Source organism: Enterococcus sp. DIV0176 (assembly GCF_050528535.1).
GTDB lineage: Bacteria > Bacillota > Bacilli > Lactobacillales > Enterococcaceae > Enterococcus_B > Enterococcus_B thailandicus.
Genome location: NZ_CP172879.1, coordinates 806,509 through 864,179 on the forward strand (window position 1 = coordinate 806,509; position 57,671 = coordinate 864,179).

The 57,671-nt window shown below is 37.8% G+C and carries 39 protein-coding genes, 17 tRNA genes, 3 rRNA genes and 2 pseudogenes (1 of these 61 running past the window's edge); 43 read left to right on the forward strand and 18 right to left on the reverse strand.

Annotation, left to right across the window (positions count from 1 at the left end; genetic code table 11):
- Positions 1-944 carry the 5' portion of an NAD(P)/FAD-dependent oxidoreductase gene (locus IGJ66_RS03890; RefSeq protein ID WP_368027383.1) on the reverse strand. It extends 373 nt beyond the left edge of the window, so only the first 944 of its 1,317 coding nucleotides appear in the window; the start codon lies at positions 942-944; its stop codon lies off the left edge, out of view.
- Between the two features lie 62 nt (positions 945-1,006).
- On the opposite strand from IGJ66_RS03890, the gene gdhA reads away from it, so the two are divergent.
- Both gdhA and IGJ66_RS03900 read left to right on the forward strand, forming a co-directional pair.
- Entirely contained in the window at positions 1,007-2,356 is a 1,350-nt protein-coding gene (gene gdhA / locus IGJ66_RS03895; protein WP_071869301.1) for an NADP-specific glutamate dehydrogenase, read from the forward strand.
- Between the two features lie 109 nt (positions 2,357-2,465).
- Positions 2,466-3,812: a glucose-6-phosphate isomerase gene (locus IGJ66_RS03900; protein ID WP_067484063.1), complete on the forward strand. Its 1,347-nt coding sequence runs from the start codon at positions 2,466-2,468 to the stop codon at positions 3,810-3,812.
- A gap of 169 nt (positions 3,813-3,981) precedes the next feature.
- Here the strand turns inward: IGJ66_RS03900 and IGJ66_RS03905 are convergent, their stop codons facing one another.
- A complete protein-coding gene (locus tag IGJ66_RS03905; RefSeq protein WP_169819341.1) occupies positions 3,982-4,131 on the reverse strand; it encodes a hypothetical protein in 150 nt (49 codons plus the stop codon).
- A gap of 502 nt (positions 4,132-4,633) precedes the next feature.
- Between IGJ66_RS03905 and IGJ66_RS03910 the strand changes: the two genes are divergently transcribed.
- A complete protein-coding gene (locus IGJ66_RS03910) occupies positions 4,634-4,846 on the forward strand; it encodes a hypothetical protein (protein ID WP_095803488.1) in 213 nt (70 codons plus the stop codon).
- A 240-nt stretch (positions 4,847-5,086) separates the two neighbouring features.
- Here IGJ66_RS03910 and IGJ66_RS03915 read toward each other — a convergent pair whose 3' ends face one another.
- Together IGJ66_RS03915 and IGJ66_RS03920 are read right to left on the reverse strand one after the other, a co-directional pair.
- On the reverse strand, positions 5,087-6,886 hold the full coding sequence (locus IGJ66_RS03915) for a glycerophosphoryl diester phosphodiesterase membrane domain-containing protein (RefSeq protein ID WP_067484067.1): 1,800 nt from the start codon (positions 6,884-6,886) through the stop codon (positions 5,087-5,089).
- 103 nt (positions 6,887-6,989) lie between these two features.
- On the reverse strand, positions 6,990-7,586 hold the full coding sequence (locus IGJ66_RS03920) for a TVP38/TMEM64 family protein (RefSeq protein WP_071869302.1): 597 nt from the start codon (positions 7,584-7,586) through the stop codon (positions 6,990-6,992).
- Positions 7,587-8,067: 481 nt separating this feature from the next.
- Between IGJ66_RS03920 and IGJ66_RS03925 the strand changes: the two genes are divergently transcribed.
- From IGJ66_RS03925 to asnB, 3 genes are all read left to right on the forward strand, one after another.
- A complete protein-coding gene (locus tag IGJ66_RS03925; RefSeq protein ID WP_071869303.1) occupies positions 8,068-8,634 on the forward strand; it encodes a TetR/AcrR family transcriptional regulator in 567 nt (188 codons plus the stop codon).
- A 128-nt stretch (positions 8,635-8,762) separates the two neighbouring features.
- Positions 8,763-8,850, forward strand: a tRNA-Ser gene (locus tag IGJ66_RS03930).
- 417 nt (positions 8,851-9,267) lie between these two features.
- Positions 9,268-11,163, forward strand: coding sequence for an asparagine synthase (glutamine-hydrolyzing) (gene asnB / locus IGJ66_RS03935; RefSeq protein WP_086270651.1), 1,896 nt, complete (start codon positions 9,268-9,270; stop codon positions 11,161-11,163).
- 192 nt (positions 11,164-11,355) lie between these two features.
- On the opposite strand, the gene IGJ66_RS03940 is transcribed toward asnB, so the two are convergent.
- The gene (locus IGJ66_RS03940; protein WP_067484119.1) at positions 11,356-12,165 is read right to left on the reverse strand and encodes a Cof-type HAD-IIB family hydrolase; all 810 of its coding nucleotides are present in this window, start codon (positions 12,163-12,165) and stop codon (positions 11,356-11,358) included.
- Between the two features lie 276 nt (positions 12,166-12,441).
- Here IGJ66_RS03940 and IGJ66_RS03945 point away from each other — a divergent pair, with 276 nt between their 5' ends.
- Both IGJ66_RS03945 and IGJ66_RS03950 read left to right on the forward strand, forming a co-directional pair.
- Entirely contained in the window at positions 12,442-13,878 is a 1,437-nt protein-coding gene (locus IGJ66_RS03945; RefSeq protein WP_067484121.1) for an NCS2 family permease, read from the forward strand.
- Positions 13,879-14,091: 213 nt separating this feature from the next.
- Complete coding sequence (locus IGJ66_RS03950; RefSeq protein ID WP_067484123.1) at positions 14,092-15,288, forward strand: multidrug efflux MFS transporter; 1,197 nt, start codon at positions 14,092-14,094, stop codon at positions 15,286-15,288.
- A 65-nt stretch (positions 15,289-15,353) separates the two neighbouring features.
- Here IGJ66_RS03950 and IGJ66_RS03955 read toward each other — a convergent pair whose 3' ends face one another.
- Positions 15,354-15,542, reverse strand: coding sequence for a YjzD family protein (locus IGJ66_RS03955; RefSeq protein ID WP_067484125.1), 189 nt, complete (start codon positions 15,540-15,542; stop codon positions 15,354-15,356).
- Between the two features lie 118 nt (positions 15,543-15,660).
- Here IGJ66_RS03955 and dnaE point away from each other — a divergent pair, with 118 nt between their 5' ends.
- From dnaE to pyk, 3 genes are all read left to right on the forward strand, one after another.
- Entirely contained in the window at positions 15,661-18,975 is a 3,315-nt protein-coding gene (gene dnaE, locus IGJ66_RS03960) for a DNA polymerase III subunit alpha (RefSeq protein ID WP_430616847.1), read from the forward strand.
- Between the two features lie 166 nt (positions 18,976-19,141).
- Complete coding sequence (gene pfkA / locus IGJ66_RS03965) at positions 19,142-20,104, forward strand: 6-phosphofructokinase (protein ID WP_430616848.1); 963 nt, start codon at positions 19,142-19,144, stop codon at positions 20,102-20,104.
- Between the two features lie 130 nt (positions 20,105-20,234).
- The gene (pyk, locus tag IGJ66_RS03970; RefSeq protein ID WP_067484128.1) at positions 20,235-22,019 is read left to right on the forward strand and encodes a pyruvate kinase; all 1,785 of its coding nucleotides are present in this window, start codon (positions 20,235-20,237) and stop codon (positions 22,017-22,019) included.
- 30 nt (positions 22,020-22,049) lie between these two features.
- Here pyk and IGJ66_RS03975 read toward each other — a convergent pair whose 3' ends face one another.
- Complete coding sequence (locus IGJ66_RS03975; protein WP_071869305.1) at positions 22,050-22,955, reverse strand: LysR substrate-binding domain-containing protein; 906 nt, start codon at positions 22,953-22,955, stop codon at positions 22,050-22,052.
- 405 nt (positions 22,956-23,360) lie between these two features.
- Here IGJ66_RS03975 and IGJ66_RS03980 point away from each other — a divergent pair, with 405 nt between their 5' ends.
- The 24 genes from IGJ66_RS03980 to IGJ66_RS04095 all read left to right on the forward strand — a co-directional run bounded on the left by IGJ66_RS03980 (position 23,361) and on the right by IGJ66_RS04095 (position 35,229).
- Positions 23,361-23,921, forward strand: coding sequence for a YceD family protein (locus tag IGJ66_RS03980; protein ID WP_067484133.1), 561 nt, complete (start codon positions 23,361-23,363; stop codon positions 23,919-23,921).
- A gap of 69 nt (positions 23,922-23,990) precedes the next feature.
- A complete protein-coding gene (rpmF, locus tag IGJ66_RS03985) occupies positions 23,991-24,170 on the forward strand; it encodes a 50S ribosomal protein L32 (protein ID WP_067484136.1) in 180 nt (59 codons plus the stop codon).
- Between the two features lie 167 nt (positions 24,171-24,337).
- Positions 24,338-25,759, forward strand: a complete 1,422-nt coding sequence (gene gndA, locus IGJ66_RS03990; RefSeq protein ID WP_067484139.1) for an NADP-dependent phosphogluconate dehydrogenase — start codon at positions 24,338-24,340, stop codon at positions 25,757-25,759.
- Between the two features lie 191 nt (positions 25,760-25,950).
- Positions 25,951-26,637, forward strand: coding sequence for a response regulator transcription factor (locus IGJ66_RS03995; protein ID WP_002290973.1), 687 nt, complete (start codon positions 25,951-25,953; stop codon positions 26,635-26,637).
- Positions 26,634-28,139 (forward strand): HAMP domain-containing sensor histidine kinase, encoded by a 1,506-nt coding sequence (locus tag IGJ66_RS04000; protein WP_067484140.1) that lies wholly within the window; start codon positions 26,634-26,636, stop codon positions 28,137-28,139. The genes IGJ66_RS03995 and IGJ66_RS04000 overlap by 4 nt, the downstream gene beginning before the upstream one ends.
- Before the next feature lie 650 nt (positions 28,140-28,789).
- Positions 28,790-30,350, forward strand: a 16S ribosomal RNA gene (locus IGJ66_RS04005).
- Positions 30,351-30,433: 83 nt separating this feature from the next.
- Positions 30,434-30,506: transfer RNA gene (locus IGJ66_RS04010), tRNA-Ala, on the forward strand.
- A gap of 173 nt (positions 30,507-30,679) precedes the next feature.
- Positions 30,680-33,593 (forward strand): 23S ribosomal RNA (locus IGJ66_RS04015).
- A 92-nt stretch (positions 33,594-33,685) separates the two neighbouring features.
- Positions 33,686-33,801: ribosomal RNA gene (gene rrf / locus IGJ66_RS04020) — 5S ribosomal RNA — on the forward strand.
- The 16S, 23S and 5S rRNA genes sit together here with 16 tRNA genes alongside, the layout of an rRNA operon.
- Positions 33,802-33,810: 9 nt before the next feature.
- Positions 33,811-33,884, forward strand: a tRNA-Asn gene (locus IGJ66_RS04025).
- A 40-nt stretch (positions 33,885-33,924) separates the two neighbouring features.
- Positions 33,925-34,013, forward strand: a tRNA-Ser gene (locus IGJ66_RS04030).
- 14 nt (positions 34,014-34,027) lie between these two features.
- Positions 34,028-34,099 (forward strand) — tRNA-Glu (locus IGJ66_RS04035).
- Positions 34,100-34,112: 13 nt separating this feature from the next.
- A tRNA-Val gene (locus IGJ66_RS04040) sits at positions 34,113-34,185 on the forward strand.
- Between the two features lie 9 nt (positions 34,186-34,194).
- Positions 34,195-34,267, forward strand: a tRNA-Asp gene (locus IGJ66_RS04045).
- 32 nt (positions 34,268-34,299) lie between these two features.
- A tRNA-Phe gene (locus tag IGJ66_RS04050) sits at positions 34,300-34,375 on the forward strand.
- Position 34,376: 1 nt separating this feature from the next.
- Positions 34,377-34,457 (forward strand) — tRNA-Tyr (locus IGJ66_RS04055).
- A 10-nt stretch (positions 34,458-34,467) separates the two neighbouring features.
- Positions 34,468-34,541: transfer RNA gene (locus IGJ66_RS04060), tRNA-Trp, on the forward strand.
- A gap of 2 nt (positions 34,542-34,543) precedes the next feature.
- Positions 34,544-34,616 (forward strand) — tRNA-His (locus IGJ66_RS04065).
- 10 nt (positions 34,617-34,626) lie between these two features.
- A tRNA-Gln gene (locus tag IGJ66_RS04070) sits at positions 34,627-34,698 on the forward strand.
- 34 nt (positions 34,699-34,732) lie between these two features.
- A tRNA-Cys gene (locus IGJ66_RS04075) sits at positions 34,733-34,803 on the forward strand.
- Positions 34,804-34,822: 19 nt separating this feature from the next.
- Positions 34,823-34,907, forward strand: a tRNA-Leu gene (locus tag IGJ66_RS04080).
- 59 nt (positions 34,908-34,966) lie between these two features.
- Positions 34,967-35,039: transfer RNA gene (locus IGJ66_RS04085), tRNA-His, on the forward strand.
- Between the two features lie 9 nt (positions 35,040-35,048).
- Positions 35,049-35,120, forward strand: a tRNA-Gln gene (locus tag IGJ66_RS04090).
- Between the two features lie 25 nt (positions 35,121-35,145).
- A tRNA-Leu gene (locus IGJ66_RS04095) sits at positions 35,146-35,229 on the forward strand.
- A gap of 208 nt (positions 35,230-35,437) precedes the next feature.
- On the opposite strand, the gene IGJ66_RS04100 is transcribed toward IGJ66_RS04095, so the two are convergent.
- From IGJ66_RS04100 to celB, 4 genes are all read right to left on the reverse strand, one after another.
- Entirely contained in the window at positions 35,438-36,037 is a 600-nt protein-coding gene (locus tag IGJ66_RS04100) for an alpha/beta hydrolase (RefSeq protein ID WP_095803507.1), read from the reverse strand.
- 30 nt (positions 36,038-36,067) lie between these two features.
- Positions 36,068-37,039, reverse strand: a complete 972-nt coding sequence (locus tag IGJ66_RS04105; RefSeq protein ID WP_430616849.1) for a ring-cleaving dioxygenase — start codon at positions 37,037-37,039, stop codon at positions 36,068-36,070.
- A gap of 131 nt (positions 37,040-37,170) precedes the next feature.
- Positions 37,171-37,890 carry a GntR family transcriptional regulator gene (locus tag IGJ66_RS04110; protein WP_218658139.1) on the reverse strand — a complete coding sequence of 240 codons (720 nt, stop codon included), beginning with the start codon at positions 37,888-37,890 and terminating at the stop codon, positions 37,171-37,173.
- 126 nt (positions 37,891-38,016) lie between these two features.
- Entirely contained in the window at positions 38,017-39,285 is a 1,269-nt protein-coding gene (gene celB, locus IGJ66_RS04115) for a PTS cellobiose transporter subunit IIC (protein ID WP_430616850.1), read from the reverse strand.
- Positions 39,286-39,435: 150 nt separating this feature from the next.
- Here celB and IGJ66_RS04120 point away from each other — a divergent pair, with 150 nt between their 5' ends.
- From IGJ66_RS04120 to IGJ66_RS04130, 3 genes are all read left to right on the forward strand, one after another.
- Complete coding sequence (locus tag IGJ66_RS04120; protein ID WP_067484779.1) at positions 39,436-40,830, forward strand: glycoside hydrolase family 1 protein; 1,395 nt, start codon at positions 39,436-39,438, stop codon at positions 40,828-40,830.
- 152 nt (positions 40,831-40,982) lie between these two features.
- A complete protein-coding gene (locus IGJ66_RS04125) occupies positions 40,983-42,389 on the forward strand; it encodes a C69 family dipeptidase (protein ID WP_430616851.1) in 1,407 nt (468 codons plus the stop codon).
- A 66-nt stretch (positions 42,390-42,455) separates the two neighbouring features.
- Positions 42,456-42,896 (forward strand): universal stress protein, encoded by a 441-nt coding sequence (locus IGJ66_RS04130; RefSeq protein ID WP_067484785.1) that lies wholly within the window; start codon positions 42,456-42,458, stop codon positions 42,894-42,896.
- A gap of 108 nt (positions 42,897-43,004) precedes the next feature.
- Here IGJ66_RS04130 and cls read toward each other — a convergent pair whose 3' ends face one another.
- Positions 43,005-44,456, reverse strand: coding sequence for a cardiolipin synthase (gene cls / locus IGJ66_RS04135; RefSeq protein ID WP_430616852.1), 1,452 nt, complete (start codon positions 44,454-44,456; stop codon positions 43,005-43,007).
- Between the two features lie 349 nt (positions 44,457-44,805).
- Between cls and IGJ66_RS04140 the strand changes: the two genes are divergently transcribed.
- Together IGJ66_RS04140 and IGJ66_RS04145 are read left to right on the forward strand one after the other, a co-directional pair.
- On the forward strand, positions 44,806-47,481 hold the full coding sequence (locus IGJ66_RS04140) for a cation-translocating P-type ATPase (protein WP_430616853.1): 2,676 nt from the start codon (positions 44,806-44,808) through the stop codon (positions 47,479-47,481).
- 95 nt (positions 47,482-47,576) lie between these two features.
- On the forward strand, positions 47,577-48,308 hold the full coding sequence (locus IGJ66_RS04145) for a class I SAM-dependent methyltransferase (RefSeq protein WP_071869047.1): 732 nt from the start codon (positions 47,577-47,579) through the stop codon (positions 48,306-48,308).
- 140 nt (positions 48,309-48,448) lie between these two features.
- Here IGJ66_RS04145 and IGJ66_RS04150 read toward each other — a convergent pair whose 3' ends face one another.
- Positions 48,449-49,609 carry a hydroxymethylglutaryl-CoA synthase gene (locus IGJ66_RS04150; RefSeq protein ID WP_067484797.1) on the reverse strand — a complete coding sequence of 387 codons (1,161 nt, stop codon included), beginning with the start codon at positions 49,607-49,609 and terminating at the stop codon, positions 48,449-48,451.
- A 184-nt stretch (positions 49,610-49,793) separates the two neighbouring features.
- Between IGJ66_RS04150 and IGJ66_RS04155 the strand changes: the two genes are divergently transcribed.
- The gene (locus IGJ66_RS04155; protein WP_071869048.1) at positions 49,794-52,241 is read left to right on the forward strand and encodes a hydroxymethylglutaryl-CoA reductase, degradative; all 2,448 of its coding nucleotides are present in this window, start codon (positions 49,794-49,796) and stop codon (positions 52,239-52,241) included.
- A gap of 225 nt (positions 52,242-52,466) precedes the next feature.
- Entirely contained in the window at positions 52,467-53,846 is a 1,380-nt protein-coding gene (locus IGJ66_RS04160) for a phosphatidylinositol-specific phospholipase C domain-containing protein (protein WP_430616854.1), read from the forward strand.
- Positions 53,847-53,931: 85 nt separating this feature from the next.
- Here IGJ66_RS04160 and IGJ66_RS04165 read toward each other — a convergent pair.
- The 4 genes and pseudogenes from IGJ66_RS04165 to IGJ66_RS04180 form a co-directional block, all read right to left on the reverse strand.
- Positions 53,932-54,159: pseudogene (locus IGJ66_RS04165) on the reverse strand (hypothetical protein); the annotation flags it as partial.
- Positions 54,160-54,230: 71 nt separating this feature from the next.
- Positions 54,231-54,657 (reverse strand): annotated as a pseudogene (locus tag IGJ66_RS04170) (hypothetical protein); the annotation flags it as partial.
- 252 nt (positions 54,658-54,909) lie between these two features.
- The gene (locus IGJ66_RS04175; protein WP_067484809.1) at positions 54,910-55,155 is read right to left on the reverse strand and encodes a hypothetical protein; all 246 of its coding nucleotides are present in this window, start codon (positions 55,153-55,155) and stop codon (positions 54,910-54,912) included.
- 16 nt (positions 55,156-55,171) lie between these two features.
- The gene (locus IGJ66_RS04180; protein ID WP_218658149.1) at positions 55,172-56,023 is read right to left on the reverse strand and encodes an aldo/keto reductase; all 852 of its coding nucleotides are present in this window, start codon (positions 56,021-56,023) and stop codon (positions 55,172-55,174) included.
- Positions 56,024-56,204: 181 nt separating this feature from the next.
- On the opposite strand from IGJ66_RS04180, the gene IGJ66_RS04185 reads away from it, so the two are divergent.
- Positions 56,205-57,209, forward strand: coding sequence for a nucleoid-associated protein (locus IGJ66_RS04185; RefSeq protein WP_067484815.1), 1,005 nt, complete (start codon positions 56,205-56,207; stop codon positions 57,207-57,209).
- A gap of 104 nt (positions 57,210-57,313) precedes the next feature.
- Here IGJ66_RS04185 and IGJ66_RS04190 read toward each other — a convergent pair whose 3' ends face one another.
- Positions 57,314-57,667 carry a YxeA family protein gene (locus tag IGJ66_RS04190; RefSeq protein WP_071869051.1) on the reverse strand — a complete coding sequence of 118 codons (354 nt, stop codon included), beginning with the start codon at positions 57,665-57,667 and terminating at the stop codon, positions 57,314-57,316.
- Between the last annotated feature and the right edge of the window lie 4 nt (positions 57,668-57,671).

The following is a 57,671-nucleotide window of genomic DNA, read 5'->3' on the forward strand; positions in this document are numbered from 1 at the left end:
GTTTTTTTCGATTGACGACTCTTAGCAGTTAGTTCTCGGATCAGGTCATGACTTGATCGAGTTGGGAAACAATCTAGAGAAATTGTAACTGGCTCGCCCGTTTTCTTTAATTCTTGATTGATAAAACTTGAGCAACGTAAGGCAGCAGGCCCTGAAATGCCAAAGTGTGTGAAAAGTAAATCCATAATGTGCTCAGTAATTACTCGTCCCTTTTTATTCAAGACACTTAAAGAAATATCTTGTAAAGACAATCCTTGTAATGTTTTTTCTTGAATAAAAGGTTCTTCGGAAATCAAGGGAGATTCCGTCGCGTATAATGGGGTAATTGTATGACCAACTTTTTTTACCATTTTGTAGCCATCTCCAGTTGAGCCAGTTGATGGATAAGTTCGTCCACCTGTTGTTAAAATCACACAAGGGGCTTGGAATTCTTCAAATTCTGTTCGAATGCCGTAGACTTGTCCGTTATTGTGTACCAATTTTTCAACTTTTGTACCAAAAAGGAGTGTGACGCCAAGTTCATTTAGACGAGTAATCAACGCTTCAATGATTGTTTTTGATTTATTTGTAACAGGAAACATTCGGCCATGGTCTTCTTCTTTTAAATGCACGCCTTGTGTTTCAAAAAAGTTCATGATATCAAAGTTATCAAATTGTGAAAAAGTACTATATAAAAATTTTCCGTTTCCGGGAATATGTGCGATTAAATCTTCCACTGGTCGATTGTTTGTGACATTACAACGCCCACCGCCAGTCATTAGCAATTTTTTTCCAGCTTTTTTATTTTTTTCAACTAATAGCACCTTGGCACCTTGTTCTGCGGCACTAATAGCTGCCATCATTCCACTGGTACCAGCGCCAACAACGATTACATCGTAGTTTGTTTCCATTCGCTTCACCTCACAAGTGAGTGTAGCATATTTCGAAAATAAACGCAGAAAAATTTTTGAGCCGAGGCTGAAAATAAGCTAAAATAAAAATTAGCTAATCGAAGGAGTGTGACACAATGACAAATGCAAAAAAATATGTCCAAACGATTCAAGAGAAACTACATCAACAAGATCGTGGAGAAGTCGAATTTTTACAAGCAATTGATGAAGTACTTCCAACAGTTACGCATTTTTTAGAAAACCATCCTGAATACATCGAACAAAATATTTTAGGAATTCTAGTAGAACCTGAACGAATCATTCAATTCCGAGTGCCTTGGCAAGATGATCAAGGGAATTGGTGTGTGAACCGAGGATATCGGATTCAATACAATTCAGCCTTGGGTCCATATAAAGGTGGGTTAAGATTTCACCCAAGTGTTAACTTGAGTATTTTAAAATTCTTAGCTTTTGAACAAATTTTTAAAAATAGTCTGACTGGTCTTCCAATTGGTGGCGGAAAAGGTGGTAGTGATTTCGATCCTAAAGGAAAATCGGACGGTGAAATCATGCGTTTTTGTCAAAGTTTCATGCTGGAGCTTTCAAAACATATTGGGCCTTCTTTAGATGTTCCTGCTGGCGACATTGGTGTTGGTGGAAGAGAAATTGGTTATTTGTTTGGTGCATATAAACGAATCAAACAATATGATGCAGGTGTGTTGACAGGAAAACCTTTGAATTTTTGGGGAAGTAAAGTTCGTACAGAAGCAACGGGGTATGGATTAGTTTATTTTGTTAAACACTTGTTAGCTCAAGAGCAAGATTCATTTACAGATAAAACAGTTTTTGTATCTGGGAGCGGAAATGTTGCAATCTATGCAATTGAAAAAGCGCAAGCACTTGGAGCGAAAGTGGTGACTTGTTCCGACTCAAGTGGCTTTATTTATGATCCAACAGGTATTGACTTAGAATTATTGAAAGAAGTGAAAGAAAAAAAACGTCAACGTTTAACTGAGTATGCAGCTCAAAAGACATCTGCTGTTTATCATGAAGGAAAATCGGTATGGTCGTTAGAAGAAGCATGTGCTATTGCTTTGCCATGTGCGACACAAAATGAAATCTCAGGTGACTTAGCAGAAATCTTAGTAAAAAATGGCGTACAAATTGTAGCAGAAGGGGCAAATATGCCAGCAACAGTAGAAGCTGTCACTGTTTTTCATGATGCAGGAGTTTGGTATTGCCCAGGAAAAGCTGCAAATGCGGGTGGAGTTGCAGTTTCTGCCTTAGAAATGAGCCAAAACTCTCAACGTTTAACTTGGGAAAGTGAGCAAGTAGATCAACAATTAGACGAAATCATGCAAACAATTTATGAAACATGTCGTCAAACTGCTGCTGAGTATGATGAAGAAAAAAATCTATTACTTGGTGCGAACATTGCCGGTTTTGCAAAGGTTGCGGAAGCAATGTCTGCACAGGGATTGGTCTAAATGTGAAATTTTCTTGTAAATATTGAAAGGTTCGTAGATATTTGCTTGAAAAAAAAGTAAAAAAAACGTAAAGTATACCTGTATAGTGAACTTTTAAGGAGGAGAACAAATGGCACACATTCATTTTGACTATTCAAAAGTAGCACCGTTTGTCAATGAACATGAATTAGGTTACATGCAAAGTCAAGTAACAGCGGCTGACAAATTATTACGTGAAGGTACAGGCGCAGGCAGCGATTTCTTAGGCTGGATTGATTTACCTACAAATTATGATAAAGAAGAGTTTGCACGTATCAAAGAAGCAGCTAAAAAAATCCAATCTGATTCAGAAGTATTAGTAGTAATCGGTATTGGTGGTTCATATCTAGGTGCACGTGCTGCAATTGATTTCTTGAACCATACTTTCTATAACTTATTAGATGGTAAAACACGTAAAGCACCACAAATTTTTTATGCAGGAAATTCAATCAGCTCAACTTACTTAGCTGACTTGATCGAAGTAATTGGCGATCGTGATTTCTCTGTTAATGTTATTTCTAAATCAGGAACAACAACAGAACCAGCAATTGCTTTCCGTGTGTTCAAAGAATTATTAGTAAAAAAATATGGTCAAGCAGAAGCAAACAAACGTATTTATGCAACAACTGATAAAGCACGTGGTGCAGTAAAAGTTGAAGCAGATGCTGAAGGTTGGGAATCATTTGTTATTCCTGATGATATCGGCGGACGTTTTTCTGTATTAACTGCTGTTGGTCTACTACCAATCGCTGTTAGTGGGGCAGACATTGATGCCTTGATGAAAGGTGCAGCTGATGCAAGTAAAGAATATGCAAGTGATAAACTAGAAGAAAACGAAGCTTATCAATATGCAGCGATGCGTAACATTCTTTACCGTAAAGGCAAAGTGACAGAATTGTTGATCAACTATGAACCAGGAATGCAATATTTCTCAGAATGGTGGAAACAATTATTCGGTGAATCTGAAGGAAAAGACCAAAAAGGAATCTATCCTTCAAGTGCAAACTTCTCTACTGATCTACATTCATTAGGTCAATATATTCAAGAAGGTCGTCGCAATATCTTTGAAACAATCGTTAAAGTGGAAAAACCTCGTAAATCAATCACTATTCCTGAACAAGAAGCTGACCTAGATGGTTTAGGCTACTTACAAGGAAAAGAAGTTGACTTTGTTAACACAAAAGCTTTTGAAGGAACATTATTAGCACATACAGATGGTGATGTACCTAACTTACTAGTTAAAATTCCAGAAATGGATGCTTACACTTTAGGTTATACAATGTACTTCTTTGAAATAGCTGTAGGAATTTCTGGTTACTTGAACGGAATCAACCCATTTGATCAACCAGGTGTAGAAGCCTATAAGAAAAACATGTTCGCCCTACTAGGCAAACCTGGCTTTGAAGACCTAGCAAAAGAATTGAACGAACGTCTATAATATGTTAGTGAAGGAAAGAAGTTGTGGCATATGTCGCAGCTTCTTTTTTAATACAGCAAAATGATTTGATAGAGCAAAACAAAAAGAGGTTTGCATCGTCTAAGATGTGCAAACCTCTTTTAGCTTTTTTCCGAGAATGATTTAGATGTCATGTGGGGTGGCCAGCTCCTTAATTAGATTCATGTAATGCTCGGACAGCTTGTTCGATTGTAATACCGAAAGCAACATTGTGTTCATTTTTTGCGTCAATTGCCATGAAACGATTGGTTGAAGTGTCAAAGGCTACGCGATAAGTCATATTTGTTTTGTTAAAAGTCATGTTTCGTTCCCCCTTTCAATTATTGAGAAAAATTCGAGAAATTTTCAGTTAAATTCTCTGTAAATTTTCAAACCCATTTATAGTTTAGCACCAACTTATTTTTCTTGCAATTAAGAGGTATCCATAAAAAAATGGTTTATTTAAAACGAAAGAAATCAACGATCTTCTGTTAATCCAATAAGTAGACCAATTGTTAAGGTAATAAAGATTACTGCTTGAATGAGAACCATGTCTATCCCTCCTTTCCTTCAGTGTATGAAAAAAAAGAAAAAACTGCACGAACGTGAAGCAATTAAAAAAGAACAGTTTTGTCACCTTTCTTACGTGACGAAAAAATATGAAATTTAAGTGATATTAAATGAAAAATAGCATAACTTAAAATCTGAAAGAATTCCTGTTGGTTTAAAGAAAAAAATACAAAAAAATAAAATAAAACGTTTTCATTTATTTGCTTTTCTGTTATTATAAATAAAACAAATAATAATTGAAGGAGTGAATTTTGATGTTAAATATCGAAGTGGGAAAGTCTTACATATGCAAACCTATTGGTGTAACTAATGAAGTCATTGGTTATATCGAACATACCTATACCAACACAGCTGTTGTTTTAGTTGAAAGCTACGAGCAATGTGATCATTTTGTTATTGATGAGAAACAGTTTCGCGTATTAGTTAAGCTAACAGATATTTACGCACCAGTTGAGATGGTGTCGTAAACAATCACTTCTTTTGAGAAATTTGCAAAAGTTTTTTATACTTAAGGAAAGAGGAAGGGAGAAGATGTTATGACAAAGAAAAGAAATTCAGGGAAACTAGGAATTTTTCTCGCAATTGTCTCAGCGATTCCCGCAATTTTAGCCATCTTTCGAGCTGTTAAAGACGCGAAAAGAGAATAAGTAAATAAAAAAAGGCGACCGCTAACGAATTAGCGATTGCCTTTTTTTGATAAGTGATGCTTAACCGACACCTAGTACGAAGTTAAGCAATTTATCTGAATAAGTGATTTCGTCATCAAGTGATTTTACTTCTTTGTTTAAAATCCCCATCTGATCGGTGATGATGCCATCTGCACCATAGAACATCATTCGACTGACTGCATCCGAGTCGTTGACCGTCCAGACATAAACTTTTTTACCATCCGCATGGGCAGATGAAATAAAATTCCGATTGATGGTGCTATATTCCATTGTTAAAAAGTCGGCAGAAGTAATCGGTGGTCCCACAATATTAAACGGTAAAATATAGCCAACGTAAAACTTTGGCTCCACTTTCTTTAAGTCTTCGACAGTTTGATAAGTCAAACTCTGTAAAATATGATGTTGTTCCAGAATTTCTGCCCGATATTTATCCGTGAAGCGCTCAACCAAATCGCTTGAGTCATATTTCGTTGTTTTAATTTCAATCAATAATTTCTGATTTAATTTTTTAGCAGCTGCCAGATAACTATCAAAAGAAACAAGTGGTGCTGCTTGCCCATTTTCTTTGACTGTTAATTTTTCTAGTTCTTTCAAGGTTAAATTTTGTGGTAGTTGATTGACGCCAGTTAAATTCTTCAAGTTAAAATCGTGCATCACGACGAATTGGCCATCTTTTGTTTCTTGAACATCCATCTCAACGTAATCAGGATGATAAGTTTGACTTGTTTTTTCTAGCGCAGGTAACGTGTTTTGAACACCATTTTGATTGCTAACGCCACGATGAGAAACAGTTAACGGGGTAGTCTGTGCAGCAGAAGTCAAATAATTCATATTATACAAACAAACGCCAACGCCAAAGAAAACACAAAAAAGAACAAGACCAGCATTCTTTAAGGTGGAATATCGATGTAAAGGTGGCTCAGGAGTGAACCATTCAGGAATTTCTGGCAAGAAGCCTTCATCATCCATGAAGTCAACAATAATGTAAAATATTCCAACAGTTGACATAACAATATTAAACAGAAGTATCAATTGTAATAGCGTCATTGCGAAAACAGCACTAATCAATGAATAATTAGGCAAAAAATTCTCAACAGCCGTTTGTGAAAGGATAATCAGAAAATAACCTAGTGAGGAAATTAGTAAGATACTACCACCAATGATAATAAATTGACCTAGAATCGCAAAGAAGCGTGATTTCGTAAGTCGCCAACTTTCTCGGATTGATTCGCGAAATGGTCGGTCGCGTAAGATCATTTCTGGTAACGCAAAAATTAGCCGAATGCCGATGTATGCTAAGAAAAGATAAACTAAAATGAATAAACTAACAATCACAAGCCGATTTTCAAAAATAAAATCCATAATAAATGAAGGGATTTTGATTTTTGATAATAAATCAGAGTTAAAACTTAACCCGCTTAACGGCAAAATCAGTAGAAAATAAGCTAAGAAAAAGAGAAACGTAACTGGACGAACCTTTTTTAGCTGTAAGACAGTCATTCGAAGTAGCTGTTTTAAGGACACAGGTTTTCTTTTTTTGATAAAGTAAACACTAATCAATAAAAAAGTGAATTCAAAATAGACCAAAAGCAGAATCAGCACCAAAACGATAAAGAGCGAGCCTAGTACGCCAGGGTGCTTAGAAAAAATGGTGGCGATATTATCATAAGATAAATAATCAATTGCACCACGATGTAAAATAAAACGAGTTGTACTATTCAATAACGGCAGACAAATAAATAAAATAAAGCCGTGCATTAGTAAAACATCGCGAAAATAATTTTGTGTTCCTTTGAGAAAGTCCCAAGCATTTCCTAAACTATGTTTTAAATAATTCATTTTTATCACCTACTAATTCTATTGTATCTTAAAAATAAAAAAAACACAGGTTAGAGGTCAGACCACTAATCTGTGTCAGAATGTCTTCATTTATTTTGTCCAATTAACCAAGTAAACCAGTCAAGTATTGTCCACCATAAATCAGTGCCATACTATATAAGAAAATAGAGAGTGGTTTAGCAAGGAAAATAATTAGTGAAAATTTCTTTACGGAAATATTTGTTAAGCCAGCCATCAAACAAAGCGCATCGTCTGGCGCAACTGGTAGGAAAATTGCAAGTGCAAAAAGTTTCTCAAACCGACTTTGATTATCTAACCAACCAATATATTTATCGTAAGTTTTATCGCTGATTAAAGATAAAATGAAGGGTTTTCCGTAGCGTCTACCTAATAAGAAGATAATAACCGATCCGATACAAATTCCCACATAGTTATAAACAAAACCAGCATAAGGACCAAAAATCAGAACGCCGGCTGCGGTACTGATGCCACCGGGGATGATTGGAATCACTACTTGTAGAATTTGAATCAAAATGAAAATAACAGGTCCAAGAATAACTGAGTGTCCAACAAGACCTCTCAATGCATTGATGTCCTTGAAGACTCCAAGATTGATAAAGTAAACAGTTAGTGCGATAGACGCGCCTAAACCGATAATTGAAATAAAGTTGATAAGTTTTCTTGATGCTGCAACGCTCATTTTGAATCATCTCCTTGAAGTTTTTTGATCTAAGGTTACTATACGCGATAAAGTGGCAAACACGCTACTTTTTTAGATGACACTATTCAAACAGTTTTGTAAGTTCGAAGTAAGTATAAAAGATTTGTGAAGAAATTGCATCCTACTAAAGACTTATTTAATTTTTATCGAAAAAATTTATTTAGTAACTATTTCTTTTTTAAAATAAATATAAATAACGATAGTTTCCTTATTTGGTGATTAGTTGTGTTTTCGCCATAGCTGACAAAAAAAGAGTGAAAAAATAAGGAAAAAAAGAAGACTAAAAAAATGAAAGGGAATGCATAATTTGATGAAGACACATTTCCTTATTAGAATTTCATTAAATAGTTTAGCTTAATTTGCTTTAAATATAACAATTATGAGTAAAATGTTTGCAAAGAAGGATGATTATCGGTTACAATTAAAGAACATATATGCAGTACAAAGTGGGGGAGTTTTTATGAGAAGAAAAGTCTATACCAAAGATCAAATTCTAAAAGCAGCATATGAAGTTGTTGCTAAAGAAGGCTTCAAAGGATTTACTGCTCGTAACATTGCAAAGAAGATGGGAATTTCGACACAACCTATTTATCTAGAGTTTAAAAACATGGAAGACTTAAAGAATACTCTTTTGGATTCTATTTTTGATCAACTCAAAGAAGAAGTTTTCCCTGTCGAGCATACTGGTGACAAAATTATTGATTTAGGTTTGAATTATATCAACTTTGCGAAAAAACATCATAGTCTGTACATGGCATTGTATATCGATGAGCATGGCGACGGTAAAAAAATGCATGATTTTTCATATAATTATTTCTATGAAGCTGCAAAGAAAGACGAAAAATACAGTCATTTATCTGACGAATATTTAGATGCGTTACATACGGGTACTTGGGTAGTCGTAACTGGGTTAGCTTCATTGATGTCTTCAAACATTATGCAGCCAACAGAAGAGCAAATCATTTCTTTGATTTCTAGAACAATTGACTCTGTGTTGTCTTTAGAAAATCCAGAAGTTATCCGCTAAAAAAATAAAAAAGGTTGGCGTAGTCGTTTGATTACGTGCAACCTTTTTCTTGTGACTTTAAATGTAAAGAATCAGTTGTGAAAATGTTGCTTGACATTTTGGGCGAAAAGATTAAAAATAGAAATCGCGGAAGGTTGGCAGAGTGGTAATGCAGCGGACTCGAAATCCGCCGAACCGGCTAATACCGGCGCGCAGGTTCAAATCCTGTACCTTCCTTATTTAAACTAAAACAAAACAAGATTGAGTATTCATATCTCAATCTTTTTTTGTGCTGTCACATAACGACTAAACAAAAATAGTTGTGAATAAATGCAGGTTTAATAGAATGAAAATGTGAAAAAAGTTAAAAAAAACGCTTTTCTAGCAGTTATGGAATTAAAAAATAGAATAGCACAAATGAGAGAGTCAAAATTTCTTTTAAGCATGAGGGATTAAGATAGCATCATAAAAGAAAACATGTTAAATTAGTTATTGAAAAACTTTTTATTAAATGTTCAAAAGTTTTCATAACTTATTTTCATGTGACGAAACTGTTAGGGAAGAACCTTTCGTCAGCGCTTTTCGAGTGTGTTAAGATGAAAAGTATGAAATAAAAAAATGAAAAAGTAATTTATATTAGGATGTGAAAGTTAAATGTGCGGGATTGTCGGTTTTGTTAATGACAAAGATAACAAGAGTGCAGTTGTAAACGCGATGATGGATCGCATTGTACACCGTGGACCTAATAGTTCTGGTGAGTATGTCGATAAACACGTTGCTTTAGGTTTTAGAAGATTGAGTATTATTGATTTAGAAGGCGGAACACAGCCTATTTATAATGAGGATGGAACAAAAATCATTATCTTTAATGGTGAGATTTATAACTATCGTCCACTGCGAGAAGAATTACTTGCCGCAGGACATGTTTTTCGCACACACGCTGACACGGAAGTTCTTCTTCATGGTTATGAAGAATGGGGAACAGAATTATTACAAAAAATTCGTGGAATGTTTGCTTTTGCTATTTGGGACAATGAAAAAAATGAACTTTTTGGTGCCCGTGATCATTTTGGGATCAAACCTTATTACTATGCACAAATGAATGGTACGTTTATGTTCGGTTCAGAGATCAAAAGTTTCTTACCACATCCTGATTTCCAAAAAGAGTTAAATAAAGAAGCATTGAAACCTTATATGACTTTTCAATACTCACCTTTAAATGGCGAAACATTCTTTAAAGATGTGTACCGTTTACCTGAAGGCCATTATTTTACTTATAAAAACGGTGAGTTAGACATTCAAGAATACTGGGATGCTGATTTTGAAACAAAAGGTACACATTCTCGCCAAGAATGGATTGACAAAATTGATGAAACAGTTAAAGCTTCGATTGAGGCACATACAATCAGTGATGTTGAAGTTGGTTCATTCCTTTCAAGTGGTGTTGACTCAAGTTATGTGACTTCGGTTTTAAAACCAGATCATTCATTTTCAATTGGTTTTGATGATAAAACATACAATGAAGCAATTGAAGCACGTAAATTAACAGAGATTTTAGATTTAGACAATACTGCGGCGGTTATCGACGGAGATATGTCATTCAAAGCATTTCCGTTGATCCAATATCATTTGGATGAACCAGATTCAAATCCTTCTTGTGTTCCTTTGTATTTTCTAGCTAACCTTGCTTCACAAAGTGTCCGTGTAGTTCAATCCGGTGAAGGGGCAGATGAATTATTTGCTGGCTATCAAACATATGGCTTCCATACGAATTCAAAATTTATTCGTGTGATTGCGCAAGGGTTGAAGAAATTGCCAAAAGGAACGCGTTATAGTTTAGGTCGCAAAATTGGTAAAATGAAAAACTTCCACGGACGTATTCATTTATATGAATCACTTGCGCCGGCTAAAGAGTATTTCATTGGTCATGCGCGTGTCTTTGAAGAAAAGGAAGCGGCTGATTTATTGACAGCAACTTATCAAGATGCACCATCTGTGAGTGAAATTATGGCTGTCCATTACGAAAAAACGGATGGAATCAAAGATGAAGTCAATAAAATGCAATATGTTGACCTTCATCAATGGATGCCAAAAGATATTTTGTTGAAAGCTGACAAATTATCAATGGCAAGTTCATTGGAAGTTCGTGTGCCATTATTGGATATTGAAGTGATGAAATTAGCACAACAAATTCCAAGCAAATATTTATTAAACCAAAACAACACGAAAGATATTTTCAGACAAGCAGCAAACAAACAGTTGCCAGAAGAATGGTCAAACCGTGTGAAATTAGGTTTCCCTGTGCCAATTAAAGCTTGGCTAAAAGAAGAACATGGCTATCAAGAAGTTAAAGCTTTATTTGAAGCAGATTTTGCAAAAGAATTTTTTGACCAAGATAAAATCATGGAATTGTTAAACAATCATCATGAAGGAGTCAAAGAAGAGCAACGTAAGATCTGGACGATTTTTAGTTTCTTAACTTGGTACAAAGTTTACTTTATTGATGAAACAATCCCTCAAGCAGAACCAATTGATTACGTAACTGTCTAAGAAGGATAGAAGAAAAAAGGATTAATTTCTATAGAAGAAAAAAGCTGAAAAATTCATTGATAAAATGTATGTTTCCGTGGATGAAACGCTTGAAATTATTCTAAATGAGCTAGTTTTTCACTGCAAAAAAAAAGCCTAAGACAATCAATGTCTTAGGCTTTTTTTGTTTCTTACTTATAGAATAAATACAAATTATAGTTGAAGTAATTTTTCTAGATGATCGGCTAGACCATCCTCTTGGTTCGTTTTTTCTGTAATGTCATTAGCGATCCCTTTTAGTTGATCGGTGCCATTTGCCATTGCAACGCCCCAACCAGCATATTCCAATAATTCAAGATCATTGTGCTCATCACCAAATGCGATGACGTCTTCTTGTTTGATTTCAAGATAATTGGCTACTTGGTGAACACCCTTTGCTTTTTCAATCCCTTTAGAAACGATTTCTAAAATAGCTGTTGGTCCACCCCAAGTGCGGACATCTACATAACTACCAAATTGACGGGTCAATTCATTTGAAACTTGTTCTGCAAATTGTTTTTCTGTACGAACGAGCAAAGAAGTTGGATTAGTTGTCAGGTTTTGAGGAGAAAGCAGATTTTTTTCACTCGGGTTTGATGAAGCAAAGATTTTTTCATCGAAAAAATCTAAGCTATCAATAAAAAAAGTTTCGCGGTTTTCAGCGGCAACGAAGTCAAGATTCAATGCTTTTTTTTGTGAAACAATTTCAAAGGCGATCTCGCGATTGATTTGTGATTCTTTTTCGCCACTCCAAAGTTGATTAGGAATGTGTACAAGAGCCCCATTAAAGTTAACCATTGGGGTAGTTAATTCTAACTGTTGGTAAAATTGATAACTCATTCGAAAAGGTCGTCCAGTAGCGATACTAACATAGTGACCTGCTGCAATGGCTTTTTTTAAGGTTTGTTCGGTTTTGGTTGTAATTAAAGAGTCTTGATTCAGAGTAGTCCCATCTAAATCAATGGCAATAAGCTTTTTATTCAATGGCGATAGTCCTTTCTCAGCTGATATTTGTTTTAGTCTAGCATATTTGACGCAATAAACAAGTGCGAAAATCAATAACTGAAGAATGAAAAACGCCCTTTTTTAGAAAGAACGAAGCAAAACACGAACGTTTTTTGCTTTTTAATGTTTAAATATCATTTTTTAGTTGAAAAACGAATGAAGCGACGATATAATCAATAATTGTTCGAGGAAATTAGTTGTTGGTCTTATTTATTATCTTTCCTCATCAGAAAAAATCAGGGAGTGGAATTTTTTATGGATAAGTTTTTCGGATTGAAGGAAAACAAAACAAATGTATCAACAGAAATAATGGCGGGGGTTACAACATTCTTTGCAATGAGCTACATTCTTTTTGTTAACCCAACGATTTTATCAGCTTCAGGAATGCCATTTCAAGCAGTTTTCTTGGCAACAATTATTGCTTCGGTTATCGGGACGTTAGTAATGGGCTTGTTTGCGAATGTTCCTTACGCACAAGCACCAGGGATGGGTTTGAATGCCTTCTTTACTTTTACTGTCGTGTTTGGTCTTGGTTATTCTTGGCAAGAAGCTTTAGCAATGGTCTTTATTTGTGGGTTGATTAATATTTTTATTACAGTAACAAAAATTCGAAAAATGATTATTCACGCAATTCCAGAAAGTTTACAACACGCCATTGGGGGCGGTATTGGAATCTTCGTTGCGTATGTGGGAATCAAAAATGCAGGGTTCCTTTCTTTCAGTGCGGATCAATCAGCAATCACGAGTTCTGTAGTTGAAGGTGGTAAGGCAACAAACGTAACAATTAATGGTGGAATTGTTCCAGCCTTAGCAAATTTCAATAATGCACCCATTTTATTAGCAGTTATTGGTTTAGTTATTACAGCAATTTTAGTAGTTAAAAATGTGCGTGGTGCAATGCTGATTGGTATTGTAGTGACAACTATCTTAGGTGTATTGATGGGTGTGGTCGATCTTCAAGCGATTGATTGGCAAGCTAATTCATTAGGAAACTCAGTTAAAGAATTAGGAACAACTTTTGGTGCTGCTTTTGGAGCAGAGGGAATGCAATCTTTATTCAGTGATAGTTCAAGACTTCCACAAGTTTTAATGACAATCATTGCGTTTAGTTTATCAGATACATTTGACACGATTGGTACATTTATCGGAACGGGACGTCGTACAGGCATTTTCTCAAAAGAAGATGAGGATGCATTGGAAGATGGAAAAGGATTCAAAACAAAAATGGATAAAGCTTTGTTTGCTGATGCAATTGCAACTTCAGTTGGTGCAATTTTTGGTACGTCAAATACAACAACTTATGTCGAATCTGCTGCCGGAATTGGTGCGGGTGGTCGAACTGGTTTAACGTCGGTAGTCGTTGCAATCTTATTTGCACTAAGCAGTTTATTCTCTCCATTGATTGCTATTGTTCCTGCACAAGCAACGGCGTCTGCTTTGATTTTAGTCGGTGTAATGATGATGGCTTCATTTGCAGATATCAAATGGGCGAATCTTGATGAAGCTTTACCTGCTTTCTTTGCTTCAATTTTTATGGGTCTTTGCTATAGCATTTCTTATGGGATTGCTGCTGGTTTTATCATGTATACAATTGTGAAGGTAGTTAAAGGACAAGCAAAAGAAGTATCGCTTGCTTTGTGGGTAGTTGATATTTTATTTATCTTAAACTTTATTATTTTAGCGACAATCTAAACTAGTTAAGTAAATGAAACAAATCAATCAAAAATATCTCTGTTAAAATTTTTAAGGCAAAGAGTACGTCTGTTGACGATACTTTTTGTCTTTTTATTTAGTTGAGTAATAGAAAAGTCAGAATTTTTTGTCTTTTTTTGTTTTTGCTTTCACATTCGTTGCTTGTTGCTTTAAAAATAGGTATGATGAAGAAAGATGAAAGAGGGATGATGAATGGGGATTAAATGGAGAAAGAATTTAATTATTGCATGGATTGGTTGTTTTTTCACTGGTGCAAGTATTAGTTTAGTCATGCCGTTTATTCCTGTTTACGTCGAACAACTAGGGACGCCTCAAGATCAGGTTGAATTATTTTCTGGATTAGCGATTTCAGTTACTGCTTTTGCAGCAGCAATTGTTGCACCGGTTTGGGGAAATTTAGCAGATCGAAAAGGGCGGAAAATTATGATGGTTCGAGCGGCAGCGGGAATGACAATCACCATGGGCTCACTGGCTTTTGTTCCTAATGTGTATTGGCTGTTAATTATGCGCTTCTTTAATGGAATTTTATCTGGGTATATTCCAAATGCTACAGCAATGATTGCATCACAAGCGCCGAAGGAAAAAAGTGGTTGGGCATTAGGGACACTTTCGACTGGAGCAATTGCAGGGAATTTGATTGGTCCGTCCATGGGTGGTGCGTTAGCGCAATGGTTTGGCATGGAGAACGTCTTTATTATTACGGGTGCAGTACTTTTAGTAACGACAATCTTAACAATTTTTCTAGTAAAAGAGGATTTCCATCCAGTTGAGAAGAAAGATTTAGTCAGCACAAAAGAAATTTTTTCAAAAATGGATCATTTCTCTATTTTAGTGGGACTATTTATCACAACATTGATTTTACAAATTGGTGTGACTAGTATCAGTCCAATCTTAACGTTGTATATTCGCCAATTGAGCGGAGATATCAATAATGTTCTCTTTATTAGTGGGTTGATCGTTTCAGTTGCTGGGGTTTCAGCGGTACTGTCTTCTCCCAAATTAGGGAAGCTAGGGGATAAAATCGGTAACCATAAAGTGTTGCTTGCTGGATTGGTCTTATCGTTTTGTTGTTACCTTCCCATGGCATTCGTTCAAACACCGTTGCAGTTAGGAATTTTACGTTTTATTTTGGGCTTTTCAACTGGAGCATTGATGCCTTCGATTAATACGTTGATTAGCAAAATCACGCCTCAAGAAGGTGTGAGTCGAGTGTATAGTTACAATCAAATGTTTAGTAATTTTGGGCAGGTTTTAGGACCAATGCTCGGTTCGACTGTTGCCCATTCATTTGGTTACAGTGCGGTGTTTGTGGTAACCAGTTGTTTTGTCTTATCGAATATCGGACTCTCGCTTTTTAATTTTAGAAAGGTTTTACGTAGTAAATTTTAAAAAAAACGAATCGTAGACAAAAAAACAGATTGGGAAAACTTGCTTTCCCAATCTGTTTTGATTTACTATGAGTGCGATGAGGCTTCTTTTTTTGTTGGAGCAACTGCACCGATTAAGATGATAATGATACCGGCAATTAGTGACATAATTGCTGTCAAAGCAAAATCGTAAGTTCCTTTTGTCAAGGCACTACCAATGTAACCAACAACTTGTCCTAAAACTAGGGACCAAAATAACGTTACAATATATCGCATGAAGAACACCTCTTTTCTATCCCAATTTTAACAGAATTTTTTTGAATGTAAAGCAAGGTACAATGCTTAATTGTACTAACGATAGTGAATTTTAACGAAAAAAAAGGCGGAATGCAAGATGTTTTTTCCACAACTGTATACGAGAACTTCATATTCTTTGTTACAAAGTACAATTCGCATCCGAGAGTATGTTCGTGAAGCTAAAAAACTTGGATACACTTATTTAGCTATCACTGATGAGGATGTTTTGTACGGCGCCGCAGAATTTTACCAAGAGTGCGTCAAAGAAGGAATCAAACCAATTATTGGCCTACATCTTGAGTACACTTTTGAAGACAAAGACTACGGACTGTTAGTTTATGCAAAAGACAAGATTGGTTACCAACAATTGATGAATGTTTCGAGTAAAAAAATGATTGAAGGTACTATTGAACTGAACACATGGACGAAGACGGACCACTTGATTTTGATTGTGCCAGATAGTCATTCGATTGCAAATGATTATGGCACGGCAGAAACGTTTGCTAGTCATTGGCAAATGCTAAAAGAAAAAGTCCATTTCCACGATTTTTATGTGGGTGTAACTGGCCAAACCGTTTCGGATTCTAAAGAATGGTACGAGTTTCTGTCAGCTGAAGAGGAACAACTGTGTGCATTACATCCGATTGCAAGCTTGCATCAGGAAGATTTGTTTGCATTGGAAACAATGAAACATATAAAAGAAGGTACACAGATTTCGCCAGAAGAATTAGCAGATAGTAGTCAACTAGAAAATAAAAACTTTCTTGAATCAGAGAGTAAGATGATTCAAAAATTTAATGAACGATATACGTACAAAGTTCTTGAGACAACTCAAAAATTAGCTGAATCTGTGAATTTTAAGTTTCAATTTCATCAAAAACTGCTACCGCATTATCCAGTACCAAATGATGAATCGGCAGCGGTATACCTCAAACAATTGTGTCAAAATCAGTTATCAAAAAGAGTAGAATCTTTGACACCAGAATATCAACAACGTTTAGACTATGAATTAAAAATTATTCATCAAATGGGATTTGACGATTACTTTTTAATCGTGTGGGATGTGATGGCTTTTGCACACAAACAAAAAATCGTTACTGGCGCGGGTCGTGGATCAGCTGCGGGTTCATTAGTTGCTTATGTTTTGGCGATCACAGATGTGGATCCTTTGAAATATAATTTGCTCTTTGAACGTTTTTTAAATCCAGAACGTTACACAATGCCTGATATTGACTTGGATATTCCTGATAATAAACGTGAAGAAGTCTTGAATTATGTCCGAGAAAAATACGGGCAGTATCATATGGCACAGATTGCAACTTTTGGAACAATGGCTGCCAAAATGGTATTAAGAGACGTTGCGCGAGTATTTGGTGTTTCACAAAGTGAGGCAAATCGCTGGTCAAAGGCGATCCCTAATCAATTAAAAATCACCTTGTCACAAGCTTACCAAACTTCGAATAAACTAGTTGAATTGGTGCAGGCAAATAAAAAAAATCAATTACTGTTTCAAACAGCGACCATTTTAGAAGGGCTGCCACGTCACATATCGACACATGCGGCAGGGGTGGTATTGAGCGACCGCAATCTATTAGAGCTAGTTCCTTTACAACAGGGATCAGACGAAGCTTTTTTAACACAATATACTATGAATGCCGTAGAAGAAATCGGATTGCTGAAAATGGATTTCTTAGGTTTACGGAACTTATCAATTATTGATTATGCGCTTAAATCAATCAAACGTGTAGAAAAAATCGACCTTCAACTTAAGCAGATACCACTGGATGATGCGAAAACTTTCCGATTGTTTCAAAAAGGGGAGACAACCGGCGTCTTTCAATTTGAATCGGCAGGAATTCGAAATGTTTTACGGCGTTTGGGACCAGAAAATATTGAAGATATCGCTGCTGTCAACGCTTTGTATCGTCCTGGACCTATGCAAAATATTGATACCTTTATTGCACGAAAAAAAGGGAAAGAGGTTATTCAATACCCGGATGACGCATTAAAACCAATTTTGGAAAATACCTATGGAGTTATTGTGTATCAGGAACAAATCATGCAGATTGCTTCAACGATGGCTGGATTTTCTTTAGGTCAGGCAGATATTTTACGACGTGCAATTAGTAAGAAGAAAAAGGAAGTTATTGATAGAGAAAGAGAACACTTTGTAACTGGTTCACTAGCGCAAGGATATTCTAAGGAAAAGGCAATTGAAGTGTACGATTATATCGAGCGTTTTGCTAATTATGGATTTAATCGTTCACATACATTCGCTTATTCATTTGTTGGGTTTCAAATGGCTTATCTCAAAGCACATTATCCAGGAGCATTCTTTACTAGTTTGATGAATGCTGTGCGACACAATACCGCTAAGCTTAAAGAATACCTTGCTGAAGCTAGAAAGAACAAGTTAACGCTGAGTCCGCCTTCCATCAATCAAAGTGCTTATGGGTTTGAATTAGTCAATTCGCAATTGATTCGTTTTGGTTTGACAGCAATCAAAGGGGTACGGCGAGATTTTGTAGAAGAGATTATCAATGAAAGAAAAACAAATGGTTCGTTCAAATCTGTCGATGAGTTTTTGATTCGTATAGATAAGCGATGGCTCAAAGAAGATATCCTGAAACCTTTAGTTGCTGTAGGTGTATTCGATGAGTTAGAAAAAAATCGTAAGCAGCTCATGCTCGATTTAGAAGGAAAGATCCAAAACGTTCAATACAGTAGCGGCAGTTTGGACTTGATGGAAATCATGGCGTTGAAGGAAGAAGAAATTGCAGATTATTCATTAGATGAACGTTTGACACTAGAAGAAGAATATCTTGGTGTTTATTTATCTGGTCATCCAACAGAAGGATATGAGCGATTGCGTTTAGCTAAACGTGTTCAATTGATTACCGAAATTGTGCCTCAGCAGACAGTAAGTTTGTTATTGTACATCAAAAATATTCGTGAAATTCGGACAAAAAAAGGAGAAAGAATGGCTTTCGTGGAAGGAACGGATAGCTCAGGTGAAGTAACAGTTACTGTTTTTCCTAAGTTGTATCGCCAATTCAGAAATCTTTTTGAAGTGAATCACGTACTGTTTGTACAAGGTCGTAGTGAAATAAGTCGCTATAACCAAGAATTACAATTGATTGGCGAAACATTTGCAGATGCGAAAGAATTTGAGAAAAACTTTCCAGATCAAACTTGTTATTTAAGAATCACAGAAGGACAAGAAGACCATGAAACAATGCGTCAATTGAAAACAATTTTTCAGAAACATCCCGGATACATTCCAGTTGTTTTATACTATGAAAAAACACAACGGAAAATCGTGTTATCAGAGGAAAACTGGGTAGATGGGAGTAAGAGTCTGCGAGGACAGCTTTCTTATTTACTTCAAGAGGAAAATGTTGTTTTCAAATAAGTTACGGTAAAAAATACTACGTGCTTTCATTTTTTTTCATTTTTTTAGCTATTAATCAAGACAAGTTAGAAAAATAATGTTAGAATGTTAGACGTGGTTATTGCAAACAAATGGTTATAGCCTAAGTCTTCTTAGGATAAAGTATTTTAATGAGGTGAATGTTTATATGAAACGCATCGGAATTTTGACCAGTGGCGGAGACGCACCTGGAATGAACGCAGCGATTCGCGCAGTTGTTCGTAAAGGAATCTATGAAGGTCTAGAAGTTTATGGAATCAACTACGGATTTGCCGGATTAGTTGCCGGAGATATTCGTCGTCTTGACGTTGCTGACGTTGGTGATAAGATCCAACGCGGTGGTACTTTCTTGTACTCTGCTCGTTACCCAGAATTTGCTACAGAAGAAGGTCAATTAAAGGGTATCGAACAATTGAAAAAATTCGGTATTGAAGGTTTAGTAGTTATCGGTGGCGATGGCTCTTACCATGGAGCGATGGCTTTAACTAAGCGTGGTTTCCCAGCAGTGGGAATTCCTGGAACAATCGATAATGATATTCCTGGTACAGACTTCACAATCGGTTTTGATACAGCAATTAATACAGTGCTTGAATCAATTGACCGCATTCGTGACACAGCTACATCACACGTTCGTACATTCGTTATTGAAGTAATGGGACGTAACGCTGGCGATATCGCTTTATGGTCAGGTGTTGCAGGCGGAGCTGATGAAATCATCATTCCAGAACATGATTTTGACATGGCTGCTGTTGCTAAAAAAATCCAAGAAGGCCGCGATCGTGGAAAAAAACATTGCTTGATCATCTTGGCTGAAGGTGTAATGGGCGGAAACGAATTTGCTGAAAAACTTTCAGAATTCGGCGACTACCATACTCGTGTATCTATCTTAGGACACGTTGTTCGTGGGGGCGCACCAAGCGCACGTGATCGTGTGTTAGCAAGTAAATTTGGTGCTTATGCTGTTGAATTATTACAACAAGGTAAAGGCGGATTATGTGTTGGGATTCATGACAATGATATTGTTGCTTCTGACATCATTGACACTTTGGAAAACAACAAACATAAACCAGACTTATCATTGTACGAATTAAACAATACTCTTTCATTCTAATTTGATTTAATCAAAGGAATGAATAAGACCAGAGCAAACTTTGTTTGACTCAACTGAACTATCTATAATTAATAGCTATTTAAGCTGTAAAGCTTTAAATAAACAAAATTGAATGGGAGCGTTTTGTAAAATGAAAAAAACCAAAATCGTTAGTACATTAGGACCAGCAAGTAATTCAGTAGAAACTATTTCTAAACTGATCGAATCTGGAGCAAATGTCTTCCGTTTTAACTTCTCACATGGAGATCATGAAGAACAATTATCACGTATGGTAATGGTTCGTGAAGCCGTTAAAAAAACAGGCAAAGATGTAGGTATCCTTTTAGATACTAAAGGTGCAGAAATCCGTACAACAGTTCAAGGAACAACAGAAGCTGATTTTGGCCGTGCCGGCTATATCAAATTCGAAGTTGGAGATCAAACTCGTATCTCTATGGACCCTGAACATGTTGGTTCAAAAGAAAAAATCGCTGTAACTTATCCTGGATTGTTTGAAGACGTTCACGTTGGTGGACACATCTTATTCGATGATGGTCTTATTGACATGGAAATCGTTGAAAAAGACGAAGCAAACCGTGAATTAGTTGTAGTAGTTAAAAATGCAGGTATGCTAGGATCACGTAAAGGTGTTAACGCACCAGGCGTATCAATCAGCTTACCAGGTATTACAGAAAAAGATGCTGACGATATCCGTTTCGGTTTAGATAACGACATCGACTTTATCGCTGCAAGTTTTGTACGTAAAGCACAAGACGTTTTAGATATTCGTGAAATTTTAGAAGAAAAAAATATGACACACGTTCAAATTTTCCCTAAAATTGAATCTGAAGAAGGTATCGACAACATCGACGAAATCATCAAAGTTTCTGATGGTGTTATGATTGCTCGTGGTGACATGGGTGTTGAAATTCCAGCTGAATTAGTACCAATGGTTCAAAAACGTATCATTAAAAAATGTAACGCTGCTGGTATCCCAGTTATTACAGCTACACAAATGTTAGAATCAATGCAAGAAAACCCACGTCCAACACGTGCCGAAGCATCTGACGTTGCCAACGCTGTATTTGATGGTACAGACGCAACAATGTTATCAGGTGAATCTGCAAATGGTGACTACCCTGTAGAAGCTGTTTCAACAATGGCTCGTATTGACCAAGAAGCTGAAAAAGCTTTAGCTGAATTAGGTACATTCCAAATCAATCAATTTGACAAAACTGATGTTACTGAAACAATCGGTTTGTCAGTAGCTCGTGCTGCTAAAAACTTAGGTGTTAAAACAATCGTTGCTGCAACTGAGTCTGGTTACACAGCTAAAATGATTTCTAAATACCGTCCAGATGCTGACATCTTGGCAGTTACATTTGACGAACGCACAAAACGTGGTTTGATGTTAAACTGGGGCGTATACCCAACAGTTACTGAAAAACCAACAACTACTGATGAAATGTTTGAATTAGCTGCTAAAAAAGCAGTTGAATTAGGCTTTGCTTCAGAAGGCGATCTAATCTTGATCACTGCTGGTGTACCAGTTGGTGAACGTGGAACAACTAACGTAATGAAAATTCAAATGATTGGTTCTAAATTATTAGAAGCTCAAGGCGTTGGCCAAAAATCTGTTGTTGCAAACGCAGTAGTTGCTTCATCTGCTGAAGAAGCAATTAAAAAAGCAAAAGACGGCATGGTATTAGTTGTTCCAACAACTGATAAAGAATATATGCCTGCTATTGAAAAAGCAGCAGCAGTCGTAGTTGAAGAAGGTGGCTTAACTTCACACGCAGCAGTTGTAGGTATCGCTCAAGATATTCCTGTAATCGTTGGTGCAAAAGACGCGACTTCAACAATCGTTGATGGTGAATTAATTACTGTTGATTCACGTCGTGGTATTGTATACCGTGGCGAAACAACAGCTATCTAATTTGCTAGATAGTATAAAAAAAGCAGCTCCTCAATCTGAGGGGCTGTTTTTTTGTGTCTGAATAAATTCATTAATGACGCGGACAACTTGTTGCTGTAAATCAGTTGGCAATTGCTGTGTGCGCGTGACAAGTGAAATCAGAAAGCGTGGCTGTACAGTGTCAGTTAGTGGAAGTACAACTAACTGGTCTTCTGGATGAATCGCAATTTCTGTTAAAAAACCTATACCAACTTGTTCGCGAATCATACTTTTTAAAATGGATAAATCATTGCTTTGATACACAATTTTTGGTTCGATGTGTGCTTGTTTTGCTAATTTTGAAAAAGCAGTAGGATGGACGTAATGCTCGTTCAATAAAACAAATTCTTCGCTGATCAATTCTTTGAACGAAACAGCTTCTTTTTGGGCAAGTGGATGTTCTGGTGAGACAACAATCATAAACCGTTTGTCTAAGAGCAACTGTGTCTCTAAGGACTGATCAACAATTGGCTGAGTTGAACCAAGTAAAGCTAAATCAATTTGACCTTGATGAATCATTCCGTACAAGTCGCGGGAACCACCATCAATGATTTCTAATTGATTCATCAACTTTTGCCTAATGAAGTAACCGGATAATTTTGGAAAATATTCATTTCCAATGATTGGTGGCATGCCAAGACGAATTTTTTTTGTTTGTAGTTGTTGAATCTCAGCTTTTGCACGAGTGATTTCTTGAAGAATGGACTGTGCGTGGATAAACAGTTGGTGACCAGCTGGTGTGATCAATAGTTCATTGTGCGAGCGATCTCGGACGATGAGAACAGCGTTTAATTCTTTTTCAAGCCGTTGGACAGCATAAGTAATTGTGGGTTGGCTAACATGAAATAGATTAGCAACTTTTGTAAAGTTTTTTAGTTTGACTAATTGAACATAGTATTCAATATCTCGTGTGTTCATGTGTTAGCTCCTCTCTTTATCCATATAAATAATAGTTATTGTAATGGATTCGTTTCTTGATAGCAACTGAAAGTTCAACGAAGTCTTTTGCGAAGCTAGCAGGAAACGTTTAGATGGATACATTTGAAAAATTTTGCGAAATCAGTAACCGATTACTTGTTATTTCGATTGAACAGAAAAAATTCCAAAAAAATTTTTGAGAAAAGAAATCAATTTGTTAAAAGACGTCTTAATCGAACTTTAGCCAAAAAGAAAAGGAAAATTTTGTTGGGAAAGTGAAAAAAGAAAACTGATTTTCCAAATAATGTACTGTTTTTTTATGAACTGTAAGGTGTCAAGAAAATTTCATTGACAAGGACGTTTTTGCCCTGTATAATTGCTTTTGTTGCTTAGGAGTGATGAAAAATGAAATGGTCTTTACTAGAATTACGAAAATATCAAGAGACACCATTAGTATTTCATGAAACACTTGATTTAAAATCAGGTTTAATGAAACGCGATAATTTAATACTCGATGTTGCACCAGTGGCTGTTGAAGGATTTGTTTCCGTTGATAAAAAAGGCTATATCGTTCATTACACTGTGCAAACGACTCTGACTGTCCCATCAACACGTTCACTTGAACCTGTTGAGTTAGTGATGGATTTTCCGGTTGATGAATTATTCATGACAGTAGAACAGTATCAAAGTCGAGACGAACAATTATCTGCTGATGAGATTTTGTTGATTGAGGGCACACAGCTTGATTTGACAGAGTCAATCGAAGATAATATTTTATTGGCAATTCCAATGCGTGTGCTTACTGAAGCAGAGGAAGCAGACGAAACCAACCTACCTAAAGGGGCAGATTGGGAAGTTATTTCTGAAGCAGAACATGAGCGCAGAAAAGTGGAAGAAGCTGAGACAAAAGTAGATCCTCGTCTTGCAAAACTATCGGAATTTTTTGATGATGAATCAAAGGAATAAAGATAACGAGTAAGATTGGAATATATTGTATCTAAATGGATGCAAGACTTTACAAGGAGGTGTAGCAAAATGGCAGTACCAGCTAGAAGAACATCAAAAGCTAAAAAAGCAAAACGTCGTACACACTACAAATTGACAATCAAAGGTTTAAACGAATGTCCTAACTGTGGTGAAATGAAAAAAAGCCATCACGTATGTACAAATTGTGGTTACTATGATGGTAAGGACGTAATGTCTAAAGAAGCTTAATACATTTTAATTAGAAAATGTAAAACCTCAAGGCTAACCATGGAGCCTTGGGGTTTATTTTTTTCTCGGAATCGCCAAAATATTTTGCACATTGGTTTGCATTGCACCAATGTTAGGCTATAATGAGAGAGATTAGGGGATTAACCCCAAATGTAGGAGGAGTTCATATGACGAAACAACAAATCGGCGTTGTCGGTATGGCCGTTATGGGCAAAAACTTAGCCTTAAATATTGAAAGCCGCGGTTATTCAGTCGCTCTATTTAACCGTACTGGTTCAAAAACAACAGAAGTAGTAGAAGAACATCCAGATAAAAACTTTAAAGCAACTTATACAATGGAAGACTTTGTTGCTTCAATTGAAAAACCACGTCGTATTCTTTTGATGGTTAAAGCAGGACCAGCTACTGATGCAACGATTCAAGAATTATTACCTCATTTAGATAAAGGCGATATTTTGATCGATGGCGGAAATACATTCTTCAAAGATACAATTCGTCGCAATGAAGAATTAGCAAACTCTGGAATCAACTTTATTGGTACTGGTGTTTCAGGTGGAGAAGAAGGCGCGCTAAAAGGCCCTTCTATCATGCCTGGTGGGCAAAAAGAAGCCTACGAATTAGTGGCACCGATTTTAGAACAAATTTCTGCTAAAGCAGAAGATGGCGCACCATGTGTAACTTATATTGGGCCAAATGGTGCAGGTCATTATGTAAAAATGGTTCACAATGGAATTGAGTATGGAGATATGCAATTGATTGCGGAGTCTTATGACTTAATGAAGAATATTCTTGGGCTATCAGTTGATGAAATGGCTGAGATCTTCAAAGAATGGAATCAAGGGGAACTTGATAGCTACTTAATCGAGATCACTGCTGACATTTTGACTCGTAAAGACGATGAAGGCACAGGCAAACCGATTGTTGATGTCATTCTTGATGCAGCTGGCAATAAAGGAACTGGTAAATGGACAAGTCAAAGTGCTTTAGACTTAGGTGTGCCACTTCCATTGATCACAGAATCTGTATTTGCTCGTTATATCTCTGCTTATAAAGACGAACGTGTCCAAGCAAGTAAAATTTTGTCAAATCCAAATAATTTTGAATATACTGGTGACAAAAAAGAATTGGTTGAGAAAATCCGTGAAGCATTGTACTTTAGCAAAATTATGAGCTATGCTCAAGGCTTTGCACAACTACGAGTAGCTTCAAAAGAATACGATTGGGACTTGCCATTTGGCGAAATTGCTAAAATCTGGCGTGCAGGATGTATCATCCGTGCTCGTTTCTTACAAAAGATCACAGATGCATATGATAAAGACCCAGACATCGAAAACTTATTGTTAGATGATTACTTTGTTGAAATCACAAAGAAATATCAACAATCAGTGAGAGATGTAGTTGCTTTAGCCGTTCAAGCTGGTGTACCGGTGCCAACGTTCTCTTCAGCAATTTCTTACTTTGACTCTTATAGAGCAGAACGCTTGCCAGCAAACATTATTCAAGCACAACGTGATTATTTTGGTGCACACACTTATGAACGTGTGGACAAAGAAGGAATCTTCCACTACTCTTGGTATCATGAAGAGTAAGTAGTTCTTGACTTTGCAAAACTGAAAATTTAGATAAATCATGATAGAGCTGAAGTCATTTGTTACGAATAGACTTCGGCTCTTTTTAAAATTGTTTATTCATGATAGAATGACTATAGATTTTTAAGTAGAATATCGGTATAATGATAGAGTTTGTAGAAATCGCGTAGAGGGAAAGGATAAAATAATAGATGAGTAATATTCTAATCATTGAAGATGAAAAGAACTTAGCTCGCTTTGTCGAGTTGGAATTAAAGCACGAAGGGTACAATGCTGAAGTTCATTATAATGGCCGCACAGGATTAGACGCTGCTTTAAATAATGAATGGGATGCCATTTTACTAGATTTGATGTTACCAGAGTTAAATGGATTAGAAGTTTGTCGACGTGTCCGTCAAGTAAAAAACACACCAATCATCATGATGACTGCTAGGGATTCAGTGATTGACCGCGTATCAGGTTTAGACCATGGAGCAGATGACTACATTGTTAAGCCATTTGCAATTGAAGAATTATTAGCCCGCTTGCGAGCTTTGTTACGTCGAATTGATATCGAAGGTGATAAAAACGTAGCAAAACAAACAACAATTACTTATCGCGACCTAACAATTGAAAAAGAAAATCGTGTGGTACGCCGTGGAAACGAAGTAATTGAATTAACCAAACGTGAGTATGAGCTATTATTGACGTTGATGGAAAACGTCAATGTAGTATTAGCCCGTGATGTTCTATTAAACAAAGTTTGGGGTTATGAAACAGAAGTCGAAACGAATGTTGTCGATGTATATATTCGTTACTTGCGCAATAAGATTGATGTTCCTGGGGAGGAAAGCTATATCCAAACTGTCCGCGGAACAGGTTATGTGATGCGCTCGTGATCAAACCGAAAAAATCGGAAAAAAGAGAACTGAAAGGTCCCTCCTTGACTATCAAGTGGGCCTTTGCAAGTTCTTTCTTTATATTTGTTGTTTTTACTATTTTTGCGGTTATTACTTATAAGTCTTCAATCAATCTGATTGTTGCTAAAGAACGAAACAATGTGGAACGAACGATTTCACAAGTGGCCTCTCGGTTAGCTAACTCAGATGAAGAGCTGACTTTAGTCAATACGTACCGAAATTTGACTAATACAACTACAAATGATAGTAATATTGACGACCAAACGACGAATATCGAAGGGAACTTAATGAAAATTGATTCCTTCATTGCAGAACTTGGTCAGTCATCATTGGATTTATTCGTCTACAATTTAGAAGAAAAGCTGATATTTAAAACGCAGCAGCATAGTCAATCATTGTTACAAACAACCAGAAAAGTTCCAACGATCGTTACGATTGATGGGAGAACAGGATTTTTATCTATTCAACCAATCTATTCTAAAGGAACCCGTGAAAAAATTGGGTATGCGCAAACTTTCTATGAGCTGTCCTCTTTTTATGATATACGCAATAAATTATTGTTAACACTGATTATTTTAGAAGTCGTTTCATTGATTCTAAGTAGTATCTTAGGGTTTTTCCTATCTTCTTATTTCCTGAAGCCGTTAAAAGTTCTGCGAGATACGATGGATACTATCCGAAAAGATCCACAGTCAGATATTCATATGCCTGAAATTGATACAAATGATGAATTAGCAGATTTAGCTGAGATCTTTAATGAAATGCTTGATCGGATGCGATTATACATGGAGCAACAAGAACAATTTGTTCAAGACGTGTCCCATGAATTACGAACACCAGTAGCAATCATTGAAGGTCATTTGAGTTTGCTAAACCGCTGGGGAAAAGATGACCCTGAAATCTTAGAGGAGTCTCTTAGCGCAAGTATGCAAGAAATTAGCCGTATGAAAAGTCTTGTTCAAGAAATGCTAGATCTTTCGAGGGCGGAACAAGTTGATATTCATTATGGTAATGAAACAACAAAAGGAAAAGAAGTTACCTATCAAGTTTACAATAACTTTAAGATCTTATATCCAGACTATGTAATCACTTTGGATGATGATTTATCTAAAGAAGTAATCTTGCAAATCTACCGTAATCATTTTGAACAATTAATCATTATTATTCTTGATAATGCGGTTAAATACTCTACGACGAGAAAAGAAGTGCATATTTCGATTTCTTCTACGTTAAGTGAATTTGAGATTGCGATTCAAGATTTTGGTGAGGGGATTCCACAAGAAGACTTGAAGAAAATCTTTAATCGGTTTTATCGAGTTGATAAAGCTAGAGCTCGCACAAAAGGTGGAAATGGTCTCGGCCTGTCTATCGCTAAGCAATTAGTTGAAAGTTATAAGGGGCGAATTATCGCTGAAAGTGTTGTTGGTCAAGGAACGATTTTTCGAATATTCATCCCAATAGTAAAATCTGAAGACAAGTAAAACGATTTCGTTTTGCTTGTCTTTTCCTTTTTTATAGAAAATAGCTACAAGGCGGGGGAACACAAGTATTTGATGGACGAACTATAAGCAGTAATTTGTAAAACTTAGCAAGAAAATAGCAGGAAAAATAGAACAAAAAAGAAACATTTTTTTTGAATATTCGTTTTTAAAAATATTATTCAAAAAAGTAATTATTTCTGTTGCAATTTAAGAAATAGATTGCTATATTATTATTTGTTCTCTAATAATTCTTTACTTACTAACAACATTAATTTCTTTAAAAAATAGTGTTGACGAATAAAGAATGACATGTTAGAATAACAAAGTCGCTTAAGTAATAAGCTTTCAAAAGTTTGATATTTCAATAAAAAAATTGTTGACAAATAACAAACTGAATGATAAACTTATCAAGTCGTAAAAAAAGCGGCGGAAAATTAAAAAACAAAAAGTGTTGACAACTTCTAAAGAATCTGTTAAGATATAAAAGTTGTTAAAACAAAAAAGAATAGACCTTTGAAAACTGAACAAAGTAAGACAAACCAAATGTGTAGGGCGTCTTGATTCAATTCAAGACAACAAACATTTTTAAACAGCAAGCAATATGCTAGCAAACAAATTGAGCTTAACAATCGAAAGATTGTTCTAACTTTTATTATGAGAGTTTGATCCTGGCTCAGGACGAACGCTGGCGGCGTGCCTAATACATGCAAGTCGTACGCTTTTTCTTTCACCGGAGCTTGCTCCACCGAAAGAAAAGGAGTGGCGAACGGGTGAGTAACACGTGGGTAACCTGCCCATCAGAAGGGGATAACACTTGGAAACAGGTGCTAATACCGTATAACAATCGAAACCGCATGGTTTTGATTTGAAAGGCGCTTTCGGGTGTCGCTGATGGATGGACCCGCGGTGCATTAGCTAGTTGGTGAGGTAACGGCTCACCAAGGCCACGATGCATAGCCGACCTGAGAGGGTGATCGGCCACATTGGGACTGAGACACGGCCCAAACTCCTACGGGAGGCAGCAGTAGGGAATCTTCGGCAATGGACGAAAGTCTGACCGAGCAACGCCGCGTGAGTGAAGAAGGTTTTCGGATCGTAAAACTCTGTTGTTAGAGAAGAACAAGGATGAGAGTAACTGTTCATCCCTTGACGGTATCTAACCAGAAAGCCACGGCTAACTACGTGCCAGCAGCCGCGGTAATACGTAGGTGGCAAGCGTTGTCCGGATTTATTGGGCGTAAAGCGAGCGCAGGCGGTTTCTTAAGTCTGATGTGAAAGCCCCCGGCTCAACCGGGGAGGGTCATTGGAAACTGGGAGACTTGAGTGCAGAAGAGGAGAGTGGAATTCCATGTGTAGCGGTGAAATGCGTAGATATATGGAGGAACACCAGTGGCGAAGGCGACTCTCTGGTCTGTAACTGACGCTGAGGCTCGAAAGCGTGGGGAGCAAACAGGATTAGATACCCTGGTAGTCCACGCCGTAAACGATGAGTGCTAAGTGTTGGAGGGTTTCCGCCCTTCAGTGCTGCAGCTAACGCATTAAGCACTCCGCCTGGGGAGTACGACCGCAAGGTTGAAACTCAAAGGAATTGACGGGGGCCCGCACAAGCGGTGGAGCATGTGGTTTAATTCGAAGCAACGCGAAGAACCTTACCAGGTCTTGACATCCTTTGACCACTCTAGAGATAGAGCTTCCCCTTCGGGGGCAAAGTGACAGGTGGTGCATGGTTGTCGTCAGCTCGTGTCGTGAGATGTTGGGTTAAGTCCCGCAACGAGCGCAACCCTTATTGTTAGTTGCCATCATTTAGTTGGGCACTCTAGCAAGACTGCCGGTGACAAACCGGAGGAAGGTGGGGATGACGTCAAATCATCATGCCCCTTATGACCTGGGCTACACACGTGCTACAATGGGAAGTACAACGAGTCGCGAAGTCGCGAGGCTAAGCTAATCTCTTAAAGCTTCTCTCAGTTCGGATTGTAGGCTGCAACTCGCCTACATGAAGCCGGAATCGCTAGTAATCGCGGATCAGCACGCCGCGGTGAATACGTTCCCGGGCCTTGTACACACCGCCCGTCACACCACGAAAGTTTGTAACACCCGAAGTCGGTGAGGTAACCTTTTTGGAGCCAGCCGCCTAAGGTGGGATAGATGATTGGGGTGAAGTCGTAACAAGGTAGCCGTATCGGAAGGTGCGGCTGGATCACCTCCTTTCTAAGGAATATTACGGAGACTACACACGTTTGTCATCATTACTTTGTTCAGTTTTGAGAGGTTTACTCTCTTCATTTAAATACGGGGCCTTAGCTCAGCTGGGAGAGCGCCTGCTTTGCACGCAGGAGGTCAGCGGTTCGATCCCGCTAGGCTCCATTAACAACATTTGTTGTTAACTTTGTTCATTGAAAACTGGATATTTGAAGTAAGATCAAAACAAACCGAGAACACCGCGTTGAATGAGTTTTTTAATAAGTTCAATTGCTTATTTTTCTTGACTAGTTTCTATCGCTAGAAATGATGTCAAAACCCAACCGTAAGGTTGATAAGGTTAAGTGAATAAGGGCGCACGGTGGATGCCTTGGCACTAGGAGCCGATGAAGGACGGGACTAACACCGATATGCTTTGGGGAGCTGTACGTAAGCTATGATCCAGAGATTTCCGAATGGGGGAACCCAGCATCTTTTATAGGATGTTACAAATATGTGAATACATAGCATATTTGAGGTAGACGCAGAGAACTGAAACATCTAAGTACCTGCAGGAAGAGAAAGAAAATTCGATTCCCTGAGTAGCGGCGAGCGAAACGGGAAAAGCCCAAACCAACAAGCTTGCTTGTTGGGGTTGTAGGACTCCGATATGGTAGTTTTTTCAGATAATCGAATGACTTGGAAAAGTCAGTCAAAGAGGGTAAAAACCCCGTAGATGAAATTTGGAAGACACCTAGGAGGATCCTGAGTACGGCGGAACACGAGGAATTCCGTCGGAATCCGGGAGGACCATCTCCCAAGGCTAAATACTCCCTAGTGACCGATAGTGAACCAGTACCGTGAGGGAAAGGTGAAAAGCACCCCGGAAGGGGAGTGAAATAGAACCTGAAACCGTGTGCCTACAACAAGTCAAAGCCCGTTAATGGGTGATGGCGTGCCTTTTGTAGAATGAACCGGCGAGTTACGATTGCATGCGAGGTTAAGTCGAAGAGACGGAGCCGTAGCGAAAGCGAGTCTGAATAGGGCGTTTGAGTATGTAGTCGTAGACCCGAAACCATGTGATCTACCCATGTCCAGGTTGAAGGTGCGGTAAAACGCACTGGAGGACCGAACCCACGTACGTTGAAAAGTGCGGGGATGAGGTGTGGGTAGCGGAGAAATTCCAAACGAACTTGGAGATAGCTGGTTCTCTCCGAAATAGCTTTAGGGCTAGCCTCGGAATTGAGAATGATGGAGGTAGAGCACTGTTTGGACTAGGGGCCCATCTCGGGTTACCGAATTCAGATAAACTCCGAATGCCATTCATTCATATCCGGGAGTCAGACTGTGAGTGATAAGATCCATAGTCGAAAGGGAAACAGCCCAGACCACCAGCTAAGGTCCCAAAATATATGTTAAGTGGAAAAGGATGTGGGGTTGCACAGACAACTAGGATGTTGGCTCAGAAGCAGCCACCATTTAAAGAGTGCGTAATAGCTCACTAGTCGAGTGACCCTGCGCCGAAAATGTACCGGGGCTAAACATATTACCGAAGCTGTGGATAACACCTATGGTGTTATGGTAGGAGAGCGTTCTAAGGGCGTTGAAGGTAGATCGTGAGGACTGCTGGAGCGCTTAGAAGTGAGAATGCCGGTATGAGTAGCGAAAGACAGGTGAGAATCCTGTCCACCGAATGACTAAGGTTTCCTGGGGAAGGCTCGTCCGCCCAGGGTTAGTCGGGACCTAAGCCGAGGCCGAAAGGCGTAGGCGATGGATAACAGGTTGATATTCCTGTACCCGTTGTTTTTGTTTGAGCAATGGAGGGACGCAGGAGGCTAAGGAATGCAGACGATTGGAAATGTCTGTCCAAGCAGTAAGTCTTAGGTTGAGTCAAATGCTTAATCTTTTAAGGACAAGCTGTGATGGGGAGGGAAATAATAGTACCGAAGTTCCTGATGTCACACTGCCAAGAAAAGCTTCTAGTGAGAAAACAATGGCCCGTACCGCAAACCGACACAGGTAGTCGAGGAGAGAATCCTAAGGTGAGCGAGAGAACTCTCGTTAAGGAACTCGGCAAAATGACCCCGTAACTTCGGGAGAAGGGGTGCTGATCGTCAGATCAGCCGCAGTGAATAGGCCCAAGCGACTGTTTATCAAAAACACAGGTCTCTGCAAAATCGTAAGATGAAGTATAGGGGCTGACGCCTGCCCGGTGCTGGAAGGTTAAGAGGAGTGCTTAGCGTAAGCGAAGGTACGAATTGAAGCCCCAGTAAACGGCGGCCGTAACTATAACGGTCCTAAGGTAGCGAAATTCCTTGTCGGGTAAGTTCCGACCCGCACGAAAGGCGTAACGATTTGGGCACTGTCTCAACGAGAGACTCGGTGAAATTTTAGTACCTGTGAAGATGCAGGTTACCCGCGACAGGACGGAAAGACCCCATGGAGCTTTACTGTAGTTTGATATTGAGTGTCTGTACCGCATGTACAGGATAGGTAGGAGCCGTAGAAATCGGAACGCTAGTTTCGATGGAGGCGCTGGTGGGATACTACCCCTGCGTTATGGCCACTCTAACCCGCACCACTAATCGTGGTGGGAGACAGTGTCAGATGGGCAGTTTGACTGGGGCGGTCGCCTCCTAAAAGGTAACGGAGGCGCCCAAAGGTTCCCTCAGAATGGTTGGAAATCATTCGAAGAGTGTAAAGGCAGAAGGGAGCTTGACTGCGAGACCAACAAGTCGAGCAGGGACGAAAGTCGGGCTTAGTGATCCGGTGGTTCCGCATGGAAGGGCCATCGCTCAACGGATAAAAGCTACCCTGGGGATAACAGGCTTATCTCCCCCAAGAGTCCACATCGACGGGGAGGTTTGGCACCTCGATGTCGGCTCGTCGCATCCTGGGGCTGTAGTCGGTCCCAAGGGTTGGGCTGTTCGCCCATTAAAGCGGCACGCGAGCTGGGTTCAGAACGTCGTGAGACAGTTCGGTCCCTATCCGTCGCGGGCGTTGGAAATTTGAGAGGAGCTGTCCTTAGTACGAGAGGACCGGGATGGACTTACCGCTGGTGTACCAGTTGTTCTGCCAAGGGCATTGCTGGGTAGCTATGTAGGGAAGGGATAAACGCTGAAAGCATCTAAGTGTGAAGCCCACCTCAAGATGAGATTTCCCATTTCTTTAAGAAAGTAAGATCCCTGAGAGATGATCAGGTAGATAGGTCAGAAGTGGAAGTACAGTGATGTATGGAGCGGACTGATACTAATCGATCGAGGACTTAACCAAGAATGGTAAAAGAAAAAAACTCGGTAGAGTTGAGATTACTTCAAATCCAGTTTTGAGTGAGCAAAAGCAAACTCAATAAGATAACACCACAGTGTGGTGGCGATAGCGAGAAGGATACACCTGTAACCATGCCGAACACAGAAGTTAAGCTTCTTAGCGCCGATTGTAGTGAGGGGTTGCCCCTTGTGAGAGTAGGACGTCGCCACGCTGGTGTTATTCCGGCATAGCTCAGTTGGTAGTAGCGCATGACTGTTAATCATGATGTCGTAGGTTCGAGTCCTACTGCCGGAGTTCTCAATTTGAGAAAAGAGTAATGAGCTTCTTTCACTCTGGAGAGTTGTCCGAGAGGCCGAAGGAGCATGATTGGAAATCATGTAGATGGTGAACGCTGTCTCAAGGGTTCGAATCCCTTACTCTCCGTTAGTAATATATCTGGCCCGTTGGTCAAGCGGTTAAGACACCGCCCTTTCACGGCGGTAACACGGGTTCGAATCCCGTACGGGTCATACAATTGAATTTGGAGGTTTAGCTCAGCTGGGAGAGCATCTGCCTTACAAGCAGAGGGTCAGCGGTTCGATCCCGTTAACCTCCATAATGAACTGGTTCCGTGGTGTAGGGGTTAACATGCCTGCCTGTCACGCAGGAGATCGCGGGTTCGATTCCCGTCGGGACCGTCATTATTTATTCAATTGATGTAATTTCATATGGCGCGGTAGCTCAGTTGGTAGAGCAACGGATTGAAGCTCCGTGTGTCGGCAGTTCGATTCTGTCCCGCGCCACCATGGAGGAGTAGCGAAGTGGCTAAACGCGACGGACTGTAAATCCGTTCCTTAGGGTTCAGTGGTTCGAATCCACTCTCCTCCATTTTATTAATAGGGGTATAGTTTAAAGGTAGAACAGCGGTCTCCAAAACCGTTAGTGTGGGTTCAATTCCTGCTACCCCTGCCATGGCGGATGTGGCGAAGTGGTTAACGCACCGGATTGTGGCTCCGGCACTCGTGGGTTCGATTCCCATCATTCGCCCTTTTTTTATTGGGGTATAGCCAAGCGGTAAGGCAAGGGACTTTGACTCCCTCATGCGTTGGTTCGAATCCAGCTACCCCAGTTCTATAAATTTTATAGATTGATAATCGTATAATGGCGGTATAGCCAAGTGGTAAGGCAGAGGTCTGCAAAACCTTCATCACCGGTTCAAATCCGGTTACCGCCTTAGTACAATTTATCGAAATGCCGGCGTGGCGGAATTGGCAGACGCGCTGGACTCAAAATCCAGTGCCCGTTGAGGGCGTGCCGGTTCGACCCCGGCCGCCGGTATTACTAAGATGTTTTCATCTTAGTTTTTTACTGGGGAATTAAATAACATATGTATGATGGCGGATGTGGCGAAGTGGTTAACGCACCGGATTGTGGCTCCGGCACTCGTGGGTTCGATTCCCATCATTCGCCCTTTTTTATTGGGGTATAGCCAAGCGGTAAGGCAAGGGACTTTGACTCCCTCATGCGTTGGTTCGAATCCAGCTACCCCAGTTCATTTTAAAATAAGTTTTAATATGCCGGCGTGGCGGAATTGGCAGACGCGCTGGACTCAAAATCCAGTGACCGCGAGGTCGTGCCGGTTCGACCCCGGCCGCCGGTATCAATGAAACACCAACATAAAAAATATGTTGGTGTTTTTTTATAGAAAATATTTATTTATTATATTTAATGAAATAAAGACATCTAGGACAAAATTATCCTAAAAAAAGCCTAAAATTCGTTTTTGAAAACGCGGATTTTAGGTTTTTTTAATTGAAGGATTCGTTAAGAACAACTGTATCTTTAGTGTTGCCAGTCTCTTTTTTGCATTATAAGTTATTTACCCATGCTTTAGCTGATTCTAGTTCTGCCATTGTTAACTCATGACCTTGATTTGAAGAATAGACATAAGTGAGGCTACCGTTACTTTCAAAAGCATTAGCTAGTTCATCAAAAGATTCTTTCGAAACGATTGGATCCCCATTGCCATAAGAAAGCCAGACTGTTTTATCTTTACCGTCAATCGAGTGATTCTTTACACCCAGTGACATAGGATGAAAAAAGATTCCCTTAGATAGTCCGTGTTCTCTTTCTAGTAATAGGTGCGCAGCAATGTTTGCTCCGTTAGAGTAACCAAGTAGTATCCAGTCTTCTAACAGAATATTTTTTTCTACACTAATTTCTTTAATTTGCTTTAATAAGTTATCTGTTTCTTCTTCTAAATTTTTGAGATCGAATTGGTTGAGTCCATGTCGCTTAAAGAAACGGTTCATTCCATTTTCTTGGATATTTCCGCGAAACGATAAAACTGAGCTATCTGGATCAATAAATCTCGCAAGTTCGAGTAAAGAATGTTCATCTCCGCCTGTACCATGCAGTAAAATAAATTTTGCTGCATTTTTTGTTCCTTGTTCAAAAATGTAGTTCATATTGCTCACCTCGAGTTGTTATTATTTTTGTTAACGTTGCATGTTCGCATCGCTAGTATCAAAAGGTCTAACGATCTCTTCGATGGCCAAACGTTTTTCTTCAAAAGCAGGTGGTAAAGAAAGCTTTTCCCCTGCATGATTTTTCTCTTCATCTTCAAAGAAACCAGGACCGTCTGTTGCCAATTCAAAAAGCACATGTGAAGAGGCTAAAAAATATTCAGATTGAAAATAAAAACGATCAATAAAACCAGAATCAGGCAATTCTACTTGCTGAATTTGTTGAATCCAGTAGCGCAAAGCTTGCTTATCAGCAATTCGGAGTGCAAGGTGATGAATATTTCCAAAACCTTCGATTGCATCAGGTAAATCATTACGAACTTCAACAATAATGGTTGCGCCGTTTCCTCCTTCGCCAACTTCAAATTGATGGAAATTTCCTTCTTTAGCAGTTTCATGAAATCCAAGTAATGTTTTGAGAATTTGCTCAATATTTTCTAGTCGGCTGACTCGAACAAAAACTGGTCCAAGTCCGATAAGTGCAAATTGAGTAGGGACATTGCTTTTTGTCCAAGGCACACCAGCAGCAACTCCATGATTTTGTTGATCTGAAATCAATTGATAGGATTGATTATCAAAGTCTTCGAATTCTAAATATTTTTTACCAAAACGTTCCTTAATATCTGAATGAGCAACTTGATACTCTGATAAACGTTCATGCCAAAAATTTAAGGCAGAGTCGTCAGAAACACGGAAAGAAACGCGAGAAATACTATTTGTTCCTTTAGAACCTTTAGATTGATAAGGAAAATCAAAAAAAGTCATGTCTGTTCCAGGTGCGCCATTTTCATCGGTAAAATATAAATGATACGTCTCGATATCATCTTGATTAACTGTTTTCTTTGCCAAACGCAAGCCCAAAACATCAGTAAAAAAACGATAAATTTTGGTTGCGCTGGAAGTCATAGCTGTAACATGATGTAAGCCTCTAATTTGTGTGTCCATAATTGTTCCTCCAAGAAACACTTACAAAAAGTAAGTTTGATTTTCACTAGTATAGTAAGAATCTGCAGATAATGCAATTATTCTGTCCTTTTAGCAAAAGAAAAAAAACGGTACCCAGCTTGGGTCCGTTTTTAGTTTGATTGAACATCTAAGATCGAATAGCTACGTACATCAAAACGATTACGACTTGTTGAATATTCAATTGGTTGACCATCTTTTAAGTAAACAATTTGTTGAACTTCTAAAATAGGATCAGTTGCAGAACAATTCAAGTATTTTTGATCAAATTCTGTGCTTTTATCTGCAGAAATTGTTCGGTAGGCACCAGCAAAGAAAATATTTAACGACTGATGTAAATAATCATAGATAGAAGATAGCAAATGCTCTTGTTTTAAACCAGGAACCAGATGGATAGGCATATAGGTATGCTCTAATATATATGGTTCATTTTCTAAAATTCGTAATCGTTGAATATTGTAGACAGGTTGTTCAGGCTGAATCATTAAATGTTCTTGTATTTGTTCATTTGGAAATTCAACGTCGAACTGGATAACTTGACTAGCTAATGACTGCTGACGTCGCGCCATCTGATGACTAAGCCCCTCGTATTCATTGGCTGGAGAAGTATCTTTTTTGAAAAAAGGATGGTTCAAAACTTTTGTTCCAGAACCTCTCTGGGAATAGACGAGACCTTCCATTGCGAGAATATTGATTGCTTTTTTGATTGTCATACGACTAGCATCAAATTCTTTGACTAGGTCAGTTTGATTTGGTAAAAAACTATCTGGTGGGTATTTTTTTGAGCGAATACGATCTCTTAATGTGTTCGCTATATCTTCATATTTTGGCACGACATTCACCTCTCTTTGAGTATAGCGAAAGTTGGAACAACGGACAACTACTAGAAGAAAGAAGTGAAAAGAAAAAGACCAAATCCATTAGACACTATCCAATGCTTTGGTCTTAATTTTGTTGTTTTAAATATCAGTCACGGGTTGTTTATCTAAAACTTTCAGGAACGGATACCAAATTAGTCCAACAATAATGAAATCAATCACTTGTAAAAGACCACCCAACCATGAATTAGTTGCAAGAATACCACTAGCGACGATTGGGACAGTCCATGGCACAGAAACACCGGTTGGAGGAGGAACGATTCCAGCTGCCATTACTAAATAGTTCAATGTGGTCACAACAAGTGGTGCAATCACCCAAGGTATTAAAATTGTTGCATTCAAAACAATTGGTAAGCCAAAAATAGCTGGTTCATTGACATTAAAAATACCAGGTGCAAGGGCAAGTCGGCCAACGTCACGGTACTGTTTTTTCTTTAAGAAGAAAGCCATAATCAAAACTACGGCCAAAGTCATTCCAGATCCACCAAGTCCAACAGTAAATGTTTCCATAAAAGGTTTTGTAATAATGTGTGGAAGTTCTTTACCAGCTTGATAAGCTTCTAAGTTATCTAACATTAAAGTATTCCAAATTGGATCCATTACTGAGTTGACGATGATTTGTCCATGAAGCCCGAAGAACCATAAAAATTGAACAAAAAATAAAGCGAGTAAAGTTGCTGGCAAGCTACTACCAAGTCCTGTTAAAGGTTTTTGGATTACTTCGTAAACAACATCGTGTAAGTTAGTATTGAACATACCAGTCACAAGTGCGTTGATAAATAAAAAGACTGTTAATGTTACAACAGCAGGAATCAAAGCAGCAAAAGATTTCGTAACTGCAGGTGGCACACCATCAGGCATTTTGATTTGCCAGCCACGTTTTGTAATACGACAATAGATTTCCGCTGCTAAGAAGGCAGCAATCATGCCAATAAACATTCCTTTGGCGCCAAGTCGATCAAGTGTAAGTACACCGGAAACTTCCTCGCCACCAGCTGTAGTCATAACAAACGGAGTAAGAATCAAAAAGCTAGCAAAAGAAACAGCTCCACCAAAAATACCTTCAACGTCATAAGATTTAGATAAATAATAGCCAATACCAAAAGTAACAAATACTGACATGATACTCATTGTTGCATTTTGTCCATTTCCAAAGAGAGTAGATAAAGTTCCTTTGGTCGCATCATTGAAAAATGGAAGATTATTGATAACTACAACAATTGAACCAAACATTGTTAATGGAAAAGAAAGCATGAAAGCATCACGTAAAACGGTCAAGTAACGATTTTGCCCTAAGAGATTGGCTAAGGGCATGATTTTTTCGGAAAGTTTGTCCATAAATCCATTCATATTTTTCACCTCTGAGTTTTTTGCAATCGATTACAAACAAAATATAGCATCGATTTATATAAATGTCTAGTCATTTATATAAAAAGTGTTGATTTTTATTTATTCCTCAGATAAGATAGCGTTATCAACTAAAAAGCGAGGACCTTTAAAATGAAAAAATATAACTTTCCAAATAACTTTTGGTGGGGATCTGCTGCAAGCGGCCCACAAACAGAAGGACGCATTGCTGGAGACGGCAAAGGTGAAAACATTTGGGATTATTGGTATACAAAGGAACCAGAAAAATTTTTTAATGAGGTTGGCCCAGATAAAACATCACAGGTTTATACAAAATACAAAGAAGACATCCAATTGATGAAAGAAACAGGCCATAATTCATTTAGAACATCTATTCAATGGAGTCGATTAATTCCAAAGGGAACAGGAGAGATTAATCAAACTGCGGTCACTTTTTATCGAGAATATTTTCAGGGATTACGAGAAAATGGTATTGAACCATTTGTAAACTTATATCATTTTGATATGCCCTTAGCTTTGCAAGAAAAAGGTGGTTGGCTCAATCGAGAAACAGTGGATGCATATGCGAACTATGCTAAAACCTGTTTTGAGCTATTTGGAGATATTGTTAAAATCTGGTTTACGCATAATGAACCAATCGTACCTGTTGAGGGAGGGTATTTGTATCAGTTTCATTTTCCAAACCATATTAATTTGAAGGAAGCAATTCAAGTTGGTTATCATGAAAATATTGCGAGTGCTAAGGCAATTCAAGCTTATCATCAACTGAATCAATCAGGAGAAATCGGGATTATTTTAAACTTGACACCAAGCTATCCAAAGGATAATGCTAATCCAGAAGATGTCAAAGCAGCAAAAATTGCGGATGCGTTTTTTAATCGTTCCTTTTTGGATCCGGCTGTCAAAGGAGAATTTCCAGAAGATCTAGTTACAATTATTAAAGAATTAAACTTGCTTCCCGAAATTGTTCCAGGGGATCTAACATTGATAAAAGACAATACTGTTGATTTGTTAGGAATCAATTATTATCAACCACGACGGATCAAAGCAAAAGAAACACCGTTGGTCAATGTAGTATCACCAATGCCAGAAGACTTCTTTGATAATTATGAAATGCCAGGTAGAAAAATGAATCCCTATCGTGGTTGGGAAATTTACGAAAAGGGAATCTATGATATTTTAACGAATACGCGAGAAAACTATGGTAATATCAAATGTTTCATTTCAGAAAACGGTATGGGCGTCGAAGGAGAAGAACGATTTGTTAATGAGTTTGGTATAATTGAAGATGATTATCGTATCAAATTTGTTAAAGATCATTTGAAATATGTTCATCAAGCAATTGAAGAAGGAGCAAATTGTGTCGGCTATCATATGTGGACGTGCATGGATAATTGGTCATGGACAAATGCATATAAGAATCGTTACGGCTTCATTTCTGTTGATTTAGATAAAGAAGGGGCGCGTACCATCAAGAAATCTGGTCATTGGTTTAAACAAGTAGCTGATGATCATGGATTTGATTGATTAACCAAGCAATGAAGTAAATTATGAATGTGAAAGGCTGGAGGAAATGTCAAAATTTTCCTCCAGTTTAATTTTTTGCTAGGGTATCATTTCACTTCTGGGAATATTCGCAGTAGACTAATAGTAGAGCGAATGAGAAAGAAGTGGAGAACATGCGAAATAAAGTAAAAAGTTCATGTACAACAATTTTAGTTGGTAAAAAGGCGAGCATCGATGGTTCAACAATGATTGCTCGAAATGAAGACAGTGAGAAAGCAATCGAACCTAAACGTTTTATCGTTGTTCAACCGGAATCTCAACCTAAAATTTATGAGTCTAAGATTAGTCATGTATCAATTCCCTTACCTGAAAATCCTTTGCGATACACAGCCACACCAAATGCAGATGATTCAATCGGAATTTGGGGTGAAGCAGGAATCAATCAAGCAAATGTAGCGATGACAGCAACGGAAACAATTACTTCGAATTCACGAATTTTAGGTGTTGATCCATATGTAGAAAATGGAATTGGTGAAGAAGATCTATTAACGATTGTCTTACCTTATATCTCCAGTGCCCGCGAAGGAGTTACACGACTAGGTCAGTTATTAGAAGAATATGGAACTTACGAGCCTAATGCCCTTGCGTTTTCAGATAATGACGAAATCTGGTACTTTGAAACAATCGGCGGGCATCATTGGGCAGCAATCAAGATTCCTGATGAAGCGTATGTCATTGCACCAAACCGAATGAATATTGATACTTTTGAGGTTGATTCAGAAAATACAATGTGCTCTGAAGATTTAGTTGAATTAATCGAAAACAATCACTTGAATCCTAATCCAGAGGAAGCACTTAATTTGCGCCACATTTTTGGGAGTGCCACAATCAAAGATCATCATTATAATAATCCACGTGCTTGGTATGGCCAAAAATATTTCACTCCAGAAATCGTGCAAGATCCAATGGATGATGATTTGCCGTTCATTTGCTATGCAAATCGAAAAATATCAGTTGAGGAGATTAAATTTGTTTTGAGTTCACATTATCAAGATACTGTATTTGATGCGTACGGCGTGGGAACAGATCACCAAAAGAAAAGCTTCCGTCCAATTGGCATCAATCGCAATATTCAATGTCATATTTTACAATTGCGAAATGATGTTCCTAAATCAATCTCCGGTATTCAATGGCTAGCATTTGGGCCTAATACATTTAATGTGCTGGTTCCTTTTTATACCAATGTTGAACAAACACCTGCACGTTATTCTGACACGTCGACTAGTTTTGATTTTAATCATCCGTATTGGTTATTCTGCATGGCAGCATTGATTGGGGATTATGATTATGACCGCTTTACGGATATTTATGCTGACTATGAACAAGAAAGTATGGCTTCTTTTAGAAATAAACAGTTGCTAGCTGATGCACAAGCAACAAAGAATTTTAGCACCGACTATTTAGAAAAAATCAACCAACAACTTGCGGAAGAATGCTACAATCGAACGGTTGCGTTGCTAGGTCAAATGGTTGAAAAGGGAGCAACACAAATGACTTTGCGTTTTGATTTAGGTGATTAAATAGGACCACATTGGTTGTCCCTAGAAAAAAACAGTGATAAACTAAAGAAAAAGGAGGCGTTTACAATGACGGACACATATCAAAATATTTTAGTTGCAATTGATGGCTCAGAAAAAGCAGAAAAGGCATTTCTTGAAGCCATTGCGATTGCAAAACGAAACCAAGCAACTTTGCACATCTTATATGTTAATGAAGTAACAGGGAATTATTTTGGTGATTTTGCGTTTGTAACAACTAATTTACAAGCAGAGCTCGATGAAGTAGCAGAAAATCAAATGAAAGCTCATCGAAATTTAGCAATTGAAAAAGGGTGGACAGATATTGAAACGTATATCCTTTATGGCTATCCTAAGACACTTATTGCTAACTTCAATGAGTCAAAGGAACCAATCGACTTGATTATTATGGGGTCAACTGGGTTAAATGCAGTGGAACGTGTTTTGGTAGGCTCGACTACTGCATACGTGGTGAACCATGCGTCATGCAATGTGTTAGTAGTAAAATAAATAAAGAGTAAAAAAAGCAATCAACAACAAGTGACGAAGGTGAGCCAATTAGTGGCTTCACAATAAGATACGTCAATTTGTTGGATTGCTTTTTTTATTTCGTCGTTTTTATAAAATTGGTGATAGTAGTCGGGAAATTTGTTGTTTGAATAACAGCCAAGTCGACATTTCTTTGACTGTCTCTGTTGTCATAGCAGAACAGTTTTCTTCATCTTCAAGAAACTTGTTCGAAAGTTGCTCTAAAAATTTATGATCATAAATGACTGCACTGGTTTCAAAGTTTAAACGATAGCTACGGATGTCTTGGTTGGCGGAACCAACCATGCAGATTTCATCGTCCATAATCAATGTTTTTGCGTGTAAAAAACCAGCTTCATAAACTAGAATTTCAATGTTTTCCTTAATCAATTGTCGTGCATAATATTGTGTAGCACGGTAAATGAATGGATGATCGGGTTTATTTGGAATCATGATTTTAACATGGACACCTGAAGCAGCAGCAATTTTTAATGCAGCAATCACACTCTCATCAAGAACGAGATAAGGTGTTTGAATCCAAATTCGTTTTTTGGCTGAAGTAATCAGTTTGATAAAAGCTAACTTGATTTGTTCGCGTTCATTATTTGGGCCACTTGAAACTAATTGAATGTCAGCGTTACCATGTTGTTCATTATTTTCGTCAACTTTCTTAAAGAAATAATCCAAATGATAGCCAACTTTTCTTTCTTCTGAAACGGAAACGTTCCAGTCCATTAAAAAGCGAAGTTGAAGCAGTGAAGCAGCAGCACCGAAAATTCGAATATGAGTATCGCGCCAATAACCAAATTTCTTGGTTGTGTAGACATACTGATCGGCAATGTTGAAGCCACCAGTATACCCAATTTTTCCATCGATTACGACGATTTTTCGATGGTCATGGTAATTTAAACGAAAACGAAGCAGGGCTTCTTGAGAAGTTAGAAAGGTTTGAGCTTCTCCACCATTAGCGATTAGTTGGTTAAAATCTTTTGCTTTTGTACCGTGTGAGCCAAACGCATCATAAAGTAGGCGAACTTGAACTCCTTGCGCTGCTTTTTTTTCTAATAAACGCAAAATCTGATTGCCAATCTCATCAGTTACAAATGCATAATACTCAATGTGGATAGAATGTTGGGCTTCTTCAATATCTTTTAGTAAAGAGGTTAGCTTTTCTTGTCCATCAGTGAGTAATGTAAGTCCGTTTTTTCGAGTTAAAGGCATCTGATTCAAGGATGAGAAAAAGTCAACATAGGTTTGTTTTTCGATTTCATTTGTTTGAGAATCATAGTGCTCGATGGTATCATCACGAAAATTTTGAAAATTCTCTAGTTCCTTTAAGTCGCTTTGTCGTAAATAGAATTTTTTCTTGTCTGTTAAACCGCGTCCAAAAAATAAATACAGAACAAATCCAACAATAGGTAATGCAAACAGAACAAGTAGCCAAGCCCAAATTGCTGCGACATCACGTGGCTTGATTAAAATAGTTATCAATGCAAAAACGGCATTAATTAAATAAATTGCTGAAACAATAAATCCTACCAAATAATTATCCTCCTTTATTTCAATAGTGTTAGTATAACATGAGTCGAAAAATAAACCTATGTGGGAGAACTGCCTTCAATCAACGAAAACCTAGTGAATTAGTTGAATAAACTGAATAAAATAGTTGCTTTTTGTCATTTAATACGATAGGATATTAGTACAGTTGAATATCTCCTTAGGGGAGTAACCGGCAACAAATCGTTGCGATAATATCAACAGTAAGTTAACCAATTGGTTTTCTGGTATTGTATGAAATGGTGAGACCTAAGACAAATGTTGATTTGTCTTGGGTCTCTTTTTTTTCAGTCAAATAATACTAGGAGCAAAAAGATTAAATGGGGGATGAAATTTGGAAAACAAAGAACAAGCACAACGAGTGATTTATCAAGAACCAATTGATTCGTTGATGCAGCAAACAAACAGCTCAAATAATGGTTTGAGCACGACGCTTGCAAAAGAAAAACTGGAAAAAGACGGACTAAATCAATTGAAAGAAGCACCGAAAAAGCCGACTTGGAAGTTGTTCTTAGAAACATTTAAAGATGCGATGGTAATTGTGTTACTGATTGTTGCGCTTATTCAAATGATCATGGGCGAATATGTTGAGTTCTTCGTTATTTTTGCGGTATTGATGCTTAACTCGGTTATCAGTGTGGTCCAAGCGAAAAAAGCAGAAGGTTCATTAGAAGCATTAAAAAATCTTTCAGCACCCGACGCTCGCGTCATTCGTGATGGCAAAGAGAAAACAGTGCCAGCAAAAGAATTAGTAGTTGGCGATTTAGTATTACTGGAAGCAGGAGATTACGTTCCAGCTGACGGTCGTTTATTAGAAGCTGGCTCATTACAAGTAGATGAAGGTATGTTGACAGGTGAATCGACTGCAGCTGAAAAAGAAGTTGTTGAAATTACAAATACTGTTCCAGTTGGTGATCGTGTAAATATGGTTTTTAGTGGAACCATTGTGACATATGGTCGTGGTAAATTCTTAGTTACTTCAACTGCAAATAACACTGAGATTGGTCAAGTTGCTGGTTTGTTGGAAAGTACAACAGAGCAAGCAACGCCATTACAACGTGGATTAGATAAATTTAGTAAGAAGTTAAGTTTAGCAATTCTTGCTTTATCATTGCTGATTTTAGGCATCCAGTTATTACGTATTTTCCTTGGTGAAGGTACAGGTGACCTAACTGCTGATATTGTTAATGCGGTGATGTTTGCTGTTGCCGTTGCTGTTGCTGCGATTCCAGAAGCGTTGCAGTCAATCGTTACAATCGTGTTATCTTTAGGAACAAATAAGATGGCCAAACGTCATGCGATTATTCGTAAGTTACCGGCAGTAGAAACATTAGGTTCGACAAGTATTATCTGTACCGATAAAACAGGTACTTTGACTCAAAATAAAATGACGGTTGTTGATTATTACTTGGCAAATGGCAATTCCGGAGACTTTACAGACAATCCAGAAAAATGGTCTGATGATGAACGTCGCTTGATTGAAATCTCTGTATTAGCAAACGATGCGTCAATCAGTGAAGACGGAACAAAACTAGGTGATCCAACTGAGGTTGCTTTTATTGATTTTAGTGAAAAATTAAATCAACCTTATCAAGAAATCCGTTCAAACTTTCCTCGTGAAGCAGAACTGCCATTTGATTCAGATCGTAAATTGATGTCAACTGCACATACATTTGACAATGAAAAATATTTGTTGGTTAAAGGTGGACCAGACATCGTCTTTAACCGTAGTAAAAAAGTCTTGTTGAATGGTGAAGTTGTACCAATGACAGATGAATTGATGACCAATTTCCAAAATCAAAACGAAGCCTTTTCTAATCGTGCTTTACGTGTGTTGGCTTTCGCTTATCGTCCAATCGATAACTTAGACTTAACTTTTGATGATGAAAATGATCTGATTTTAGTCGGAATCTTAGCAATGATTGATCCTCCAAGAGAAGAAGTAACACAAGCTGTTGAAGAAGCTCGTAGCGCGGGAATCAAAACAGTGATGATTACTGGGGACCATAAAACAACAGCTGTTGCAATTGCAAAAGAAATCGGTATTTTTGAAGAAGGAAACCAAGCATTAACTGGTACAGAACTAGATGCTTTATCAGAAGATGAGTTGATGAATATCTTAGAAAACGTGACCGTTTACGCACGTGTTTCTCCTGAAAATAAAATTCGAATTGTTCGCGCTTGGCAAGCGAAGGGGCATATTTCTGCAATGACTGGTGATGGTGTCAACGATGCTCCTGCATTGAAACAAGCAGACATTGGGATTGCTATGGGAACTGGTACGGATGTTGCCAAAGATGCAGCGGCAATGGTCTTAACAGATGATAACTTTGCTTCAATTGTTAGTGCAGTAGAAGTTGGACGTAATGTGTTTGATAATATCAAAAAAGCTGTTGCTTATCTATTTGCTGGAAACTTAGGTGCCATCATTGCAATCATCTTTGCATTGGTTGCTGACTGGTCAAATCCATTCACAGCATTGCAGCTGCTCTTCATCAACTTAGTAAATGACTCTTTACCTGCAATTGCTTTAGGAACAGAAAAAGCAGAACCTGCAACCATGAGTCGCCCGCCGAGAGATCCAAATACAGGGATCTTTACAGGTAGAACATTGGTTTCAGTGACTTATCGTGGGATCTTGATTGGGATTGCGGTTATCTTTGCACAATGGTTAGGGATGCAGCATTCACCTGAATTTGGTGTAGCAATGTCATTTACAACATTGATTTGGTGTCGTACGTTACAAACATTCCCTGCACGTTCAAATACGCAAACAGCAATTCAAGCAGGCTTCTTTGCCAATAAAGTTGTCTTGATTGCAGTAGTTGTATGTAGTGCTTTGTTTGGCTTAACAATGATCCCGGGACTAAAAGAAGTCTTTTCTATTCCAACAGCTTTTGGCGTATCAGAAATCTTGATTTGTTTAGGGATTGCTTTTGTAACCATTCTTTTAATGGAAATCACAAAACTAATTATTGTTCATGTTCAAAATGGAAAAGAAAAAGAATAAACAAGTGATTAGTCATAGAGTAGTTAGCTAGAAAAACAAAAAGAAGTGTGCTAAGTGATTGGCATACTTCTTTTTTGAAATTAAGGGTGAAAGAAATGAATGAAGAAGCATGGGACGAATTTGCAGAAGAATACTACGCAGTTCAAGAAGAGTCACAAGTGCCAATCGTTGCGGACATCGTAGACTTTTTATACAAGGAATCTGTACTGCCCGCAGAATCACTAGCAGATGTTGCCGGTGGATCAGGTCGTTATCTACCATTACTTGCTGAACAGGTTGCTAAGTATGAGTTAATTGATTTTTCAGCGTCAATGTTACGATACGCGCAACAAAAGGCAAAACGTTCTGGAGCAGAAAATGTGGTGTTCAAGAAACAAACTTTTGCTAAGTTTTTAGATTCTAAAGAGCAGTACGAGGTGATTTTTTCAGCGGCAAATCCAGCTTTTACTCAAACAACACAAGTTGAAAAACTAATGAAGAAAGCGAAAAAATGGTGTGTCATGGTACGAGTAATCCAATCAGAAGATGATCTTTTCACAGTTATAGATGACGAATTAGGTATAGCAGTGAGAGATCCAAACACCACACCCTTCATTAGTAACCAAATAGAAAAATTTTTACAGAGTAAAGAAATTCCAGTTAAGAAAAAAGATTTTACTTATCAGATCAAAGAGACGATTTCACGAGAGCTGTTAACTGAATATTATGAAGCAGAGATGACAGCTGAGCTGAAAAAAAAAATCTCACAGTTATTTAGCCAAAAAGCTGAACAAATCAGTACAACGACAGTAACGTATCGCGTGCTTCTGTGGCAGATACGGGATTAGTCCTCAAAAACTTAGTGAGAATGAATAGTACTTTTTGTAATCAGAATAAAAGATAATTGATTATTTTAGCGTATCCGCATGATTGAATACAAAACTGCCCCGTACCAATTTTTTGTTGATTGGTACGGGGCAGTTGCTTTTTATTCTGCTTCTTTATAGTAACGGATATCATTTTCTACTTTATAAATTGAGAATGGTACGTCACTGTTATATGCTGCATGTTGGCCATGTTCTGGCAGAGTTTCACTAAATATTTGTTCATATTCTACTACAGAAACTTGTTGGCGGTTATCAAATAAAGCTTGATGGTCTTCTTTGTCTAGAAAATCTTGGTAATTTTCTTCTAAAATTCCCGTGAAGAATTCACTTACTGCTCCAGAACCATAACTAAATAGTCCAACGCGATCACCAGCTTGCAAAGCAGATGAATTTTCAAGTAAGGAAATCAAGCCAAGGTAAAGAGAACCAGTATATAAATTGCCAACACGACGACTGTATTGGATACTTTCATCATAACGAGTCAGCAAACGTGATTGATTTGCTTCATCTGTTTCATCTAGAACACTTTGCAACGCTTTTTTTCCCATTTTTGTATAAGGGATGTGGAAGCATAATGCTGGATAGTCTTCTAAGGTCAAACCAGTTTGTTTTTTATGTTGTTGCCAAACTTTTTGGAAAGCTTCGATGTATGTCGCATTTGATAATGGACCATCAACAACAGGAAATTCACTATAATCTGGGCGCCAAAAATCATAGATATCTTCTGTTAAAAAGACACTATCATTTTCAATTGAAAGAATTCTTGGATTGGCAGTGACCATCATCGCTACAGCTCCGACCCCTTGAGTAACTTCTCCGCCAGTTGCTAAACCATAGCGAGCAATGTCACTAGCGATCACTAAAACTTTTCGTTCAGGATGATTGCGGACATATTCCTTTGCCATATGTAAAGCAGCGGTCCCTCCATAACAAGCTTCCTTTACTTCAAATGAACGAGCAAATGGTTGGATTTTTAATAAATGATGAATAATGACGGCACTGGCTTTTGAATGGTCAACACCAGATTCTGTTCCAACGATGACCATGTCGATCTGTTCACGGTCTTCAGCTGTAACTAATTTACTAGCAGCATTCGCTCCTAAAGTGATGATGTCTTCTGTTGCGCGGTTAACCGCCATTTGATCTTGTCCAATACCAATATGATATTTGGCAGGATCATCTCCACGACTCTCAGCTAGCTCTGTCATGTCTAAATATAAATTTGGAATAAAAAAGGAAAGACGATCAATCCCGATTTTCATTTCAACACCTCTTCACTCATAATTAAAACTTACTTTAATAAAGTATCACAAAATGTTTAAAAGAAATATAAAAAAGATAATATTTAAGGATTGTTAAAATTTTCAAGCGGAAAAAACTGTCGATAGTAGTGAGCTATTTGTTTTTACTTGAAAGAATGTTATATTTTTGTAGGAGGTGGCTTACTTGAAAGAAGTCGTAATTATAGATGCTGCAAGAACCCCTATAGGTAAATACCGTGGGAGCTTGAGCCGTTTTTCTGCTGTCGAATTAGGAACTTTGACTACGAAAGAATTATTGAAAAAAACTGGTATCAACAAAGAACAAATTGACCAAGTCATTTTTGGAAATGTTTTGCAAGCCGGTAATGGCCAAAATGTTGCTAGACAAATTTCAATCAACAGTGGGATTCCTACAAGTGTCCCCGCGATGACAGTCAATGAAGTATGTGGTTCAGGAATGAAAGCAGTTATTTTAGCACGCCAATTGATTCAATTAGGTGAAGCACAAGTCGTTATCGCTGGTGGGACGGAAAGTATGTCCAGAGCACCTTTGCTTCAACCTTATGAATCTGAAACAAATAGTTATGGTGAACCAATTTCAAGCATGGTCAATGATGGATTAACCGATGCTTTTTCAAATACGCATATGGGATTAACAGCTGAAAATGTTGCCCAACATTATCACATTACTAGAAAAGAACAAGATGAATATGCACTTGCTTCACAACTTAAAGCAGCTAAAGCAACAGAAGCAGGCGTTTTTAAGGAAGAAATTATTCCAATTGAAGTTGAGGAAACGCACTGGTTAGCAACAGATGAATCTGTTCGCGGAAACAGTACGGTAGAAAAATTAGGAACATTGCGTACCGTATTTGCTGAGGATGGAACAGTAACGGCAGGAAATGCCTCGCCATTAAATGATGGAGCCTCTGTATTAATTTTGGCTTCAAAAGAATATGCTATCGCAAATGATCTTCCTTATTTGGCGACAATCAAAGCAGTAGCGGAAGTCGGTATCGACCCATCAATGATGGGCATTGCGCCAATTACTGCCATTAATCATTTGATGGCTAAAACGGATATTCCTTTAGAAGAAATTGGTTTATTTGAAATCAACGAGGCCTTCGCAGCTTCTTCATTTGTTGTGAATCAGGAACTGCAGTTGGAAAGTGACAAAGTCAATATTTATGGCGGTAGCATTGCTTTAGGCCATCCAATCGGTGCAAGTGGTGCTCGAATCTTGACAACTTTAGGCTATGGGCTATTAAGAGAAGAAGAACGCTATGGTGTCGCTTCATTATGCATTGGTGGTGGTCTAGGATTAGCGATGTTACTTGAAGCAAATCTAGAATGGAATGAAGAACAATTTTTACAAAAAAAAAAGTTCTATCAGTTGACGCCAGCACAACGTCGAAATCAATTAGTTGAAGAAGGTGAGCTAACAGAAAACACTGCTGACCTGCTTGCTCAACAAACATTACCCGAAGAAATAGCGAATCACTTGATTGAAAATCAAATCAGTGAAGTTGAAATTCCCTTAGGCGTTGCACAGCATTTTAAAATTAATGGGATTAAAAAATGGATTCCAATGGCTACAGAAGAACCCTCAGTGATTGCAGCAGCCAGTAATGGTGCAAAATTATGTGGAGATATCAAGGCAGAAACACCACAACGATTGATGCGTGGGCAAATTGTTTTAGCTGGTCAACAAGCGTATCAGGACATCATTCAAGCACTTGAAGAACGCAGAGAAGAATTGATTCTGTGCGCAAATGACAGCTATCCATCCATTGTTAAACGTGGTGGAGGAGTTCGTGAAATCGCAAGTCGCGAATTTCAGGGAGAAGACCAAGCTTACTTATCAATTGATTTTTTGATTGATGTGAAAGATGCGATGGGTGCCAATATTGTTAATGCTATTCTAGAAGGTGTGGCGACAAAACTTCGTGAATGGTTTCCAGAAAGAGAAATTTTGTTTAGTATTTTAAGTAATTTAGCCACTGAGTCTTTGGCAACCGCTCATTGTATTATTCCATTTGAGCGGTTAGCTGCTGATCGTCAAATGGGTGAACAAATTGCTAAAAAAATCCAACAAGCTGCAGAATATGCTAAATTAGATCCTTACCGTGCAGCAACGCATAACAAAGGAATCATGAACGGAATCGATGCAGTTATTTTAGCAACAGGTAACGATACTCGCGCAACGGGCGCAGCTATCCATGCCTATGCTGCTAAAAATGGCCACTACGAAGGCTTGACACAATGGCGTCTAACTGAGGATGGTTTGGTTGGAGAAATCACATTGCCGTTAGCTGTGGCAAGTGTTGGTGGTGCATCAAAGGTATTACCAAAAGCTGCAGCGTCTTTTGAGCTACTAAAAGTCGATTCTGCAAAAGAACTTGCACAACTAATTGCAGCCGTTGGTTTGGCTCAAAATCTGGCTGCGTTACGTGCGTTAGTAACTGATGGTATCCAAAAAGGACACATGGCACTTCAAGCAAGAACATTAGCGATGACTGTTGGTGCAAAAGGAGCCGAAATCGAGCAAGTTGCGCAAGCACTAAGAAGTAAAGCAAAAATGAACCAAGAAATTGCGAAAGAAATATTACTTGATGTTCAGCAAGCAACATAAAATCAATTGAATAAACTATTTTTGATAGATAGGCAAAAACTGGGGCAAATTTATGGTCTCAGTTTTTTTGCTTTTTAATATCTTAAGATAAGATAGATTGTATTTTTTATAACATTATATTATTTTCTTTGAAACACTGTCATTACTTAAGTTATCGCTTTTTTAATTAAATGTATAGATGATAAAATAAAAAAGTAACAAAAATAAATATGAAGGAGAGAATCTATGAGAAAGAAAGTATGGCAGATGTTGTTCGTAGGAATAATTTTTTTGGGATGTATAGTACCAGCAATAACGGTAAATGCTGAGATGAGTGATTTTTATTGGGAAGGTCGAGCAAAAAATAGATACTGGATGAATGAACTTAAAGATAATACACGCCTTTCAGAGCTGTCAATTCCAGGAACACACGATTCAGCAACACATGCTATCAAAGACACTGTGGGACTGGGGTATGTGAAGACACAAAGTATTGATATCACGAGACAATTGAATAATGGAATCCGCTTTTTAGATGCGCGTGTGTGTGAAACAAATGGTTCTTTTGCGATGCATCATGGTAGTTTTTATTTGAATCAAATGTTTGGCGATGTTTTGAATCAAGTAACGAGTTTTCTTACAAAAAATCCAAGTGAAGTTGTTTATATGCGTCTGAAGCAAGAAAATAGTTCAGTAAACGATCAGATATTCAATCAAGTTTTAAATGAAAAATACCTAAAAAATAGTTGTTGGAAAGATTTTTTTTATTACGGAAATAGTAATCCAACTTTAGGCGAAACGAGAGGGAAAATCGTCATTTTACGCAATTTTTTGGGAAATAGTGTTGGAATTTCCTATCCAAGTCAATTTGATATTCAAGATTATTGGGAGCCAGTGAATCCTGAAGATAAACGCTGGGCAATTGAGCAACAATTGGTAAAATCCACAAAGAGTGGAGGAACAGATAATATTAAATATATTAATTATTTAAGTGCATCAAATTTCTTTTATCAAATTAAAGGCTTTGCAGGAAAAATGAATCCATTCGTTGTAGATTATATTCGTAATAACCAAGTGAAACATGCAGGGATCGTAATAGCTGATTATCCGAGCAGTGAGTTAGTGAATAGTGTTATTGATTTAAATCAACGGCTTTTAAAAAATCCAGAGAACTATGGAGTATACGATAGCTCGATTGTAACAATCCAAACTTTACTGGATACAAATAAAATTGTCGACTGGAACCAAGCCAACGATTTGGGTATTATTTATCCAAATAAAAACGGAAGTAACCAAAAATGGCAAATGTGGTACGATTCAAATACAAAAGCCTATCGCATACATACATATGACTATGGTCACCTTGCACTAAGACAAGCAACTACCCCTTATAATACATCACGATATAATGTTGTGATTGAACGTGCGGACGACAGTAACAGGGGATTATGGCAACTTATTCCAGCAGGAGAACATGGCAAGAACAAGGTATACTACTTGAAAAATTGTGCAAGTAATCTTTACCTAGATGTAAAAAACAGTGTTCATAATCAATCCGGTGAGTTGATTACTTACCCGTATACAGGAAAAACAAATCAAAAATTTGTGATAAATGTAATCAGATAAGAAAAGATGACACCCATGTCTGTCCTTCCGTTAGATTTTTTGTCTAACGGAAGGGCCATACGCATGGATGTCATCTTTTTTATTATTAGCGATTAACAATTGGCATTGCCGCAAATTGCTCAATTAATGGTACAAGCGTTAATTTCACTTTATACTTTCTTTCAAGTGCTTTTTCAACTGTAAACTCGTTTTCAGAAGTCATTGAGATTTCAGCTAATTGGCGTGGCTCATCTGCTGTTTTTTCAAAAACGATTGCAGCATCTGCTGTTTTTTCAACATAGAATTTTGGATATTCTGCAACAGCGGCTGCAAACTGATCAAAGGTTAAGTTAGAAGTTGTTGCTGATGCTTCCTCAGTGACAGGTTCTGCGTTGACTTCTTCAGTTGCAACTGATTTTTCTGTTTTTTCTTCTTTCACTTCTTTCGCTTCAGCAACAGGAGCGACTGGAGTTGAAACAACTTCTGCAGTTGGTTCATCGTTTTTCATTCGTTGATCGTTCCAATAAGAAACAATTTCAATCAACAAGTTATCACGAAAACGTTCAAAGATATCTTGTTCACCAGAACGAATGCGTTTCAACACACTCGTAAAGTTCTCATCAATTGGTACGTTAATACGAGTTGATTCGTTTGAATTTCCAGCCAAACCAATTGTTAAAATTTGACGATTCTTTGGATCAAGCATTACTTGTAAAGGTAAGCCGTAACGACGTAAACTTTCTTCTTCTAATGAATTGAATAGTTGACTTCTAATTCCATCTAAAGAGGGACGAAATTGATTTAATAATTTTTGTTTTTGTTTTTTCTTCATATTTTTGATTTCTCTCCTTCACTCATACCTTATCGATTATAAGAAAAATTTTGCCAATTGAAAAGGATTTAAAGGAAAAAACTTGCGTAAGTACGCATAATGACCCAATAATTGTTGATTTTTATCGAAAATTTTTGTTTTTTTTAAGATTAAGCGGGTAAAACGAATAAAAAAGTTCTGCTCAGAAGAATGACGAAGAAGATAGATGGTTACAAAAAAACGGCTTGGACAAAGAGATTGTCCAAGCTGTTTTTACTCTTTTGGTAGTAACGCAAAAACGGTTAGTTCCGGCGAGTAGATAATTTCATGCTCGTTCCAGTGAGTCACCATCAACGAATGATCCAAGCGCTTTTTGACTTCGTGGATTTTTTGATTATGTGACATATTTCTGGCTGGAAAGTGTTGGATTTTATCGGGTTCAATCAAAAAGATAAAATCTGGATGAAATGTCCGAAGAATTTCTTCAGGTAACGCTTCTAACCTTTGAATGGGATTCATACAATCACCTACTAAATTAAAATTCAGCTGTATCAGGATTTTTGGCTTTACCTACGACACCATCTAATGAATCGATTTGTGCCATTTCTGTTTCAGTCAATTCGAAGTCAAATAACTCTGTGTTCTCTTTGATTCTACTTGGTGTGACCGATTTAGGTAAAGGTAAAAAGCCGTGTTGTAAAGACCAGCGTAATGAGATTTGTGCAATTGTTTTTCCATGTGCTTCAGCAATTGCTTGCATTTCAGGAACATCAAAGATTTTTCCTGTTCCTAAAGGACTGTAAGCTTCAAGAATCATGTCATGTTGTCGAGCATAGTCAACTACTTCAGGTTGTAGTTCACCTGGTGCTAAGAAAATTTGATTCACCATTGGCATGATTTTCGCTGTTTTTGCTAAAGTATCTAAATGATGAGGCAAGAAATTACTTACACCAATTGCTTTGATTTTTCCTGCTTCATATAATTCTTCAAAAGCACGCCAAGTTTCAGCATTTGCTTCTTCCCAATTTTCACGGAAAGTAATTGGATTTGGCCAGTGGATAAGAAAAAGATCAAGATAGTCTGTTTGTAGTTTTTCTAAAGACTCTTCAAAAGAAGACATTACTAAATCATAGCTATGATTGGTATTCCACAATTTTGTTGTTAAGAAAATTTCTTTTCTAGGAATACCACTTTCTTTGATTGCTTGACCAACACTTTCTTCATTTTTATAGCCTTGTGCTGTATCAATATGACGGTAACCTGCCGCTAATGCTTCTTTTACAGAGGCAACTGCTACATCGCCATCAGGTGTTTGCCAAGTACCAAAACCAACGACTGGGATTTCATAACCATTTGCTAAACGATACGTGCTTGTTAAGTTTTCCATGTTCACATCTCCATTTCTTTTTTCCTTTATCTAGTTTAGCGCACTTTTTACAAAAAGTAAGGCATCATGCTTTGATTTTTATCACGAGAAAAAGGAAAAAGAAAACTTGAACAAAAATGTTTTTGACCAAGCTAGCTTTTTTTCGTTTTTTCGGTAAACTAGAAAAGAAGGGAATGAGCTCATGGATATTTATTTAAAGAAGGCAATCTTGCATATTATTGATCGCGAAACAGGTTCACCTGTTTTTTCACAAAAAGAATTAGACTTAACGAAGGACTTCATTCGTGATTTTTTACAAAAAAAAATTCAAAAAATTTCTTCTGCACAAACCAAAACAGGTCACTTAGCAGAAGAAAGCCAATTTGCCAAAAGCGTCCAGCATTTTTCTGAAGATTTCATTGTAGCCAGTGAAGAAATCGTGGCGCGTTGGTATGAAATCTATCAAGAAAGTGAAGAGGCGCCAAGTGCCGATGTGTTTGTTGTGTTGTATGAACTAGACACAGAACTTTATGTGGCACTATTAAAGGTGAATTATCGTGAATCGTATACCCATTTCGTTGACGCAGATGAAACTGGGATTGAAAATAAATTAATCTTGAACCGCGCAATCTTAGGTTCTAAATCTCAAAAGGCAGATGAGGCAATTGCGGTGAATCTGAAAGAGCTATCGTATGAACTCTTAGAGAAAAAATATGAGTTTTCTGGAAAAAAAGAGTGGTATTTCTCAGAAAAAGTGATTGAAAGTGTACCAGCACCTTCGTTAGAGCAAAACGTCAAAGTAATTCAAAAAGTGGCGAAACAAATAGGCAAGAAATTTGAGACTGATGAATTTGATATGGTTGCTGATCTGAAAGAAGCTGTTTACGATACCATTGAGGAAAAAGGTCGTCTGGATCATGAAATGATTGCCGAAAAAGTATTCAAGGAAAATATCTCTGCCAAGATGGCTTTTAAGGAGGAAGTACAGGAACATGGCTTTGTTCCAGAAGCAATTCCCGTGAAAGAAGTACAAGAAATCTCAGAGAAAAAATTTGGCAAGCAAAAGTTCAAATTATCTAACGGAATTGAATTGATCGTTCCAGTAGATGTCTATCGCAATCCAGATTTGATTGAATTTGTGAACAATCCAGATGGAACAATTTCTGTAATGATTAAAAACGTTGATGAAGTCTTGAATCGATTGTAATAAAAATTTGATCAATCAACGAGAAACAATAGACAAAAGGTAAACAAAAAAGCAGTTCAGATAAATTTTTCTGAACTGCTTTTTGTTTGGAGAATATAAGAGGATTATTCCATTTTTTCTAAAGCTTCTTTGGGAACGTCAGCTTCTTTGACTTCTTCCCAACTCATGACGCCTTTACGTGGATTGACCTTAAGTTTTAAATAGGCATTTAATTTCAAAGGACGTTCCCGCATTTCGTTCAAAGTAACTCGTTTCTTTTCGCCATTTTTATTGTAGGCGTTTTGTTTGTACGTATACGCGGTATAAGATTCTCCGTTATCAGAGAGTTCAGTATGCTTTTCCCCATTTGTAGTAATTTCAGTGTAGTAAGTTTCGCCACCATAAAAATAATCATAAGCAAACAGACTGCCACCGAGAAAGACGGCTAGTAGGGCAATTAGTCCAATTAATTTTTTCATCTAT

Excerpts from the sequence above, each read along its gene's own strand:
- gndA (WP_067484139.1), top strand. The coding sequence starts at position 24,338 with ATGACGAAACAACAAATCGGCGTTGTCGGTATGGCCGTTATGGGCAAA.
- pyk (WP_067484128.1), top strand. The coding sequence starts at position 20,235 with ATGAAAAAAACCAAAATCGTTAGTACATTAGGACCAGCAAGTAATTCA.
- dnaE (WP_430616847.1), top strand. The coding sequence starts at position 15,661 with ATGTTTTTTCCACAACTGTATACGAGAACTTCATATTCTTTGTTACAA.
- IGJ66_RS03905 (WP_169819341.1), bottom strand. The coding sequence starts at position 4,131 with ATGACTTTTAACAAAACAAATATGACTTATCGCGTAGCCTTTGACACT.
- celB (WP_430616850.1), bottom strand. The coding sequence starts at position 39,285 with ATGAATGGATTTATGGACAAACTTTCCGAAAAAATCATGCCCTTAGCC.
- IGJ66_RS04100 (WP_095803507.1), bottom strand. The coding sequence starts at position 36,037 with ATGAACTACATTTTTGAACAAGGAACAAAAAATGCAGCAAAATTTATT.
- IGJ66_RS04160 (WP_430616854.1), top strand. The coding sequence starts at position 52,467 with ATGAGAAAGAAAGTATGGCAGATGTTGTTCGTAGGAATAATTTTTTTG.
- IGJ66_RS04175 (WP_067484809.1), bottom strand. The coding sequence starts at position 55,155 with ATGAATCCCATTCAAAGGTTAGAAGCGTTACCTGAAGAAATTCTTCGG.
- IGJ66_RS03955 (WP_067484125.1), bottom strand. The coding sequence starts at position 15,542 with ATGCGATATATTGTAACGTTATTTTGGTCCCTAGTTTTAGGACAAGTT.
- IGJ66_RS03915 (WP_067484067.1), bottom strand. The coding sequence starts at position 6,886 with ATGAATTATTTAAAACATAGTTTAGGAAATGCTTGGGACTTTCTCAAA.
- IGJ66_RS04105 (WP_430616849.1), bottom strand. The coding sequence starts at position 37,039 with ATGGACACACAAATTAGAGGCTTACATCATGTTACAGCTATGACTTCC.
- IGJ66_RS04185 (WP_067484815.1), top strand. The coding sequence starts at position 56,205 with ATGGATATTTATTTAAAGAAGGCAATCTTGCATATTATTGATCGCGAA.
- IGJ66_RS04190 (WP_071869051.1), bottom strand. The coding sequence starts at position 57,667 with ATGAAAAAATTAATTGGACTAATTGCCCTACTAGCCGTCTTTCTCGGT.
- IGJ66_RS03945 (WP_067484121.1), top strand. The coding sequence starts at position 12,442 with ATGGATAAGTTTTTCGGATTGAAGGAAAACAAAACAAATGTATCAACA.
- IGJ66_RS04125 (WP_430616851.1), top strand. The coding sequence starts at position 40,983 with ATGCGAAATAAAGTAAAAAGTTCATGTACAACAATTTTAGTTGGTAAA.
- IGJ66_RS03980 (WP_067484133.1), top strand. The coding sequence starts at position 23,361 with ATGAAATGGTCTTTACTAGAATTACGAAAATATCAAGAGACACCATTA.
- IGJ66_RS04120 (WP_067484779.1), top strand. The coding sequence starts at position 39,436 with ATGAAAAAATATAACTTTCCAAATAACTTTTGGTGGGGATCTGCTGCA.
- IGJ66_RS03975 (WP_071869305.1), bottom strand. The coding sequence starts at position 22,955 with ATGAACACACGAGATATTGAATACTATGTTCAATTAGTCAAACTAAAA.
- IGJ66_RS04145 (WP_071869047.1), top strand. The coding sequence starts at position 47,577 with ATGAATGAAGAAGCATGGGACGAATTTGCAGAAGAATACTACGCAGTT.
- IGJ66_RS03995 (WP_002290973.1), top strand. The coding sequence starts at position 25,951 with ATGAGTAATATTCTAATCATTGAAGATGAAAAGAACTTAGCTCGCTTT.
- IGJ66_RS04130 (WP_067484785.1), top strand. The coding sequence starts at position 42,456 with ATGACGGACACATATCAAAATATTTTAGTTGCAATTGATGGCTCAGAA.
- IGJ66_RS03925 (WP_071869303.1), top strand. The coding sequence starts at position 8,068 with ATGAGAAGAAAAGTCTATACCAAAGATCAAATTCTAAAAGCAGCATAT.
- IGJ66_RS03910 (WP_095803488.1), top strand. The coding sequence starts at position 4,634 with ATGTTAAATATCGAAGTGGGAAAGTCTTACATATGCAAACCTATTGGT.
- IGJ66_RS04180 (WP_218658149.1), bottom strand. The coding sequence starts at position 56,023 with ATGGAAAACTTAACAAGCACGTATCGTTTAGCAAATGGTTATGAAATC.
- pfkA (WP_430616848.1), top strand. The coding sequence starts at position 19,142 with ATGAAACGCATCGGAATTTTGACCAGTGGCGGAGACGCACCTGGAATG.
- rpmF (WP_067484136.1), top strand. The coding sequence starts at position 23,991 with ATGGCAGTACCAGCTAGAAGAACATCAAAAGCTAAAAAAGCAAAACGT.
- IGJ66_RS04150 (WP_067484797.1), bottom strand. The coding sequence starts at position 49,609 with ATGAAAATCGGGATTGATCGTCTTTCCTTTTTTATTCCAAATTTATAT.
- IGJ66_RS03900 (WP_067484063.1), top strand. The coding sequence starts at position 2,466 with ATGGCACACATTCATTTTGACTATTCAAAAGTAGCACCGTTTGTCAAT.
- IGJ66_RS03920 (WP_071869302.1), bottom strand. The coding sequence starts at position 7,586 with ATGAGCGTTGCAGCATCAAGAAAACTTATCAACTTTATTTCAATTATC.
- IGJ66_RS03950 (WP_067484123.1), top strand. The coding sequence starts at position 14,092 with ATGGGGATTAAATGGAGAAAGAATTTAATTATTGCATGGATTGGTTGT.
- asnB (WP_086270651.1), top strand. The coding sequence starts at position 9,268 with ATGTGCGGGATTGTCGGTTTTGTTAATGACAAAGATAACAAGAGTGCA.
- gdhA (WP_071869301.1), top strand. The coding sequence starts at position 1,007 with ATGACAAATGCAAAAAAATATGTCCAAACGATTCAAGAGAAACTACAT.